Below are 53,682 nucleotides of genomic sequence, written 5' to 3' on the forward strand. Positions count from 1 at the left end.
CGGCCATGGCGATCGCGCCGGTGTGATGCTCGATCATCATGGTCAGCCACTGCCGGTCGAAGTCGGGACCCGACGCGGCATGCAGGGCGTTCATCTGCTCGGGGGTCATGATCCCCGGCATGTTGTGCCCGGTGTGTCCGCCGGTGTCCGGAGCGGGCTTGCCGAAACTCTGCAGCAGCGTCGTAATCTGCCGCATCTCCGGAGCCTGCGCCTGCTCGACGCCGGTGGCGAGAGCCTGCAACTGCGGGTTCTGGCTGCGGCTCGGTACCAGCTTCGCCATCTCCACCGCCTGTGCGTGATGCGGATACATCATCTGCAGGAAGGTGACATCGGCGTCGTTGAAGTCGGTGCGGGCCGCGGGCGCGCCGGCCGACGCGGACGTGCTCGAACTGCCGTGATCCATGCCGGGCATGGTGTTCGAGTCGTTGTCGCCGCAGCCCGCGGCGAACAGCGCGGTGACGGTGGTGACCGCGGCGACAGCGGTCGTGATCCGGGTACGGCTGGTGAACATGGTTGTGCTCCTTGCGTATTGCGAATGACTGGGTTTCGGGCACGACAAAGCGACGACCGTTCGAGCGGTCGCCGAGCGTCTGTCAGATCCGCAGAATCGACAATTCGGCCAGGGAAAGCACGGTCCAGGGCGGTGCGCGTTCGCGCCGGGGCCGCCGGTGGCGTAGCGGCGCGGCGGCGGCGCCCGACCGGTCGACAGCCAGCCGGTAGAGCACGATCAGGGCCAGCAGCAGAGCGACAGCAGCCAGGATGAACACGCAGCCGTGCAGCGCGCCGTGCGTGCCGGAGCAGCCGGCGCCGCCGCAGTTCGGCCCGTTCGAGCCGGGCTCGCTGTCGGCTGCGCGGACCGGCGCTGCCGGTACCGCGTCGCCGTGCTCGGTCGGCAGGAGCACGGCGTGGCCAGAGCCGGCGTGGTCGTTCGACCCGGCCTCGACGGAGCCGACGACCGGGCCGGGAGCGTGCTCGCTACCCAGCATTGCGGCAGCCGGGTCGGCGCGCGCTGTGTGGGCGACAGTCGAAGCATGTCCATGGGCGGGCGTGGAGAAAACCGCCGTGTGCATGGCGACGATTCCGGCCAGAAGCACCAGCGCACTCAGCGCCCGGGCGAGCCCGGGTGCGGGGAGCGGTAGGCGCTGTTCGACCACACGGCCAGTGTAGTGACGGCCGGCCTGCCGCTTCTTGATACCCCCAGGCGGTACCTACTGCTTCGGGGTGGCGATGTCGATGACCAGGCGCGTCGGATTGCTCAGCGTGCTGACGGAGAATCCGGGCCGGTCCGCCTCGACGCCGATGAACGACTGCGTGGTCCCCTCGAACACGAGGGTCCGGTAGACGCCCGCGACGCCGGGAGCGCTCGGGTCGCGCGCCGGATCGGGACCCGTGTACGGCGTGACCGCGCTGTCGAACGGATACGCCGAACCGAGGATCTGCACCTCGAGAATGGAGGCGCCTGCCACGTCGACCGGCTTGCCGCTGCCGTCCTGCACGGCCCGGTCGGTGTACTGCACGATCCAACCCGGCGTGCCCTTGCCGCCGAGGTCGTATACCACCCGGTCGAAGCCGGGCTGGTGCCCGATCCGGATGTTGGTCACCGTGAGGCCCGCATCGCCGGAGGCGGTGCCGCGCTTGGGTAGTGCGTCGCGGGTGACCGGGGGCGCCTCGGCGAGGGTGCCGGTGGTCGAGGAACTCGCGGCAGGGGTGCTCGCGGTGGATCCGTCGTCGCTGCCGCAGCCCGCGAGCAGCCCGGCCATCGCGACGACCGTGCACACCGTCCTGTTACGCATGTGGCTGATGGTAAACGCTGACCGCGGCGATGCGCGGGATTTGCGGGTTTCTCGATGTTTGCCATCGACCGGCCGGGTCGTTGAACCGGTGCCCGGCCTGCCTCGTTGTTGTCGATGACCGGGCGCGTACCGCGCCCCGCCGATCGCTCCGGAGGGTACGAAAAATGTTGTCGATCAAGCGCTTCCAGCCAGTAGCCGGGCCATTCGCCGCTGCCTCGGTGCTTCTCGTCGGTTTGCTGAGTGCATGCGGCAGCCCCGCGCCGGAGCCGCCGGTGGCCGCCGCGGCATCACCCGTGGCGGTGTCGGCCGCCGCGCAAGCGCCCGGCGCGGCGGCGCAGAGCGAGTCGCCTGCCAAGACGCAGGACTGGTTGCAGATCTACCGTGGCGCCGCCCCGACCGGCGCGAATGCCGTACAGCTCGCGGTCGCCGACAATGCTGCTGTCGGACAGCATGTTACGGCTACCGGACGTGCGGTGTACCGATTCGACAAGGACACCGCCCGGCCGTCCGCCTCGAACTGTGCGGGCGACTGCGCCGCGAAATGGCCGCCGGTGCTCGCCCAGCGTGGCCAGGCGATATACGTCACAGGGGTGGACCCGCAACTCATCGGCTTCGTCGAACGTGCCGATGGCGCATGCCAAGTCACGGTCGCGGGCTGGCCGGTCTACTTCTTCGCCGCCGACGCGAAACCCGGCGATCTGCTCGGGCAAGGCGTCGGCGGGGTATGGCACGCGGTGACCCCTACCGGCGGCAAGGTAGGGGGCAACTGAGCTGAATAAGCTGCGCTGCTGGGCTTTTCGCCCGACGCGCAGTACGCCACGCCGTGCGGAATCGGCGAATTGCCGGGGCCGATGTGACGTCAGGGCAACGATCTAGCACACTTGAGGCGTGACAGATGTCGAGGAGGTACTCAGCCGGCTGCGGCGGTATCCGGATGTGGAGGCCCTGAACCTCTACGCCGTGGATGCCGCCGATCGGCTGATCCTCGACGTCGCCGCCGAGGCGCTGACCACCGCCGATAGCGGAAAGATAGCTATACTCGGTGACGCGTACGGCGCGCTGACCATCGGCGCCATCGCGGCGCACGACCTGCGCGACGTCCGGGTGCATCAGGATCTGCTCACCGGCGAACTGGCGCTGGCCAACAACGCCCGCGCCCTGGGATTCGCCGACCGCTACGCCGCACACCCGCTCGGCGCCGGGCTGCTCGACGGTGTGCGCGTGGTCCTGCTGCGACTGCCCCGGGCCCTGGCCGGGCTGACCGAGGTCGCCGACGCCATCGCGCGCTACGCCGACCCGGACGTGGTGGTCTTCGCGGGCGGGCGGGACAAGTACCTGACCAAATCGATGAACGATGTGCTGGCGCAGTCCTTTTCCGAGGTGCGGGCCAGTCGTGGCCGGCAGAAGTCGCGCACGCTGCTGGTAACGGGGCCGAAACCGGTGGGCAGCCCGCCGTTTCCGGTGCGCGACCGGCTCGACGACCTCGACATCGATGTGGTGGCGCACGGTGCGGCCTTCTCCGGTGCGCGGCTGGACATCGGCACGCGATTCCTGCTGCAACACCTGAAATGGATGAAACCCGATGCCCGCGAGGCGATCGACCTCGGCTGCGGCACCGGGATACTGGCCGTCGCGCTGGCGAAGGCGCGTCCCGGCATCAAGGTGGTCGGCACCGATCAATCCGCCGCGGCGGTGGCCTCGGCCCGGGCGACGGTGGCCGTCAACGAGGTCGCCGATCGGGTGACCGTGGTGCGCGACGACGCGATGTCCTCGGCCGCCGCCAACAGCGCGGATCTCGTGCTGTGCAACCCGCCCTTCCACGTCGGCGCCGCCGTGCACACCGGATCGGCGATCAAGATGTTCGCCGAGACCGGCCGCGTGCTGCGGCCCGGCGGCGAGTTGTGGACGGTGTTCAACTCGCATCTGAACTACCGCGGGGTGATCGAGCGGATGGTCGGCCACACCGATGTGGTCGGTCGCAACCGCAAATTCACGGTCACTCGGTCCGTGCGTGGTTTACACGACGCGCAGCAGCGGTAGAGTCCGAATTGTCCGCCTAGGTGCTGTTCCCGGGAAAACGCTTCCGGGGAACTAGAACAGGGCAGTGAACGTTGGACCAAGCAGTTGGATGATCGAGTGAAAGCTCGGCGAACAGCGGCAACGACCAGAAAGGGACGCACGTGCGTACCACGAGCAATCCGGTTTTCAGAAACCTGCCTCGGCAAGAGGGCGGTGGCTACGCCAACTTCGGGTCGGGCGTCGCCGGCGCGGGACAGATGGGTCAGCAGTTCGGTAACCAATACGGACAGCAGTACCAGCAGCCGCAGCCCTATCAGCAGGCGCCCGCGGGCACCCGCGCGATGACCATCGACGACGTGGTCACCAAGACCGCCATCACGCTGGGCGTGCTCGCCCTGTCGGCGATCGTCTCCTACGGCCTCACCAACGCGAACACCTCGCTGGCTCCGCTGTTCGTCATCGGCGGCGGCCTGATCGGCCTGGTGCTGGTGCTGATCGCGTCGTTCGCGAACAAGATGGACAACCCGGTCCTCGTGCTCTCGTACGCGGTGTTCGAGGGTCTGTTCGTCGGTGCGCTGTCGTTCATGTTCACCAACATCGAGTTCGGCGGCGTCGGCGGTAGCGCGCTCATCGCGCAGGCGGTGCTCGGCACCTTCGGCGTATTCGCGGGCATGCTGGTGGTGTACAAGACCGGTGCGATCCGGGTGACTCCGCGCTTCACCAGGATGATCGTCGGCGCGATGATCGGCGTGCTGGTGCTCGCGCTCGGCAACCTGGTCGCCGGTTTCTTCATCTCCGGCGGGCTCGGCCTGCGTGACGGCGGCCCGCTCGCCATCGTCTTCAGCCTGGTCGTCATCGCGATCGCGGCGTTCAGCTTCCTGCTCGACTTCGACGCCGCCGACCAGCTCATCCGCGCCCAGGCGCCGGAGAAGGCCGCCTGGGGCGTCGCCCTCGGCCTGACCGTCACCCTGGTCTGGCTCTACGTCGAGATCCTGCGGCTGCTGAGCTACTTCCAGCGCGACTGATAACCTGACACAGACAAAAGACCCCCGGTCCGTTGGGCCGGGGGTCTTTTCGTAGGACTAGCTCAGGCGCTCGATGACCATCGCCATGCCCTGGCCGCCGCCGACGCACATGGTCTCCAGACCGAACTGCTTGTCGTAGGTCTGCAGGTTGTTGAGCAGCGTGGTGGTGATGCGGGCACCGGTCATGCCGAACGGATGGCCGAGCGCGATCGCGCCGCCGGAGACGTTCATCTTGTCCTCGTCGATCTTCAGCTCGCGGGCCGACCCGAGCACCTGCACCGCGAACGCCTCGTTGATCTCGACCAGGTCGATGTCGTCGATCGACTTGCCCGCCAAGGCGAGTGCGCGCTTGCACGCCTCGATCGGGCCGAGACCCATGATCTCGGGCGAGAGGCCGGAGACACCGGTGGAGACGATGCGGGCCAGCGGGGTCAGGCCCAGCTCCTTGGCCTTGGTGTCACTCATGATGACCAGCGCGGCGGCGCCGTCGTTGAGCGGACAGCAGTTACCGGCGGTGACCGTGCCATCCGGGCGGAAGACCGGCTTCAGCTGGCTGACCGCCTCGTAGGTGACGCCCGCGCGCGGGCCGTCGTCCTTGGACACCACGGTGCCGTCGGGCAGCGTGACCGGGGTGATCTCGCGCTCGAAGAAGCCGTTCTTGATCGCCTCCTCGGCCCGGTTCTGCGACCGCACACCCCAGCGGTCCTGCTCCTCGCGGGTGATACCGGTGAAGCTGGCGACGTTCTCGGCGGTCTGGCCCATCGCGATGTAGGCGTCCGGAATCAGGCCGTCCTGGCGCGGGTCGTGCCACGCGCCCGTGCCGCCCTCTGCGGTCTTCGCGGTGCGCGCCTGCGCCTCGGCGAACAGCTCGTTCTGCGTGTTCGGCCAGCTGTCGGCGGAACCGTTCTTGTACCGGGACACGGTCTCGACGCCCGCGGAAATGAAGACGTCACCCTCGCCCGCCTTGATGGCGTGGAAGGCCATCCGGGTGGACTGCAGCGACGACGCGCAGTAGCGGTGCACCGTGGTGCCCGGTACCAGGTCGTAACCCAGCTGCACGGCGACGATGCGGGCGATGTTGAAACCGGACTCGCCACCCGGCGAACCGCAGCCGAGAATCAGGTCATCGATCTGGTTGGGGTCCAGAGCGGGCACCTTGTCGAGTGCCGCGCGGACGATCTGGGTGGTCAGGTCGTCGGGCCGCATGTCGACCAGCGATCCCTTGGCCGCCCGGCCGATCGGGGAACGGGCAGTCGAGACGATGACAGCCTCAGGCATGAGGACTCCTTTGTCGGAGGGTACGAGCGAGCCCGCTTTGTTACTCGCGGGTTCTTACCGAATCTACGTCGCGCCCCGGGGCACGAGCACCCGGGGTCGGCTCGCCGAGCACCTCGAGCAGGACCGGAAGCAACTGTGCCGCGGCCAGTTCGTAGCCCGCCGCCGACGGATGGAAACCGTCCTCGGCGAACAGCAATTCGGGTTGGGCCCGGAATTCCGGCGCGAGCAGATAGCCCATCGGCACCGGGACACCCCCCGCGACGGTGGTGGCCACGGTCTGCGCCCGGGCCAGGCGCAGACTCCAGTTGTGTACCACCGTGCGCAGCGGCTGCGGAATCGCGGTCACGGTACCGAGATTCGGGCACGTGCCGACCACCACCACGGCATCGGCGCGGCTCAGCCGGGCGACCGCCGCGGCCAGCCGGCGCGCGGAGGCCCGGACCGAGTGCTTCTTGGTGATGTCGTTGGCGCCGATCAGGATGACCGCCGCGTCCGGCGGTGGGCCCGCCACGAACATCGCGTCCACCTGACCGGACAGGCCCTTGGAGGTGGCGCCCGAGATCGCCTTGGTGCTCAATCGGATTCGCTGCTGCGTGGCCTGGGCGAGCCCGCGGGCCAGCCGCACCCCGGGGACCTCGTCGGCGACCCGGCAGCCGACGCCGGCCGCGGTGGAATCGCCGAAGATCATCAGGTGCAGGTCGGCCTTTCTGCCCGCGCGCCAGGGTTCCGGCGCCAGGCAGCCCGCGGTGTAGATGCCGTCCGCCTCAGGCGGTTTCGAGGTGTCGCGCCCGATCACGCCGCGCGCGGTGCCCGCCTGTGCGGTCAGCAGCCGGTAGGCGGCCCACCATGCGGTGCCTGCGCCGGAACCGGCCAGCACGGTCGCGGCACCGGTTACCGCTGCGGTGCGCCAGCCGACCCGTGGTGCGTTCACAGAAGTTAAAGATACCGACTTTACGCAGGCGGGGCAGGGGGAGCGGGGACGTCGAACGAGCCGCGCGCGGGGATGCTCGCGGCGTCGGTGGAGACCGTCACCTCGATGCGTCCGGGCCCGGTGTCCTGGAACAGCGCGTACTGGATGCTGCCGTACATGCTGGTCACCACGGTGTCTTCGTACCGGCCCGCCGCGCCGGTGGTGGTGTTGCGCCAGTCGACCATGGTGCGCACCTCGCAGACCGGGGCGAACGGATAGTCACCGGACCCGACGCCGGCCAGCGGCAGCGCCTGGATGTTCAGGATCGCGCGGCCCGGCCAGGCCGGGTTGACGTCGGCCCAGGTGCGGATGCTGGTCCAGCAGAGACCGCCGTGCGCGAGCGTCGGCACCTGCGGGAACTCGGTGGTCACTGCGTTGGCTGGTGCACCGGGTCCGACCAGCGCGGCGAGTGCCGCTCCGGCCAGCACGACACCGGCACGGGCGATGTTCGGCTGCCTCATGTGGGGGATCCTAAAGGCGGGCGTACCCGTTTCCCGGTTTGTCGCGCGGTAGGGGTTCCGCGTGGCGTGCGCGAACTCACACTCCGGGCATCTGGAACGATGGGGGTCATGCGCATCGCCGACCATGTCGTGGACCTCATCGGCAACACGCCGTTGGTCCGGTTGAACTCTGTCATCGAACCGACTGCGGGATTGCTCGCGGCCAAGATCGAATATCTGAATCCGGGCGGCAGCTCCAAGGACCGGATCGCGGTGAAGATGATCGAGGCCGCCGAGCAGTCCGGACAGCTGCGGCCCGGTGGCACCATCGTCGAACCCACCTCTGGCAACACCGGCGTCGGCCTCGCACTGGTCGCCCAGCAGCGCGGCTACCACTGCGTCTTCGTCTGCCCCGACAAGGTCAGCGAGGACAAGCGCAACGTGCTGCGCGCGTACGGCGCCGAAGTCGTGGTGTGCCCGACCGCGGTGGCGCCGGAAGATCCGGCCAGCTACTACAGCGTCTCGAATCGCCTGGTCCAGGAGATCGACGGGGCGTGGAAGCCGGACCAGTACTCCAACCCGGGCGGCCCGGAAAGCCACTACGAGACCACCGGTCCGGAGATCTGGCGCGACACCGAGGGCAAGATCACCCACTTCGTCGCGGGCGTCGGCACCGGCGGCACGATCAGCGGCACCGGTCGGTACCTCAAGGAGGTGTCGGGCGGCAAGGTGAAGATCATCGGCGCCGATCCCGAGGGCTCGGTCTACTCCGGCGGCACCGGTCGGCCCTACCTGGTCGAGGGCGTCGGCGAGGACTTCTGGCCCTCGGCCTACGATCCGGCCATCCCGGACGAGATCATCGCGGTCTCCGACGCCGACTCGTTCGATATGACCCGCCGCCTGGCCCGCGAGGAAGGGCTGCTGGTCGGCGGCTCGTGCGGGATGGCCGTGGTCGCGGCGATCGAGGTCGCCCGGCGGGATCCGGACGCGGTCGTGGTGGTGCTGCTGCCCGACGGCGGGCGCGGTTACCTGTCGAAGATCTTCAACGACAAGTGGATGGCCTCCTACGGCTTCCTGCGCGAACGGCTCGACGGCAGCACCGCCGAACCGCTGGTCGGTGATGTGCTGCGCGGCAAGTCGGGCGCCCTGCCGGACCTGGTGCACACGCACCCGTCCGAAACCCTGCGCGATGCCATCGAGATCCTGCGCGAGTACGGCGTCTCGCAGATGCCCGTGGTCGGCGCGGAACCGCCGGTGATGGCGGGCGAGGTCGCGGGCAGTGTCTCGGAGCGGGATCTGCTGTCCGCGGTGTTCGAAGGCCGTGCGCACCTGACGGATTCGGTGGCCCAGCACATGAGCGCCTCGTTCCCGCTGATCGGTTCCGGCGAGCCGATCTCGGCCGCGACCAAGGCGCTCTCGGACACCGACGCCCTGATGGTCGTCGAGGAGGGCAAACCGGTCGGCGTCATCACCCGGCACGACCTGCTCGGGTTCCTCAACGCGTAGTCGTGCGCGCACCCCTGCCCGGATGGCGCAGGGGTGCGGTCAGCTCAGCCTGGCCCGCAACGCGATCGCGTCACGCGGTGCCATGACCTTGGCGTCGTTGTCGAAATAGCAGTAGACGTCGTGGTCGGCGGACCAGGTGCGGATCTTCTCCGCCCACATGTCCAGGCCCGCGTCGGTGTAGCCGCTGACGTAGAGCTCGTCGTGGCCGTGCAGGCGGATATAGACGAAATCCGCGGTGACCTCTTCGAGCAAGGGGAACTTGCCCGCGGCATCGGCGACGACCACCGCGATCTCGTGTTCGGCCAGCAGATCGATGAACCGTGGCGTGCAGAAGCTCGGGTGCCGCACTTCGAGCGCGTGCCGGAGCGGGCGATCGGCATCGATGGTCGTATGCGCCGGATCCACCCGGTGGTCGTGCTGTTTCGCGATCGCGGCGGCGTGCGCGGTGGAGCGGGGCAGGTGCGTGCAGAAGGCCGTGAGCACGTCGGGATCGAACTGGAAGTTCGGCGGCAGCTGCCACAGGATCGGTCCCAGCTTCGGGCCGAGGGCCAGCACGCCGGAGGCGAGGAAGTTCGCCAGCAGCTCGTCGCCGTCGCGCAGCCGTTTCATATGGGTGATGAACCGGCTGCCCTTCACCGCGAACACGAAATCGTCCGGCGTCAGGCTCGCCCAGTTCTGATAGCTCGAAGGGCGTTGCAGCGCATAGAAAGAACCGTTGATCTCGACGCTGTTCAGCCGCTCCGACAGATACGCGAGCTCGCGCTTCTGCGGCACGCCTTTGGGATAGAAGACACCACGCCAGGGCGGATACACCCATCCCGACGTGCCGATCCGGATCTGGCCCATGTCTCCATCGTGGCAGCAGTGCCCGGCTAGGCGGCGGATTTGCGCGCGGCCGCGACCCGTCCGAACACCCAGGCGACCAGCACCGCGGCCAGGAACGACAGCAGCGACGCGCTCATCCACGCCTGCTTGCCGAAGTGCAGCAGCTCCTGCACGCGCACCCAGAAATCGGTCCACGCCCCGGCATCGCCCGGGTTGATCAGCTGGTAGACCGTGAGCCCGGCGAGCCAGGCGACGACCATGCCCCAGCGGGGCGGGGCGTCGGCGGCGGTGTTCCATTCACCCCGGGCCCGCAGGAAGAAGTCGGCGACGAGCACGCCGAGCAGCGGCACGAACACCGAGCCGATCAGCCCGAGGAAGCCGAAGTAGTTGGCCATGTCCAGGCGCAGCGCGAGCAGCGTGATCAGCACGCCGAGCCCGATCGAGAGCACCCGCCGGTCGAGGCGCGGCCACAGGTTCTGGATCGACACGGCGGTGGAGTACACGTTGGCGAAGGACTGGTCCGCCTCGCGCAGCACGAAGACGAAGAAGAACAGGCCGCCCAGCGTCACCTGGAGGAACGGCGAGTACTGGCCCGCGCCGGTCGCGCGGGCCAGTGCGAACAGGCCGAGGATGTAGGCGACGATCTGGGTGAGCGCGTACGCGCCGCTCGCCGCGCCGAAAGCGCTGCGGGTACTGCGCGCGTGCCGGGTGTAGTCGGCGGCCACCGGCACCCAGGAGATGGACACCGCCAGCGCCGCGTCGGTGGCGATCCAGAAGAGATTCCAGTCGACGCCGAACGGGCCGCTGCCGTGCGGACCGGGGTTGGCCGTCAGATCGGGCAGGCCGCCGCGGAAGAACTGGATGTAGAACCAGACCAGCGCGATCACGACACCGACCGTGACGAACCGGCGCAGCATCCGGACCGAACCGAGCGGCCAGATGGTCAGCACGGTGGTGAGCACACCGGCCGCCACCACGTACAGCCAGTGCGGTCCGCCGCCGAACAATTCGTCGGCCGCGTCACCGATCACGATCAATTCGAAAGTGCCCCAACCGATCAGCTGGGCGATGTTCAACACGGTCGGCAGGTAACTCAGTTTCGCGCCGAACAGCCCGCGCAGCAGCACCATCGCGGGTTTGCCGGTGCGCGCGCCCGGCACCGCGGCCAGGCCGAGCATGACGCCGCCGACGACCGTGCCGACGATCATCGCGAGGATGCCCGCGGCGATGGAGAGCTGGGCCGCGCCGTCGGTATTCGGCGCGAGCACGGTGTACGCGCCGGAGAAGGCGATGAGGCTGACGCCGAGGTTTGCCCAGAATGCGCTCTGATCCCAGAAGGACAGCACCTTGGGGGCGGGCTCGTCGAGGGTGAACGGTGCTTCGTGCCGTTCGGAGTTGTGCAGGGTCGATGCAGACATGCCCGAAACGCTCTTCCTACGCCGGCATTACCCGGACAGGTTCATGCGGTCGGCGAAGCGCTGGGGTCCGCCCTCTCAGCCCGGCCGTGCCCGAGCTCCCGCGGTGGGGTGATTCCGGCCGAATAGTACACGCGCCCCCTCGCCGAGCCCCGTGCTCCGCGGGTGCGAGGTACTTTGTAGTGGTGAACGATGAGTTCGCCAGCTCGTCGATCTGCACTACCTGATGTTCTTCGAATTGTGCGCGAGACTCCGAAATCCCCGCTCTGACATGGGGAATGGCGCAATTGCGTCGTGAATCACAACTGCCGCCAGCCCCGATAACGGAGCTGTAACGGATTGTTCATTAGCGGCAGCAAGGATTACTAGGTATGACGCGCAGGCAAGTGATCGGATGGGTAGCTCTGCTGGCCTCGGTGCTTGCCGGAGCGCATCTCCTCGATCGTGTGCACTTTCCGGCGCCGCAGATGATCCTGGCGATCGTCGTCGGCGGCGCGCTGGCGTTGACCGGGAATTTGCCGACCCCGCTCCCGCGCCGTCTCACGCTCGGTGTCCAGGGCATGCTAGGCGTGCTGATGGGCAGCTATCTGGAGATTTCGCTGTTGTCCAGCATCGGGTTGGCGCTGATCCCGGTGCTTGCGGTGACGGTCGCGACGCTGGTGATCAGCTTGCTCGTCGCGGTCGTGTTCGCCCGCCTCGCGCACGTGGAGTTGCCGACCGCGACGCTCGGCCTGCTGGCCGGCGGCTCTGCCGCGGTAGTGGCCTGCGCCGACGATATGGACGCCGATCCGCGTCAGGTGGCGTTCATGCAGTACCTGCGGGTCGCGCTGGTCGCGGTGAGCGCGCCCGCGCTCGGCGCGCTGCTGAACAACAACACCAGCGGACTCACGGCCCCGCATGTGACCCTCGGCGGTGCCGTCACCAACCCGGACCTGCCGAGCTGGATGATCGTCGGACGTGGTGACCAGGTGGCCGGGCTCTCGATCGCGATCATGCTCTGCATCATCGGCACCAAGCTGGGCCGGCGACTGCACCTGCCGAGCCCCGCGTTGATCGGGCCGATGATGCTCACGGCGGTACTGACCGGCTTGGGCGTCAGTCACGGGTACGCGCCCACGAACCTGTTCAAAGACCTGCTGTTCGTGCTCATCGGTTTCGAGGTCGGCACCCGCTTCACCAGGGCCGTGGTCACCGAGATGGCACGGATGATCCCCGGTATGACGGTCACCATCGTCGCGCTCTCCGCCATCGTGGCCGGATTGGCTTTCGCGGTGGCCACCTTCGTCGATCTGGAGCTCTCCGACATCTATTTGGCGACCACGCCGGGCGGCATCAACGCGGTGCTGGCCACCGCCGAGTCGATGGACGCGAACCTGCCGCTGATCACCTGCGTGCAGAGTCTGCGGCTGCTGCTGATGGTGCTGATGCTGCCGCTGCTGACCCGCGGGATGCGCTGGGTGTCCCAGCGGCAGTTCGCGCCGCAGCCCGAACTCGTCGCCTAGGCCTTTCGCGTCCGCGCCGGCGCCGCGCCCATGATCAGGTCGGTCCACTCGTCCGCGAGCTGGGCCAGGCGATACCAGGCCGCGTGCACCCGGTCGTCGGACACCTGCTCCGCGGTGTGCAGCAGGTGGCTGGCGTGCACATGGGCGGCGGCCATCCGATCGACGGCGCCGCCGAGCGAACCCGACCGCAGGTGCTCGGTGTAGCGGCGGTGCGGCACCTGGGCGGCTACCCACGCGTCGATCGCCGCGACCAATTCGGCACGGCGGCAATCGATTCCGGCGGCCGCGAGCGGGTTGCCGCGGCGGGCCCGATGGAGCGCGCCCAGTGCGCGGGCCCAGCCGACGAGCGGATGGTCGGTGACCGGATCGCCGGGGCAGTCGCCGAAGGCGGCGACGAGTTCGCGCTGTTCGGGCAGGGGCCGGGCGGTGGCGCCCGTCGCGAGCAGTGCCCGATCACGCACGAACATCGCGGGCTCCCAACGGCTTACGGCTCGGTTCGGGGTAGGGGGCGCTTCGGTCGACGGGTTCGGCTGACAGCGGGTTCATGGTGCACCTCCGGGTGGTGTCGGGCGAGAGGCATTGCCCAATGCCGGATCCGGGTATCAGCGTGAACGGTCAACCTTGGCGTGTCGGTGACAGCGAGATGGCACTCCGATGACAGGTCGTAACAATCTTCTCCACGTACCGCGCGGTCGGTTGTGAACGGAGTCGCCCGACATATCGTTTCGAGTTAGTTGTCGCGCGGAATGCATCAATGTGGCAAATTAGCTGCAAACAGAGGGTTCGAGTGATGTCGCCGGGGTATAACCGGCCTTGAAGCAGCCTCGGCAAACCGCCCCGGCTAATCGGATAGCGAAGGGATGGGCATGTACACCTCCAGTTTGGCTATCGATTTCCAGCAGGGCCTCTCCGACGCATGGAGTTCCGTCGCCACGTTCGTCCCCAAACTGGCCGGATTCCTCGTCATCCTGCTCATCGGCTGGATCGTCGCGAAGATCGTGTCGACCATCGTGGACAAGGTGCTGGACCGGGTCGGCTTCGACCGTCTGGTCGAGCGCGGCGGGCTGCGGCAGATGATGTCGCGGAGTCGCTACGACGCCTCGGATCTGCTCGCGAAGCTGGCCTACTACGCGATCCTGCTGATCGCGTTGCAGCTCGGCTTCGGCGTGTTCGGTCCGAATCCGGTCAGCGATCTGCTCGACGGCATCGTCTCCTGGCTACCCAAGGCCGCGGTCGCGATCATCATCGTGGTCATCGCGGGCGCGATCGCCTCCGCCGTGCGTGACCTGGTCGGCAACATGCTCGGCGGTCTCTCCTACGGCGCGATGATCGGCCGGATCGCGGCCGTGTTCATCTGGGGCGTCGGCATCGTGGCCGCGTTGAACCAGATCGGGGTGGCCATGTCGGTCACCATGCCGATCCTGATCACCGTGCTCGCCACGATCGGCGGCATCCTGGTGGTGGGTGTCGGCGGCGGCATGGTTCGTCCGATGCAGCAGCGCTGGGAGAACTGGCTGAGCGGGCTGGAGGAGGAGATGCCCGCGGTCAAGGGCCATGCGGAGGCGTACTCGCGCGGCCGCGAAGACGCCTCGCGCGAGCAGCTGTGGATGGATCAGCAGGCCGCCCGCGGCCAGCAGGGCCAGCAGTGGGACGAGGGCGCGATGCACGGTGGCGGGTACCAGCAGGGCGGTGGTTCCTACCAGCGTTCCGGTGAATACATGGGCTACCGGGACCCGGGCACCGATCGCTGAATCATCAAGCGAGACAAAGGCGCCCGTCATCAGCCGAGCTGGTGACGGGCGTCTTCGCGGTCAGGCCGGGGTGCGCGACGCGTGCAGGCAGACGCCGGCCAGGCGCAGTTGCAACCAGTCCGCGCCCGCCCAGCCGCCGAGATCGCCGGGCGCGGCGCTGATGAGCGGAGTCCGCTCGGCGCCGACCGCGGCCTCGCGGACCTGATCGAGAAGTCCGCGGGCGTAACCCGCGAGCAGCACGTTCGCGGGTACCCGCGCGGCATCCTCGACACCCCATTCGAGGATGTCGCGCACGGCCGCCGCGTGCTGGTCCAGTGCCGCCGAGAGCGCGGGCAGCTGTGCCGCGGCAGCGAGCGCCGGTACCCCGTGCGTCTTGTGCAGGCGGTTCAATATCTTGCGTGCCGACACTTCGAGCAACGCGGGGCCGAGCAGGAACATGTTGCGATGCTAGCAACCGGCGTGTCTTGATGAAACTGTGACGATTCTCCCGTTCGGCTTGCGCCAATTGGTGAATTTCAGCAAATTACCGGCTTCGTATTCGGTCCGTCAGCGGAAGGCGTTCGCATCGGTGAGTGCGCGGCCGAGCACCAGCTGGTGCACCTCGGCCGTGCCCTCGTAGGTGAGCACCGACTCGAGGTTGTTCGCGTGCCGCAGCACGGGGTAGTCCAGCGTGATGCCGTTGGCGCCGAGGATGGTCCGGCACTCGCGGGCGATCGCGATGGCCTCCCGCGTGCTGTTCAGCTTGCCCGCGCTCACCTGCTCCGGGGTCACCGCGCCGCGGTCCTTCAACCGGCCGAGGTGCAGCGCCAGCAGCTGGCCCTTGCCGAATTCGAGGGCCATGTCCGCGAGTTTCGCCTGGGTCAGCTGGTAGGCCGCCAGGGGCTTGTCGAACACCTCACGGGTCCGGGCGTAATCGATGGTCGCGGCCAGGCAGTCCCGCGCGGCGCCGAGCGCGCCGAAGATGATCCCGAACCGGGCCTCGCTCAGACAGGCCAGCGGCGAGGCCAGCCCGCGCGACTGCGGCAGCACCGCGTCGGCGGGCAGCCGGACGTCGTCGAAATCGAGCTCGGCGGTCACCGAGGCGCGCAGCGACAGCTTGCGGTGCATCTCGCGCGCGGTGAAACCCTTGGTCCCGGCAGGCACCAGGAAACCGCGGATCACCTGCTTGCCCTCGTCCTCGGTCTGCGCCCACACCACCGCGACATCGGACACCGAACCGTTGGTGATCCACATCTTCGAACCGTTCAGTACCCAGTCGGAGCCGTCGCGCTTGGCCCTGGTGCGCATGCCGCCGGGATTGGAGCCGAAATCCGGCTCGGTGAGGCCGAAGCAGCCGATCGCGCGTCCCGCCGCCATCTCGGGCAGCCACTGCTGCTTCTGCTCCTCGGAGCCGTACTTGTGGATCGCGGTCATCGCGAGCGAACCCTGCACCGACACCATGCTGCGCACGCCGGAATCGACCGCCTCCAGCTCCTGGCACGCGAGCCCGTACATGGTGGCCGACATGCCCGCGCAGCCGTAGCCGTCCAGGTGCATGCCGAGCAGGCCCACCTTGCCCAGTTCGGGGGCGATCTCGCGGGCCGGGAAGGTGCCCGCCTCGAACCAGTCCGCGATGTGCGGGCGCAGCCGCTGTGCGGCGAAGGCGGCGACGGTGTCGCGGATCTCGCGCTCGTCGTCGGAGAGGAGGGAATCGATGGCGAACAGTTCTTCCACAGTGACCATGCGCTCAGCCTAATTGGCCGTCGTGCCGGTGAGATCGGGTTCACCACCCCTAGTGGCAGAAAATATTTCTGCCATGATGGCCAAGCTGTGGAATTACAACGGCGACCAGGGGTAAGTGCCTCGATCTGTCCGAGCGGCCTCGGACTCGGTGGCTTGCCGCGCGGAACAACGCGGTGCGAGCGGTGGTTCTACGACCCGGTAGCCCGACCAGGGGGTTGCCCGTCGATGGCCGCCAATTAGGGTGAGGTTCATGAGTGAATTCGGGTTCTCTACGCGCGCGGTGCATGCCGGGTTCGATCCTGATCCGCAGACCGGCGCGGTGAACGTGCCCATCTACGCGAGTTCGACCTTCGCCCAGGACGGGGTGGGCGGTCTGCGCGGTGGTTTCGAATACGCCCGCACCGGCAACCCGACCCGCTCCGCGCTGGAAGCGAACCTCGCCGCGCTCGAATCCGGCCGGTACGGCCGCGCTTTCGCGTCCGGTATGGCCGCCACCGACTGCGCCCTGCGGGCCACCCTGCGCCCCGGCGACCACATCGTCATCCCGGACGACGCCTACGGCGGCACCTTCCGCCTGATCGACAAGGTGTTCAGCCAGTGGGGCATCGAGCATTCGCCCGCGCACGTCTTCGACGTGGACGAGATGCGCGCGGCGATCCGCCCGAACACCAAGCTGGTGTGGGTCGAGACCCCGACCAATCCGCTGCTGAGCATCGGCGACATTCCGGCGCTGGCCGATGTCGCGCACGCCGCTGGCGCGAAGCTGGTGGTGGACAACACCTTCGCCACCCCGTACCTGCAGCAGCCGCTGCAGCTCGGCGCCGATATCGTGACGCACTCGACCACGAAGTACCTGGGCGGTCACTCCGATGTCGTCGGCGGCGCGCTGATCACCAACGATCCCGAACTCGACGCGGCGTTCGCGTTCCTGCAGAACGGCGCGGGTGCGGTGCCCGGTCCGTTCGACGCCTTCCTCACCATGCGCGGCACCAAGACGCTGGCCGTGCGGATGGACCGGCACTGCGACAACGCCGAGACCCTGGTCGAGTTCCTCGCCGGACACCCGGCGATCGCTCAGGTGATCTATCCCGGCCTGCCGGAGCATCCGGGTCACCAGGTGGCGGCCAAGCAGATGCGCCGGTTCGGCGGCATGATCTCGGTGCGGCTGCACGGCGGCGCCGACGCCGCCCGCGAGTTCTGCTCGCGGACCAAGGTTTTCACCCTGGCCGAGTCGCTGGGCGGGGTGGAATCGCTGATCGAGCACCCGGCCGCGATGACGCACGCGTCGACCGAGGGCTCCGTGCTGGAGGTGCCCGCCGACCTGGTCCGCCTGTCGGTCGGCATCGAGGACGCGGCCGATCTGCTCAACGACGTCGAGCAGGCGCTCGCGAGCTGACGGGACTGGCGGAGATGACGAAGCGGCCGCACCTGGCATCCGGGTGCGGCCGCTCGTGTCTCAGGGGGAAGGTACGGCCGGGTCGCGGTGCGGCCCGGCCGCAGGCGTCAGCTGTGGTAGGGCTCCGCGCTGACCAGGGTGACCTTCATGGTGTTGCCGTTGGGCAGCGTGTACTCGCGGGTCTCGCCGACCTTGGCGTCGATGAGCGCGCCGCCCAGCGGGGACGCCGGCGAGTAGGTCTCCAGCTTGGAGTCGTTCAGGCCCTCTTCGCGGGTCGCGATGAGGAAGGTCTCGGTGTCCGACTCGTCGCCGTCGTAGTAGACCTTGACGACCGAGCCGGGGAGCGCGACGCCGGACTTGGTCGGCGCGACGCCGACCTTGGCGTTGTTCAGCAGTTCCTGCAGCTGGCGAATGCGCGCCTCCTGCTGGCCCTGCTCCTCGCGCGCGGCGTGGTATCCGCCGTTCTCCTTGAGGTCGCCCTCTTCACGGCGTTCGTTGATCTCGGCAGCGATAACGGGACGATTGGCGATGAGCGCATCGAGTTCGCCCTTGAGCCTGTCGTGCGACTCCGGGGTCAGCCAAGTCACTTGCGTCTCAGTCATCTCGATCACTCCCTAGTAGTTGTTCCCGGCAGGCCGGGATTCCCTGATAACTGCCGCAGTACCCACCCGTGGGGCGGGCACGCACCAGTCGACGGCTAGAGCGATCCTGGGAAGTTCATCGAACCCCGACAGACCCTGGTTCCGGGCAAAGCTCATGATCCGGAACAGATAGCGCTGGCCGCCAATGCAGCAAACACGGCTCCGAACCCCGGAACCGTGTGTCAGGCCATTTTAGCATGAATCACAAACATGCAGGTCGGAGTTAATTTCGAGGATATCTGCTGCGGCAAATGCCGCAAATCGTCCAGGGTGGCGGTGCCCGTCGTTAGCTGGTCACTCCGCTCGCAGGTATTCGGGCACGTCCGCGCTGCACGCGTAGATGCTGCTCGAGGCCGGGCGCTCGGAGGCCTTGACCGTGGTGGTCAGCTGGATGGTGCCGCTGTCGGACGGCGGGATGAGCACCTCGCGGCGGCCGACCTCGACGCTGTCGCGGGCCATCGCGCGCACGAAGCAGACCACGGGTTGCTGCGGGTCCTTCCTGGTGACCTTGATCCGGATCGACATCGTGGCGTCGTCGACGACGACGTAGCCGAGTTGCTCGGACTCGATGTCCTTGGGGCCGTACTTCTGCCAGCCGAGGAAGGCGACGCCGCAGCCGAGTACCGCGACGGCCGCGATGAGCGCGGGGGCCAACCAGCGTGGACGCGCGGACGGCTGCTTTCCGTACCGATCGGTCGGTCTCTGGATCGCTGCCGGAGCCGTGGCGTCGTCGCGGTCGCCCATGTGATCGCTCCCGGGGGGTAAGTCGGAACAAATGTCGGTCGAATGGAACTATAGGGAACGAAGACCAGACACCCGCGAGCGAGAGCGATGGTGAACGAGACGTGAGTGGCCTTCGCCTCATGGCGGTGCATGCCCACCCCGACGACGAATCCAGCAAGGGTGCCGCGACGACCGCGCGGTACGCCGACGAGGGACACGACGTCCTCATCGTCACGCTGACCGGTGGGGAGCGCGGCAGCATCCTGAATCCCGCGATGGACACCCCGGGCGTCCTGGACCGGATCGACGAGATCCGCCGCGAGGAGATGGCCGCTGCGGCCCGCGCGCTCGGCGTGCGGCAGCACTGGCTCGGTTTCGTCGATTCCGGCCTGCCCGAAGGCGATCCGCTGCCGCCGCTGCCCGAGGGCAGCTTCGCGCTGGTGCCGCTGGAGGAGGCCACCGAGGCGCTGGTCCGGGTGGTGCGCGAGTTCCGGCCGCACGTGATGACCACCTATGACGAGCTCGGCGGTTACCCGCACCCCGACCACATCCGCTGCCACGAGGTGTCGATGGCCGCGTTCGAGGCGGCGGGCGACCCGGAGCGCTTCCCCGACGCGGGCGAGCCGTGGACGCCGCTGAAGCTGTACTACGACCACGGCTTCACCGCCCGGCGGATGGAAGTCTTCGCCGAGGAGTACGAGCGGATGGGCGAGCCGTTCCCGCTGCAGGAGTGGCTGGACCGGATGCGCAAGTACGTGCCCGAGCGCGGCGACGTGTTCTCCCGGGTCACCACGCAGATCGAATGCGCCAAGTACTTCCCGCAGCGCGACGACGCCCTGCGGGCGCACGCCACGCAGATCGACCCGAACGGCGCGTTCTTCGCCATCCCGCTGGAGCTACAGCAGCGGCTCTGGCCGACCGAGGAGTTCGAGCTGGCCAAGACCCGGGTGCGCACCGCGCTGCCGGAGACCGACCTGTTCGCCGGCATCGAAGACGAGCAGCGGTGATGCTGGTTCTGCTCGCCCAGACGAGCCCCGGCACGCCCACCGGACCCGAGTTCGGCAAGGCGTCGCCGCTGGGCTTCCTGATCATCCTGATCCTGCTGGCCGGCACGGTGCTGCTGGTGCGCTCGATGAACAAGCACATCAAGCGACTGCCCGCGACCTTCGAGCCGGATCATCCAGAACCGGATCAGGAAGCCGACGAGGGCACCGAGCACGGCATCACCAAGCGCACCGACGAGGCAGGCCCGGACGGGCCGCCGATCCGCACCTGAGGGCCGGTCAGCTCGGCTTCTGGGTGAGCGCGGTGTAGGCGGCGGCGGCCGCGTTCTGCTCGGCTTCCTTCTTCGAGCGTCCGACGCCCTTACCGTAGGCGAGGCCGCCGACCACCGCGGTGGCGGTGAATTCCTTGTCGTGGTCGGGTCCGGTCGAGGTGATCTCGTAGCTGGGCACGCCGAGACCGTGTTCGGCGGTGTGCTCCTGCAGGCTGGTCTTCCAGTCCAGTCCCGCCCCCATCTTGGCGGCCCGTTCGAGCAGATCGTCGAACAGCCGCAGCACCACCGTGCGCGCGACGTCGATCCCGTGCTGCAGGTGTACCGCGCCGAGCAGCGATTCCATGCCGTCGGCCAGGATGCTGGTCTTGTCGCGGCCGCCGGTCAGTTCCTCGCCCTTGCCGAGCAGCAGGTGCGGTCCGAGACCGGCCGGGCCCAGGCTGCGCGCGACCTCGGCGCAGGCGTGCATGTTGACGACCCGGGACCGGATCTTTGCCAGATCGCCCTCCGACCGCTGCGGATGCCGCAGGTACAGGCTCTCGGTGACGCTGAGCCCGAGGACCGAGTCGCCGAGGAACTCCAGTCGCTCGTTGGTCGGCATCCCGCCGTTCTCGTAGGCGTAGGAGCGGTGGGTCAGGGCCAGGGTGAGCAGGTCGTCGTCGATCGGAACGCCGAGGGCCGCAAGCAGATCCGCGTGTAAGTCGGGGTCCGGGCCGGGCTGCTCGGTGGCGCGGTGGTCGGTCATGCGGCCCACCCCGGTCCGGTCTGCCGCAGCGCCTGGCACGGCGGCAGGCCGAGCCGGCGCGAGCCCGCGAAGCGGGGTATCGCGACGGCACCTGCGCCGGTTCGGGTTCTAGACGATCGCACGGCCGACCTTCCTGATAGCACACCGGTACTGCGCTGCACCGACGTGAGTTTACCCACCGGTGCGGATCGCGAATACGCTGTGGAAATCCGGGTCATCGCAGGCCGCGCTGGTTATGTGAGCTGGCTCACAATACCGTGGACATCCCGGCTGGGTATCCACCGCCGTCGTCGTGATCGAAAGGGTAAGTGGGGGAAGGTAAATGACCGATACACTGGCTCGGCGTGCGATCCGCGCCGCGTCCGTTCGAGGTCATGGGGGTGGCGACTATGAGTACCGCAGTGGCGCCGATCTGCTTGTGCGTGGTCGGCGGTGCCGACGGGTATCAGGCCTCGGCCGTGGGTCGGGGGTTCGTCGGATTCCTCAGCTTCACCGGTCCGGGTATCGACCGCGACCTCTCCTCGTCGGCGACCGAGGCGGATCCGAGTTGGATCGTGCACGGGATCGGGCGGGGCCGGGTGTGTGTCGTGGCTTATCAAAAGGACGGCCGCGGCTTCAATCACATTGCCGTGGAGTGCTGGAACGTCGATTGACCGGGCGGTCGAATCCTTCCCGCGCCGAAATCTTTTACTAATCCTTGACTTTGCGGACCGGTACTGGCGGAAATCGGCTGTCCAGTCGAAGAACCGGCAATGTGCGGTGTGTGACATCGACATGAATTGAATCGCCGTAGCAGGTTTCGATAACCGCGTGCCGGGGTATGAAATCTCGTCGGCCCCAGTGGGAGCGATTGTCGCCTCCGCTCGGGTGCGTAGCGCACTCTACGGTGGTAACAGTAGTGGCTCAACAGTTTTCAGATATGGCAAAGCACGTTGCGTGTGCACCTGAGGCATTGCACACTGTAGCGAGTTGTATTCGGCGCGCACATCCGCTTTTCCCGTCGGCCATCGAGAAGCACACTGCTGGCAACCTATTCAGGCGAGAGCAGCTTTCGCAACGGCCTCCGCATTTTGCCCGCCTGTGTTACCAATTCAGCCAGACCGCTCGACCGAAGGAAGCTCATGGACAACGTGATCGGACAGATCGACCGTGCACTCGAGGCGACGAGCGTCGTCGTCGCCGTCTTGGACGACAGCGCTCTGGCCGCGCCGACACCTTGTCGGGAATGGGACGTGCGCACCGTGTTGAACCACATAGTGGGCGGTATGCACGTCTACGCGGCGGCGTTGAGCGGCACGGATTCGGGCGCCGATCATGAATCCGATTGGCTCGGCGGGGATCCGCAGGGCGCCTACGCCGCAGCGGCGGAGGTGGACCGCGCGGCCTGGCACCGGCCCGACGCGCTCGATTACAAGGTGCGCACGCCGTTGGGGACGGTGCCGGGGTCTACGGCGGCGCTGGTGCATCTCACCGAACTCGTGGTGCACGGGGTGGATATCGCGGTCGCCATCGATCGGTCCGATCTCGCCGATGACGAGCTCTGCGGCGAACTCCTCGCCATCATGCAGAGCCGGGGCGGCATCGACACGTTCCGGGTGCCCGGGGTCTTCGGCGCCGAGGTCGCGGTCGAGGACGGGGCGTCCGCGCATCGCAGGCTGCTCGGCTACGTCGGCCGAGAGGTGCTGGCGCGGACGCCCTAGACCGGGGCGCGGCTACCGCATCCGCACCACGGTCGACGCGGCGAGCAGCAACAGTTCGCGGGAAGCCTCGCGCTGGTAGGTGAGGCGGCCGCCGTGGTTGCGGTGCAGTGCGTGATGTTCGGCGTGGGTGTCCGAGGTCACGGCGCCGATATTTCGGACTGCGTCGTCGTTCGGACGTGTGCTGCTGAATATGCGCATGGCAATTCTGCCCTTTCCGGCGGAGAAGCAGGGTCGACTGATTTCACTCGCGCCCAAGGTATTTCGGGCACGCAAAAGGCGAACGTCGATCAATCGTCGCCCGCGCGCTGAGCGCTCTGCGCACTGTATCCGGCCGAATTCGACCGGCGCATCTTATTTTTCGGCGTGCGCGTCCCGTGAGATCGGCCGAACCGGGTGGCGCAGGATGGTCCTGGTCTTCGCGCCGGTCGAGCGGCGCGGATCGGTGAGATAGATCTCATGGTGGCGGCCGTTCATCGTGAGTCCTTCGTGCTGCATGAACGCTGCCATGCGCGCCAAGGTCTCCGGTTCGGTCGCGTACGGACCGATGTGCAATGCCTGAATGGCGTCGCCTTCACTGAATTGTTCGAACGTCGCACCGGTCACCAGCTCTGGGGTGACGAACTCCGGCAGCCGAATCATCAACTTCCAATGCCATTGTTCGCGGGGGACCGTCAAGGGGGGTTCATCGGATTCGACCCACCAGAGTCCTTCCAGTTTCGACACCACGAAGTCCTGGTCGGCGGACTTGGCGGCCTTCTTGGCGCCGTACGCGGCGCGGTAGAGCGTTTCGAGCGCGGCGGTGTACTCCGGGCCTTCCGGAGCACCCGAACCGGTGACGGTGACATACCCGTAGCTGCCGAAAGTGCGCCGGACCGGGTCGATCGGGGCACCGTAGTAGTGCTTGTCGGTCTTGGCCAGGTCGATCTTCATCGGGTCCTCCTGTCGGGTACGTGGACGAAAGGCCAGCCTCGATGCTCCAGTGACTGGAGAGTCAAGCACGGCGGGGACGACGCCGTATGGCAGCTTGGCAGGCGTGCGGGAGATCTTTCGGAAGGCCGGCGTGCGGGGATGGGTACACGCCCGGTGTTTCGGGTGTGCGGGCGAGCACGGGCTCGAAGCCGACGAGCCGGTGGTGCTCGCCTCGGTGGTGAAGGTGCCACTGGTGCTGGAGTTCGCCCGGCAGGTCGCGGCGGGTCAGCTCGACCCGGCCGATCGCGTGCGGGTGCGGGCGGCGGATCGGCTCGGTGGGGTGGGAACGGCGGGCTGTTTCGACGATGTCGAGTTGAGCCTGCGCGATGCCGCATTCTTCGCCCTGACGCTCAGCGACAACACCGCCGCCGATCTGCTCTTCGATCGGGTCGGACTGGACAATGTCCGTTCGCTGGTCCGGGAGCTCGGGCTGACCGGGACCCGAATCGTGGGCGCGCCAAGGGATATCGTGCAGAGCATGGCCGACGATCTCGGCGCGCGTGACCCGGCCGAATTCGCCGCGCGCTTTTCCACCCTCGGCGCCGCGGCGGTGCTGCACAGCCGGGCACTCGATCCCCGGCGCACCACGGCGAGCACGCCGCGGGAGATGACCCGCCTGCTCACCCTCATCGGTCAGGATCTCGCAGGACCGGCGCAGGCCTGCGGGTGGGTGCGAGATGTCATGCGCGAACAGGTGAATTGGTATCGGCTCGCCGCGGCGTTCCCGCCCGAGGCGCAGATCTGGGCCAAGACCGGCACGTTGCCCGGGGTGCGCAACGAGATCGGCGTGATCGAGTACCCCGACGGAAGCCGTTATGCCGTAGCGGTATTCACCAGAACCGAATCCCTGGCCCAGCGGCTGCCCGAGGTGGATCGCGCGATCGGCGCCGCGGCGGTGGCGGCGATCGACGGCATCGTTCACGGCTTGCCGTACACCACATCCCACGGACGTTGCGGCGGATCCTGAGCGCCCGCGGGCCGGGAAGCGCCGTCGCCCTGCACCACTCGCACCACCAGTTCGGCGAGCTCGGGCACCAGCGGATGCGGCGCGGCGGCCGGCCAAGCCAGCGACAGTCGCCAGCTCAGCGTGCCGGGCGAAAGCGGCCGCCACACCACCCGCGGTTCCTTCTGCGCGATCATGCCCTGGTCGAACGCCACGCCACGGCCGGAAAGCACCATACCGAGCACGAATTCGGGATTGCGGGCGTGCTGCACCCCGGCCGGTCGGAAGCCGTGCTCCCAGCAGGTTCGTAACGTCGTGTCGTAGAGTCCGGGCGCGGCCGCCCTGGGAAAGATCACCAGGCCGAGGCCCGCGAGATCGGCCAGGGTCAGTGAAGTGCGCACGGCCAGCGGCGAATCCCGGGGGAGCACCACGCCGAGCGGGGTGTCCACGGCGGGTCCGAGTTCGAGTCCGATCGCGTCCACCGGATGTTGCAGCAGCCCCGCGTCGAGTTGCCGGTCACCGAGCAGACGGACCTGTTCCGCGGTGGTGTGTTCTTGCAGATCGACTCGTACATCGTGGTTTTCGAACGCGGTGAGCAGCGCGGCGAGCACGCGCCCGGCCAGTTCGGGTGGCACGCCGACGCGGATCGCGTCCATCTCGCCGCGATGCGCCTTGCCGACCAGCGCGGTGGTCCGCTCCCAGCGCGCCAGCAGGTCCCGCGATTCCGCGAGCAGGATCTGACCGGCCTCGGTGAGTTCGACGCGGCGACTGTCCCGGTCGAACAGGCGTGCGCCGAGGTCGCTTTCGAGCTTGCGGATGCGCTGGCTCAGCGGCGGCTGGGCGATGCCGAGGCGCTCGGCGGCCCGGCCGAAATGTAATTCTTCGGCCACGGCGATGAAATAGCGTAGCTGGCGCAGTGGGTCCACGCTGCGACGATATCGCTTTCGATATCGCCGGGCCGCGCGCGCGGTCTTGGACAGCGGGATCGGGCATGTGCTGTGGTACCGGCATGACAGGTTTCGGACGGCGAGAATTCTTCGGTGTGACGGCGGGCGCGGCGGTGCTTGCGGGCGTAGTGGCATGTGGCGGAACGGAATCCGGGCAACCGGCGGTGGCATCCGGTGCGCCGGCTCCCGGCGCGGTGACGCTGCGGTGGTGGGGCAACAACGGATGGGAGATCCGGCTGCCCGGCGGCAAGACGGTGCTGATCGATCCCTGGCTGACCAGGTTCCATACCGGAACCTATACCGAAGCGGGTGCCGACCCGGAGACTCCGATCACCGTCGACACCGCGCTGATCGACCGCTACGTGGACAGCGGTGAGCTGCGCGCCGACCACATCCTGGTCACCCACGGGCACTACGACCACCTCACCGACGTGCCCTATCTGGCCAGAAAGACCGGCGCGACGGTGCTCGGCACCGAGACCCATCTCAATTTGATGGCCGCGCTCGGCGCGCCGGAAGACCAGCTCGCCATTGCCACCGGTGGCGAGTACCTGCGCTTCGACGGCTACACCATCCGGGTGCTGCGGTCGCTGCATTCCGCGTCCGGGGCCAGGGCCGAGGTCGCGTTCGCGGGCACCCGACCGGGCCTCGGCGCAGGAAAGCTGCCGGAGCCCAAGGTGATTCGCGATCTGGTCGAAGGCGGCACGCTCGCCTACGAGGTGGCCGGCGGCGGCGTGCGCGTCCTGAACTTCGGCGGCTCCAACTACATCGAATCCGAACTCTCGGGGCTGCGCCCCGACGTCCTGCTGCTCCCCGCGGGCGGCGGCAAGATCGCCGACTACGTCGCCCGCCTCCTCCAGGTCACCGGCAACCCCCGCTACGTCCTGCCCACGCACTGGGACGATTTCGACCATCCGCTCACCGCGCCGGCCCGCGACTGGGGCGGCCTCGACGCCCTTCGCAAAGCGGTCACCCAGGCCAGTCCCGCCAGCAAGTTCGTCCAGCTCGACCACCTCCAGACCTTCAGCGTGCCGCAGGTGTGACGCGGCCCCGATCACTCGGTGCTGCGCCGTAGATCGCGAACGCTCACCGCGATCACCGCTCGGGCCAGCGCGCGTAGATCGTCGGCGATGGAATCCGGTTCGACGGCGCCTTCGAATCCTTCCAGGATCGCGCCGTCCGGCCAGCGCACTTCGTATCGGTACCAGCACCACCGCTCACTGGGGTGGTAGGGCAGGTCGAGTTCCAGTCGCACGGCCATTTCCTTCAGCGCCGCCGACACTTCCGCGGCCCACCCCGCGTTCGCCACCTGCCACCACACCGGACTGTGTCGATCGCCCTCGAAGATCTCGACCCGATACGTAAACAGACTGCCCCCTCACCGAACGCGGTCAACTGAAACACCCTGCCAGACCGCATCCCCGAGCTACCGCGAAACCGGCATCGAGCACAGCAAATTCGTTCGTACGCACTACTGTCCTGCCCCTGCGTCGACCGGATGGTGGCCTGACTATGTGCTGACGGTAGCGAAGGTTTCGAGGTCGTAGTTCTCGGCGTAGCCGTTCTCGACGCCTACCAGGAGGTCGACGATCTCGAAATAGCGGTCCCAGAAGGGGGTTTCGCGAAGGGCCTCGATCAGGAGTTGGTAGCACTCGTGGCTGTCGGCCTCCCACATCCAGACGTCGGTGACGCGGGTGGAGTAGAACTCGGTGTCGAAGAAGCGGGAGCGGACGCCCTTCGTCCTTTCGTTGATGGCGGGCAGGATTTCGGTTTCGAAGGCGGCGACACGCTGCGCAACGGTCAGCGCCAGCCATTCCGGGGTGGTCTTCACCAGCATGAACGCGGTGACGGAGGTGGTCGTACTCATGGGAATTCCCTTCTGTTGCCGCCCGATCGATGGTCGTCGGGCGGTCGGACAGTGACATGACCATGAGGTTAGGAATCCGGCACTACTGCGTGCCACGCAAGTTTTGCAAGTCCGTTTTGCGCTCTGTGCAAGTCGCTTCAGTGGCGGAAAGCGGCGGCATGATCGGCGGCCCAGGTCGAAAAGTCGAGGGCCGGGCGGCCCAGTAGTTCTTCGACGGTGTCGGTGGTGGGGCCGGGGACGCGGGCGTAGTCCGCGAGCGAACCGAGCAACCGGGCGGGGATCTCCTCGGGTAGGCCCTGTGCCCTCATCGCGGCACGCACCTGTTCAGGCGTCAGTTCGAGGAACGACAGGTCGCGCCCGATGGCGTCGCCGAGCAGGCGGGCCTTGTCGTACTGGGTCAGCGACTGTGGACCGGTCAGCACATAGTGGCGGCCGGCATGTTCCCCGCTCGTCAGCGCGCGGACGGCGACGGCGGCGATATCGCGTTCGTGGATCGGCGAAGTGGCGGCTATGCCGTAGGCGCCGCGCACCACGTCCCCGCCGCGCAGTTGCGGTATCCAGGCGAGAGCGTTGGCGTCGAAGTCGGCGCAGCGCAGAGAAGTCCACGCCAGACCCGAGGCTTCGGCGGCGGCCTCCAGTGCGCGGAACCCCGCGATGAATCGGGGTTCGCCGGCGGGGTACTCGACGGTGGCCGCCGAGACGACCACTACCCGGCGGGCGCCGTACTCGGCTGCGGTGGAAAGGATTTCAGGCGCGGTGGCGACGGCCGCGCGCGAGCTGAGCAGCACCGCCTCGACGCCGCTCCACGCATCGCGGGGTATGGCGGGCACCGACGGATCGCCCTGCACCACGGTGGTTCCCGGTGGTAGCGGTGCGGCGGCGTCGCGGGTGACGGCGGTGACTTTCGCGCCGGACTCGTGCAATTGGGTGACTACTTCCCGGCCCACCGTTCCGGTGGCGCCGATGACGACGATCATGATCGACCTTCTTCGTTCCTGGTCGGCCGCTACCACGGCCTCCAACGGGTGTCGTAAAATATGAAAGTCATATTATTTGATATGAGCTGGAGATGATATGAGTTCCGTAGTAAATGGCGGTGATCCTCGTCACCGTCGACGGGTGACGGCCCGGATCAAGGGCTCGTTGCGTGCGGTGCGCAGCCAGTTGGCCCTGCTCAACCGGCAGATCGGGGCCCGTCTGGAACTCAAGGAGGTCGACTTCGACTGCCTGGACCTGATCAACGGTCACGGCCCGCTGAGCCCCAGCGCGCTCGCGAAACACGCCGGCGTGCACCCCGCCACGCTCACCGGTGTCCTCGACCGCCTGGAGCGGGCGGGCTGGATCGTGCGCGAACGCGCCAGTGACGACCGCCGCGCGGTCGTCGTCCGCTCCCTCCCCGACCGGCTCGGCGAGATGTACGACCTGCTGTCCGGAATGAACACCGCCGTCGACGAACTCTGCGCCGACTACACCCCGGAACAGCTCGACCTACTAGCCGAATTCCTCGACCGTGTCACCGCCGCCGGGCGCACCGCCACCGACGAGCTCGCCAAGGATTGACGCGGTCGACCCGCGACGGCTTTCGATCGATGGGGTCTGAACTCCCGTCAGTCATCGGGATATCTGGTCTCGCCCGAACCTGCACGCCAAGCGGGTTCTCGATGTCAGCCCGCAAGGGGCTGTGCTCGCGGGCTGCTTCCTCCGTGTTCACCATCTCGTTCTGCTGCGAAGCGGGTCGGCCAAGTATCGCGACGACTACTTTTTTGTATTCAAGATGGGTGACTACAAAAAGGTAGTCGGGTAGTCTGACTACTAAATCGTAGTCGAGGAGGGCTTGTGGGGTACGCGGGCAAGGTGACGAGTGCGGAATCGCTAGGCCGAATTCTCCAGCAGGCGCGTTTGCTCAGCGGGTTGAGTCAGCGCGAGCTTGCTGAGCGTCTCGGCACAACCCAGCGTTACATCTGGGAGATCGAGGCGGGCAAGCCATCGATCTACACCGAACGGTTGTTCGCGATGATGCGGGAGACGGGGATGGAACTCACCGCCACCATCGAGCCTGAGAAGCGCCATGGGTGATCTCGTAGTCGAGTTGTATGGCACTCGTGTCGGAAGGGCTACCGGTACGTGGCGCAACTTTGATTTCCTTGCCGAACCGGAGGCGATCGCCAGGTTCGGGCTCGACAGTTCGATCTTGTCCATATCCATTCCCTTGGCAGCAGTCGCAACTCGCGCCGGCAAGGCCCGTCGCCAGAACTATTTTCGGGAGCTTCTTCCTGAGGGACGTATGCGGACTCGGATGGCGAGGGAGGCCGACCTGGCCGAGCAGGATGTCATCGGATTGCTACGGCGCTACGGACGTGATGTTGCTGGTGCCCTGCAGATATGGGATCCAGAAGTTCCCGGTGAGCCGAAGGATCCGGGGCTGGAGCCACTCACGGCGGCGGGGGTCGCGCACATGCTCACCAACGTGCAGGACAACCCTCTGGGCAATAAACCGATCGGTGGCAAGACATCTCTGGCGGGCGTCCAGGACAAGATCGTGCTCGCTCATACCGCCGACGGCTGGAACCGAGTGATCGACGGCTATCCGTCGACGCACATCCTCAAGCCGGAATCGCGAGATCATCCGACCGTCATCTATGACGAGGAGTACGGTTCACGGTTTGCTCGCGCGGCGGGTTTGGCGGAGTTCGATACTTGGATCGAGGAATTCGACGGCACGCCTGCCGTCGTGATCGAGCGGTACGACCGGTCGACTGATTCGGAGATCGTACGGATTCACCAGGAAGACTTCAATCAGGTGCTGGGTGCCAGCGGGGATCAGAAGTATCAGAAGTTCGGTGGGCGCGTTGATTTGGCGCGCATCGCTGGCGTCTTGCGGGATATCGCCGATCGTTCCTCCCTGGAACGGTTGCTGCGAATGGTGACGTTAGCGGTTGCCGTTGGCAACCTGGATATGCACGCAAAGAACATCTCCCTGCTGCATCGCCCTGACGGGTCGGCGACACTGGCCCCGGCCTACGACATCGTCCCGCAGGTGCATCAGTCCAATGACGGAGAAATGGCCCTCGCGGTCGATCGTGAGTACCGTCATCGGGCGATTACTCGCGCACATCTCGTTGCGGAGGGGCTCTCTTGGCGGTTGCCCGACGCCGAACGGATCGTCGATGACATGCTCGCCACGGTGACCGAGGTCGCGTCAACTGAATCACCGCACCCGGCGGCACACCCGAACCTGGCAGCCGACATCGCTCGGTTCACTGCCAATCTGGCAGCTGGGCGCGCGGCGGGCGACTGATCACGCCCGGCGGATTGTGGCACGGTGGAGGGATGAATCGGCTCGGGAACGCGACCTCTCCGTACCTGCGACAGCATGCCGGGAATCCGGTGCATTGGCGGGAGTGGGATGCCGCTGCCTTGGCGGAGGCGGCGGAACGGGACGTGCCGATTCTGTTGTCGGTGGGGTACGCGAGCTGTCACTGGTGTCATGTGATGGCGCACGAGTCGTTCGAGGATGCGGCGACGGCGGAGTTGATGAACGCCAACTTCGTGTGCGTGAAGGTGGATCGGGAGGAGCGGCCCGATCTGGACGCGGTGTACATGAATGCGACGGTCGCGATGACCGGGCAGGGTGGGTGGCCGATGACGTGCTTCCTGACCCCGGCGGGGGAGCCGTTCTACTGCGGGACGTACTACCCGAAGGTGCCGCGCGGTGGGATGCCGTCGTTCACGCAGCTGCTCACGGCGATCACGGATACCTGGCAGCATCGGCGTGACGAGGTGGATCAGGCTTCGGCGCAGGTGACCGAGGCCCTGCAGGCGCAGGCCGCGGGACTGCCGGACTCCGAGTTCACGATCGCGCCGGAACTGCTCGACCACGCGGTGGCGGCGGTGCTGCGGGACGAGGACCCGAAACACGGCGGATTCGGTGGGGCGCCGAAGTTTCCGCCGTCGGCACTGTTGGAAGGCCTGCTGCGCAGCTGGGAGCGATCAGGCGACCCGGCGGTGCACGCGGTGGTCGTTCGCACCGCCGACGCGATGGCGCGGGGCGGCATCTACGACCAGCTGCGTGGTGGTTTCGCTCGGTATTCCGTCGACGCCGCCTGGGTGATCCCGCATTTCGAGAAGATGCTGTACGACAACGCGCAATTGCTGCGCGCCTACGCGCATTTGGCGCGCCGGGAGCAGCCGGCATCGTTGGCGCATCGGGTCACGCGGGAGACGGTGCAGTTCCTGCTCGACGATCTCGGCACCGAGCACGGTGGTTTCGCCTCCGCACTGGACGCGGACACGCATGTGGAACCTGGTAAGCCAGGTGTCGAGGGCGCCACCTATGTCTGGACGCCCGCCGAATTGATGGGCGAACTCGGTCCCGACGACGGTGCTTGGGCCGCAGCCTTTTTCGGAGTGTCCACGGCCGGGAACTTCGAGCAGGGCACCTCGGTGCTCACTCGGTACACCGAACCCGAAGCGGCGGAACATGATCGGCTCGAACGGGTCCGGGCGACCCTGCGCAAGGTCCGCGACGGACGACCCCAGCCGGACCGCGACGACAAGGTGGTCACCGCCTGGAACGGCATGGCGATCACCGCGCTGGCCGAAGCGGGCGCCGCGTTCGGCGCGGGCGAATGGGTGGCGGCCGCTGCCCGCTGTGCTCGATTCCTGTTGTCCGAGCACGTGCTAGACGGACGGGTGCGCCGAGCGTCGTTGCACGGTGTGGCGGGTGCGTCGCCCGGCGTGCTCGAGGATTACGCGTGGCTCGTGACCGGGCTGCTCGCACTGCATCAGGCCACCGGCGAGCTGGATTGGCTCCAGCACGCGCAACGTCTGCTGGACACCGCGATTCAGCATTTCGCCGACCCCGCGACCCCCGGCAGCTGGTTCGATACCGCCGACGATGCGGAAACCTTGGTCACCCGCCCGCGCGATCCGATCGACGGTGCGACCCCGGCCGGCGCCTCGTCCCTCGCCGAAGCCCTGCTCACAGCCGCCGCCACCAGCGAACCCGACCTGGCCATCCCGTACCGCGAACTGGCCGAGCAGACCTTGCAGCGCGGCGCGGTCGTACTGGCGCGCGCCCCTCGCTCGGCGGGGCAGTGGCTCACGGTCGCCGAGGCCGCGCTACAGGGCCCGCTGCAAGTCGCCATCGCCGCCGAGTCGCCCAGCGCCCCAGCCGAACTGCTCGCCGCGGCCCGCGCCGCGGCACCGGGCGGGGCGATCATCCTCGCCGCCGCCCCGGACGCCGTCCCGCTCCTCGCCGACCGCCCCCTGCTCGACGGCGCACCCGCCGCCTACGTATGCCGCGGCTCGGTGTGCGACCTCCCGGTGGGCACCGCCGACGAACTGCGCGCCGCTCTTCACCTTAAGTAGCGGCCGGGAAGCGCGGGCCGTGGTCCGCGCAGCGGCCACACCCGCCAGGGCATTTCGGTGTCCGGTTCGAACCCACCGGGTCACTCGGGTTCCGCTGTGGCGCTGCGGGCTTCGACTACTGGGCTGCGTTTGATGAGGGGGTCGGCGATGGTGCTGCCGTCGATCACGGATTCGGCGGCGGGGGCGAGCGGGCTCGGGCGGGCGCCGGTGCGCCGGTCGTTGTCGGTCCAGCAGGCGGTCGGGGTGTGCATGCCGCGGAGCAGGATGGTTTCGTAGTGCACCCATTTGGTGCGTTCGTGCGAGGCCGCGGCGGCGATGACCGCACCGCTCACCAGGATTCGGCGCGGCACCTCTTTGGCCTCGGTGGTGAGGCGTGCGGCCTCGTTCACGGCATCGCCGATGACGGTGTATTCCAGGCGGGTGTCGGAGCCGACGTTGCCCGCGAAGACCGGTCCGCGCGCCACGCCGATGCCGATATCGAGTTCCCCCGCGGCGAGCACCTCGTCCCGGATCCGGCGGGCGGCACGCAGCGCGGGAGTCGCGTTGTCACGCAGCTCGATCGGGGCGCCGAAGATGCACAGCGCCGCGTCGCCTTCGAACTTGTTGACCAGCCCGTTGTTCTCCTCGGTGGCCGCGACCACGGTGGCGAGCAGCCGGTTCAGCTTGGCCACGAACTCCTCCGGGGGCAGTCCGGTGGACAGCTCGACCGAGCCGGTCACGTCGACGAACAGCGCGGTCACCTGCCGCACGTCACCGGTCAGGTCGACACCGCCGGCCAGTGCCCGTTCGGCCACTTCGTTGCCGACGTGCCTGCCGAACAGGTCGCGCATCCGCTGCCGCTCGGACAGATTCGCGGCGAGTTCGTTGACCGAGTTCTCCAGCCGCCCGATCTCGCTGGTGCTGCCGACCGGAACCCGCACGCCGAGATCGCCTTTGGTGATCCGATCCAGCGCCCGGCGCAGCGTGCGCATCGGCGAGGCGACGGCGCGGGCCAGGAAGGCGGTGGCGATCGCGCCGACGGTCAGGCCGACGATGGAGAGGTAGATGGCGGTGCGGATGCGGTCGGTCGGGGCGGCCGCCGGGTTGGCCAGGACCACGATCAGCATCAGCAGCGGCAGCGCGCCGGCCACCGCCCAGCTCACCACCACCCGGACCAGCACGCTCGAACTCCAGTGCATGGTCGGCCCGAGCACCGCGGCGACCACCGGAATGGTGGGCCGGATCAACCGGTCCACGATGAGGAAGGTGAGCCCGACCGATTCGGCCCCACCGAGGGTGAACAGCGCGGCCATCACGGCGGGGTCGTTGTCGGGTGCGAGGTTCATCAGCGTGATCGTGGCGACGATCACGCCGGTGATCCACACCGCGAAGGCCCGGGTGGTGATGATGAGCGGCAGCCGAAGCACCTGTCGCGCCTCGTCCTCGGTCGGCTTGCGCCCCTGGTCGAGCCAGCCGAAATGGGACGAGCGGTCGCGCACCGCGAGCGCGACGCCGGCCACGAATCCGACGGTCGGGTAGATGCCCGCCAGGATGACCGATCGGAGCCAGTTGTCGCCGAGCATGCTGAGCGACCCGCTGAGCCACAGCTCGGTGACGATCACCCCGAGACCGCTGAGGTTGGCGGCGATCACCACCGCAGCCAGCCCGGCGCGTGCCTTCAGCGCCCAGATGACCAGCCGCGCGATCATGCCGTGCACCTCGTTTCCGCTCCGCTGTGCCATCGCTGCGCCGCCATTGTCGTTCCGATGTCGCTGCCGACTTTATTGCCGAATCGGTGAAAACCAGGCATTCTGCCGGTGTGCCCGGCCGATTGTGCAGGTCAGCGCAGTACGACCAGCCAGACCGCGATGTAGTGCGTCAGCGCGGCGAGCACCGTCGCGGCGTGGAAGAACTCGTGGTGGCCGAAAACGGTCGGCCACGGGTTGGGCCATTTGGTGGCGTAGAGGATCGCGCCGCCGCTGTAGAGCAGGCCGCCGATGAGCAGCAGGATCAGGGGTGCGATACCGATATTGGTGTTCAGTTGACTCGCGACCGGCACGATCGCCCAGCCGAGCAGCAGGTAGAGCGGCACGCCCACCCAGCGGGGCGCGGTGGGCCACAACAGTTTCAGCGCGACGCCGGCCAGGGCGCCCGCCCACACCACGGTCAGCAGCGTCTGTCCCGTGCGGCCGGGCAGGCCGAGCAGCGCGAACGGCGTGTAGCTGCCCGCGATGAAGAGGAAGATCATCGAGTGGTCCGCGCGCTTCATCCGGATCCGGGCCTGTGTGGTCGGCCAGGTGATCCGGTGATAGATCGCGCTGATGCCGAACAGGCCGCAGACGGTCAGCCCGTAGACCAGGGTGGACCAGCCCGCGGTCGCCGAGAGGGTCGCCGCCTTCGCGATCAGCACGATGGCCGCGATGGCCGCGATGCCGACCGCCCAGGTGTGGATCCAGCCGCGCATCCGGGGTTTGATCAGCGCCTCGGCGAGCGCCTCGGGCGCCGATCCCGCGACCACGCCGGAGTCGGTGGCACCGACGGATTCGGACACGAGCTACCTCCTGGTTGAACTCACCGGTAACCTACGGAACCGTAGGTTACCGCCCCTTCGTCACTGTACCGGGATGTGCGGTGGCTGACAGGATCCTGCCCGTGGGGCGTAGGGTGGCCCGCGTGGAGCTTCCGGTTCAGGTGCGGGGTTTGCCGTATCGCATCTACGAGGCCCGGCTGACCAAGCAGCTGGCCGGCAAACAACATCCCCGTCACGTCGCGGTGATGTGCGATGGTAATCGGCGCTGGGCCCGGGAGAACGGTTTCGCTGATGTGAGCCACGGCCACCGCGTCGGCGCGGTGAAGATCGCCGAGCTCGTCGGCTGGTGTCAGGCCGAGGGCATCGAGATGGTCACCGTCTACCTGCTCTCCACCGAGAACCTGCAGCGCGATCCCGACGAACTGGAGACGCTGTTCGAGGTGATCACCGATGTCGTCGAGGAACTGTCGGCGCCGGAACAGAATTGGAGCGTGCGCGTCGTCGGCTCGCTCGACGGCTTCCCCGAGCTGATCGCCAAGCGCATCCGCACCGCCGCCGAGCGCACCGAGGATCGCAACGGGGTGCACGTCAACGTGGCCATCGGCTACGGCGGCAGGCAGGAGATCACCGACGCGGTGCGCTCGCTGGTGCGCCAGGAGATCGCGGCGGGGGAGACCGGCGAGGATCTGGTGCAGTCGATCACGGTGAACGCGATCGGCCAGCACCTCTACACCTCGGGCCAGCCCGATCCGGATCTGGTCATTCGCACCTCCGGTGAGCAGCGTCTGTCCGGTTTCCTGCTGTGGCAGAGCGCATACTCGGAGATATGGTTCACCGAGGCGTACTGGCCGGAGTTCCGGCGTGTGGACTTCCTGCGGGCGCTGCGCGACTACGCGGCCAGGCACCGCAGGTTCGGCATCTAGCCCGGCGCGCACGTGCGCTCGCGCCGGTGGGGAGGGCGTAGTGCGCGAGGTGGACAGCCGCAACGGTGAGCAGGTCGCGGCCGCCGGGCCGTACATCGGTTACGAGGAGTTCGGCAGGCGTTTCTTCGAATACGCCGCCTCCGAGCAGCGCATTCTCGGTGCTTTCGACCAATTGACCGGTGCGGCATTCGATTTCGGCCCGATCGGGGTCGGTCCGGCGAAGCTGGCCAAGGCGAGCGCGCAGGTGCAGCTCGGGCAGGCGCAGGTGCGCCGCGCGGTCGAGGACGTGATCTCGTTCCAGCTGAAGATCCCGCTCAGCGTGGACATGCTCATCGATCTGGCCTTGGATCGGCATCGGTTCGAGGTGGACGGCAACATCCATCTGCACCTGACCGTGCGCGCGGCCGAGCCGCTGCGGGTGATCATCGACATCGCGACGCCGCGTTCCAGTGATGTCCGGATCAACGTCGCCACCGACACCATGCGCGGGCAGCTGCTGCGCATCCTCGCCAGCGTCGATCAAGAGATCCGGCGTTTCATCGCGCGCTATATCGCCAAAGAGATCGACAAACCGCACATTGCCGCGGCCCGCGATATCAATGTGGCCAAACGCCTCGACGAGGCGTGGAAATTGTAAGCGGGATCACAATTTACGCAGCCGCAGCCGATTGATGGCGTGGTCGGCGTCCTTACGCAACACGAGTGTCGCGCGCGGCCGGGTGGGCAGAATGTTCTCCACCAGATTCGGCCGGTTGGTGTTGTTCCAGATCTCCTCCGCGGCGTGCGTCGCCTGGTCGTCGGTGAATCCGGCGTAGTGGTGGAAATGCGCGTTCGGGTTCGCGAACGCGGTTTCGCGCAGGGTGAGAAACCTTTGTACGTACCACTTCTCGATGTCTTCGATGCGGGCATCGACGTAGATCGAGAAGTCGAACAGGTCCGAGACCATCAGCCGCGGACCGGTCTGCAGCACGTTCAGGCCCTCCACGATCAGGATGTCGGGCTGGCGCACACAGTGGAACTTGTCCGGCACGATGTCGTAGGAGATGTGCGAGTACACCGGCGCGCACACCTCGGCCGCGCCGGATTTCACCTCGGTGACGAATCGCAGCAGCTTACGGCGGTCGTAGCTTTCCGGAAAGCCCTTGCGGTGCATGATGCCGCGCCGGGTGAGTTCCGCGGTGGGATAGAGGAATCCGTCGGTGGTGACCAGATCCACCCGGGGATGGTGATCCCAGCGGGCCAGCAGCGCCTGCAGCACGCGGGCAGTGGTCGATTTGCCGACCGCGACGCTGCCCGCGACGCCGATCACGAACGGGACCTGCCGATCGGGATGGGTCTCGCCGAGGAAGGTGGCGGTGGCGGCGAACAATCGCTGCCGCGCGGCCACCTGAAGGTGGATGAGTCGAGCGAGCGGCAGGTAAACCTCGGCCACTTCTTCGAGGTCGATCTGTTCGCCGAGACCGCGCAGGCCCCTCAGTTCTTCCTCGGTGAGCACCAGGGGAGTCGACTTACGCAGAGTTCGCCACTGTTTCCGGTCGAATTCCACATACGGACTCGGCTCGCTCATTCGTGCCACTTACCCGACGCTCCACTTCGGCAAACACGCACACATACCGTGCCGGCTCAGTGAGATTCGGTCTAGCTTTCGCCGCATAGCCGAATTCTGCTCTGCGCCGGTGGCGCGGGAAAAGCGGGGTACCGGTACCTGTTGGTAACCGGGGTGTCATTGTGTCGCGCGCCGCACCTGGCGGAGGGCTAATGTCGGTCGGATGGAAGCGCATCCACTCGTGACCGAGTACCTGCGGCTCGGCTTGGCATTCGACCGTTTGGAAGAGGGGTTCGTCGACGCGTACACCGGTGACCCGGCATTGCGCCGCGACGTGGCGAACGGTCCCGCACCGGAGCCGCGACAGCTGGCGCAGCGGGCGGCGGCCCTGCGCGCCGAGTTGCCCGACGCCGGGCTGACGGCCGAGCGCACCGAGTTCCTGGATGTGCACCTGCGCGCGCTGGAATGCTCCGGGCGCAAGTTCGCCGGCGACGACATCGGTTTCGTCGACGAGGTGCGCGCCTACTTCGACGTCGAAATCGCGCCGGCCGACGTCGAGGACTACCGGGACGCGCACCGGCAGATGGACGAGGTCCTGATGGGCGACGGACCGCTGGCCGAACGGGTGGCCGCGCACCGCAAAGCCGACGAGATCCCGCCGGAGCGGCTGCCGGCCTGCGTCGAGGCGTTCTCCAGCGCGCTGCGCGAGCTGGTCCGTGCCCGCTATCCGCTGCCCGACTACGAGCACGTCACCTACGAGGTGGTGGGCGACAAGCCGTGGTCCGGATTCAACTACTACCTCGGTAATTTCCACTCGCGCGTGGCGATCAACTCCGATCTCAAACAGCACATGACGCACCTGCCGCTATTGATCGCGCACGAGTCCTACCCCGGTCACCACACCGAGCACTGCCGCAAGGAGGCCGGACTGGTCGCCGCGGGTCAGGCCGAGCAGACGCTGTTCCTGGTGAACACGCCGCAGTGCCTGATGGCCGAGGGGCTGGCCGATCTGGCGCTGCGCTCCCTGGTCGGGCCGGGCTGGGGTAAGTGGGCGCAGGAGATCTACGCCGATCTCGGCCTGCGCTTCGACGGTGAACGGGCGGAACGACTTTCCGACGCCTCCGCGAAACTCGTCAGCGTCCGCCAGGACGCGGCGCTGCTGCTGCACGACCGGCATCGCACCCAGGACGAGGTGGCCGAGTTCCTGCAGACCTGGAGTCTGGTCACCCCCGAGCGCGCCCGGCAATCGCTGCGCTTCCTCTCGTCCCCGCTCTGGCGTGCTTACATCTCCACCTACGTCGAGGGGTATCGCCTGCTCGGCGGCTGGCTGGATCGAGCGGCCGATGCCGAGGAACGCTCGGATCGTTTCCGTCGTCTGCTCGACGAGCCGCTCACGCCGGGCGCGATCCGCCGCGGCTGAGGCCGGCCCGCGCACCGGGGCCGAACGCGAATTCGCACCCGCCGCCGGGCAGTGGCAGCGGGTGCGAATCGCGGCAGCGCCGACTATGCGGCGGCCGTGTGCGTCCTACTGGATGACTCCGCAGTTCACCCCGGCGGAGAGGGTGCACATCATGAAGGCGAGCTGGCGGAGCAGCCCTTCGAGGGGGTTGGACGGAACTGCGACGAAGGCGAGCATGCTGACTCCTCGACGGGTGGACTGTGCACCCGGTTAACCGATCGAAAATGGTTGTTTCGTTACATTCCGAGTGACCCGAAATGTTGCGCCCCAAGGGATTGGGGCTGCGGCGAGAATACCGGGTGCGTCGATCGGCGCTACGTCGCGTGGGGGTGCGGTGCCGGGATCGCGCGTCGAGGGGTTCAGGCGGGCGTAAAGGTGATACGTACCGAGATCGGGTCGCTTTCCAGCGCTTTCATCGTCCACTCCGCGGCGGATTCGGGAATGCGGCCGGTCGCGAAACTGCGCGCGCGGGCGACCACGTCGTCGTCGGGGACGAACGCGGCGGTGCCGGTGTACCAGCGTTTGCCTTGGCGCAGGCGGACTTTGGGGTCGGCGACGATATTGCGGGCCCAGCCCGAGCGACGGCCGTGCTGGGAGATGAGCCAGGCGCCGTCCTGATCGATCGAGACGGTCACCGGGACCCGGCGCGGCTGACCGGTTTTCGCGCCGGTGGTCTCCAGCTCGGCGAGCAGTGCGGACCGGATGCCGACGCGGTCGAGCAAGCCGACAGCGGGATTGGCGAAGTAGCGGCCGAAAAACCGTTCGCGGCGGAATTTGCGGACAGCTGCGCTGGGGCTGCGTTCACGCATAGCGTTTCTCCTTGTTTTTCGTTGGGCTTCAGCGGTTTCCGCGGAAGATGGCGCAGGTGGTGGTGGCGTGCGCGACCAGGCGGCCCTGCTCGTCGACGACGCGGCCCTCGGCGGTCGCGGTGCTGCGGCCGACGTGAATGGTGGTGCCGGTGGCGGTGATGCGCTGGCCGTCGGTCGGCACCGCGCGGATGTAGTTCACCTTCAGCTCCAGCGTCGTGTATCCGACGCCCGCCTCCAGCGTGGTGTGCACCGCACAGCCCATCACCGAGTCCAGCAGGGTCGCGCAGATGCCGCCGTGCGTGGTGCCGAGCGGGTTGGCGAAATCGGGTCTGGTTCGCACCGCGAAGACCACCTTGCCCTGTTCGATCAGGTCCACCTCCATGCCCAGCAGATCGCCGATGAACGGCGGGCGATCCGGCGTCGTCATCGCGGTCCGGAGCAGCTCCAGACCGGACAGCTGTGCGAGGTCGAGGGTGGTTTCCGACATGGATCCGCTCCTTTCGGTGAACCGATCGGTCCACATCTGTCATGATTGGAGCATGGACCGATCGGTTCACGCAACTGTGTCCCGGAAGGAGCCCGGATGGCCGGCCCCCGCGCTCGCCTGATCGAGAGCGCGATCCAACTGGTCCGCGAGCAAGGTGTGCACGCGGCCGGACTCGCCGCGCTGCTCGATCGCGGCAAGGCCTCGCGCAACTCGCTCTACCAGCACTTTCCCGAAGGCAAGAGCGAGCTGGTGGCCACGGCGACCATGGTCGCGGGCGAGCGCCTCGGTGCGGTGATCGAAAAGATCACCGCGTCCCGTCCCACGCAGCAGTGGCTGGACGCCTTGATCGGCTGGTGGGTCAACGCCCTGGAAACGAGTTCGTTCCGCACCGGGTGCCCGATCGTCGGCGCCGCGCTCGCCGAATCCGAACCCGGGGTGCAGGCCGCGGCCGGTGCGGTCTTCGCCGACTGGCATGAAAAGCTCGGTAGCGCAATGGAAACCGCAGGGCTACCGGCCGAAGAGAGTGCGTCCCTGGCCAGCTTCGTGTTCAGCGCGATGGAGGGCGCCATCGTGCAGGCACGCGCGATGAAGTCCACGCAGCCGCTGGTCGATGCGCAGCAGCAGCTCAGCGTCCTGTTCGACCACTATCTCGGCACGGCGAAGTAGCGGGCTCACGATGGCTGAGCGCACCGCCACAGTGCTGGGTATCCGGGGCGCAGAGGCGACACGGCGGGGCGGTGGCCCGTTGGTGACGTGCGGCGAACCCCCTGCTGATGGGCGCAAAGGCGGCCCATAGACTGAGGCGGTGACGCAGACGACGGCCTCGGTCAATACTCAATCTCTCGGTGAGCTCGACCCGGAGCTCGCCGCCGCGATGGCGGGGGAACTCGCCCGCGAGCGCGACACGCTCGAGATGATCGCCTCGGAGAATTTCGTGCCGCGCGCGGTGCTGCAGGCGCAGGGCAGTGTACTGACGAACAAGTACGCCGAGGGCTACCCGGGCCGTCGCTACTACGGTGGCTGCGAGCACGTCGACGTCGTCGAGACCCTCGCCCGCGACCGCGCCAAAGTGCTGTTCGGCGCCGAATTCGCCAATGTGCAGCCGCATTCCGGCGCGCAGGCGAACGCCGCGGTGCTGATGGCGCTGATGGATCCGGGCGACAAGCTGCTCGGCCTCGACCTCGCGCACGGCGGTCATCTGACCCACGGCATGCGGCTCAACTTCTCCGGCAAGCTCTACGAGACGCACTTCTACGGGGTCAGCAAAGAAGACCACCGCATCGACATGGACGAGGTGCGCAAGATCGCGCTCGAGGCTCGTCCGAAGGTGATCGTCGCGGGCTGGTCGGCCTACCCGCGCCAGCAGGACTTCGCCGCGTTCCGCGCGATCGCCGACGAGGTCGGCGCCTACCTGTGGGTGGACATGGCGCACTTCGCCGGCCTGGTCGCCGCTGGTCTGCACCCCTCGCCGGTGCCGCACGCGCACGTCGTGTCGTCCACCGTGCACAAGACCCTCGGCGGCCCGCGTTCCGGCCTCATCCTGGCCAAGCAGGACTTCGCCAAGAAGCTCAACAGCGCGGTGTTCCCCGGCCAGCAGGGTGGCCCGCTCATGCACGCCATCGCCGCGAAGGCCGTCGCCTTCAAGATCGCGGCCGGCGGCGAGTTCAAGGAGCGCCAGGAGCGCACCCTGTCCGGCGCGAAGATCCTCGCCGACCGCCTGACCGCGGCCGACGTCCAGGGCAAGGGCGTCAGCGTGCTCACCGGCGGCACCGACGTGCACCTGGTGCTCGTCGACCTGCGCAACTCCGAGCTCGACGGTCAGCAGGGCGAGGATCTGCTGCACGAAATCGGAATCACGGTGAACCGCAACGCCGTTCCGTTCGATCCGCGCCCGCCGATGGTCACCTCCGGCCTGCGCATCGGCACCGCGGCGCTGGCCACCCGAGGCTTCGGCGACACCGAGTTCACCGAGGTCGCCGACATCATCGCCAGCGCCCTCGCCGGCACCTCGGACGTGGACACCCTGCGCGGCCGCGTCACCAAGCTCGCCCAGAGCGTCCCGCTGTACGACGGCCTGGAGGACTGGCGCCTACTCGGCTGAGTCCCACCGGTTCGGTAGACGGGCTCGCACCTTCGGTAATCGGAGGTGCGAGCCCGTTTTCGTGGAATGGGAGTGCACCTCAGGCGCCCGGCATCTCGATTCCCTTGGCGGCCGCGAGGGCGGCGAGCTTCTCCATTTCATCGATGGCGACGGCCAGATGGACGTGCAATCGCCCGTCGTCGTCGCGGCGCAGCAGGTATTCGTAGTCGCTGTCGGTCATTTCCGTGCCGTCGCCGTCATAGAAATGCCAGCGGACGCGGATTCGGGTGACGCGGGCGGTGAGGTCGGCCTGTTCGAGCAATGTGTGGCCGACCGAGGCGAGACCGAGCGCCTGATAGAACGGGTAGGACTGCTTCAGTCCCTCGGCCATATCGGCAGTGCTGGACAGTGCGCCCACGAACGCGTCACTGACGATCATGCCCGGCTCGCCCCACAGTGCCACCGAACGCTCGGCGTCGAAGGTGCTCAATCCCGTTCGATATTCGACCAGAAACGACTCGATCTCATCCCGGGTGGTAGTCATATCGGCGAGTTACCCACGCGCGGTGCTGCCAACACCGCTCACCCCGATTCCATGCGCGCCCTGGCCCGGGCGATCGCATCGTCGAGGTAGCGCCGGATATCGGCGCTGGTGCCCGGCCGGATCATCAGTGCGCGATTGGCCGGAACCTCGTAGTAGCGGCCGTCGGTCGTGTCGATCCAGCGCAGGCGGCCGGTGCGCAGGGGTTCGGCGTTGCGCGGGCCGAGCAGCACCGAGGCCATTCCCCGGGTGGTGCAGGTCTGCCGCCAGAATCGCCGATACTTCTCTTTCACTTCGCTGGCGGGCGCGCTGCCGAACAGGTCGGGCCGATCGTCGTTGAGATCGTCCAGCAGAAAGCTCTTCTCACCCGTAGTGCCCGCGCCCGCGTCCGGGAGCATGCGCACCAGCTCGCTCGCGAGCTGATCGGCACGACACCGCCGCAACTGCACCCGGCCGCCGTCGGGGGCCTGCTCTTGCTGCGCGATCACGCCGACACCGCTGCGGGTGGCGCAACCGATGGCACGCAGCTCGATACCGTCGCGAGTGTTGTCGCAACCGAGCAGCTCTATCCGCCAATCGGGTCGGGCCAGCGCGGTGATGGTGCGCGACAGCGGGATTCGCTCGTCCTTGGCCAGTTCGTCCCGAAATCGTTGCTGGTAGAGCTGGTATTCGTGCAAGCCGGGGAACCGGCTGGTGAAACGGAACGGAAAAGGCAGGCGGTCGAGGCCTGTACCGAACCAGGCCGCCGCGAACTGCTCGGCCGACAGCGACCACTGCGACGTCATTCGACCCCGATCACCGGCGGCACCGTGGGTTTCACCTCGCCGAGCAGTTCCTTCGCATGCTCCTCGGTCCGCAGATAACCGGGTGCCTTGTGCTCGTCGTCGTCCTCGCCGCGGGCGCGGACGCCCGGCGGGACCATGCCGGAATAGCCTGCGACACCCGCAGTTCCGGCACGCACCGGGGCGGGGGCCGGCTGCGTGCCGGTGGCGCCAGGCGTCGTCGCGGGCGAGGCTGGACGTGATGTGCCCGGTTCGTTGACCGGACTGGCTACACCGCTCGGACGATCGAACGTCGGCGTGCTCGGCCGGTTCGGCGTCCCGTTGCCCGCGGCAGAGGCGACCGTCGACGGATTCGACGGGGTGCTCGGCAGCGTCGAAGCCGGCCCGACCGTCGGGATGGCGCTGAACGGGTTGGCCGTGGTCGTGGTCGGTTTCGCGGTAGTGGTGGCCGCCGGTGTCGTCGCGGTGTCGGTGGGCTGAGCGCTCGAAGCCGCCTGTGTGGCAGCGGGTTCCGTACTCGGCTGTGCATCGCCGGATCCGGGCTCGGTCGGCTGCTCGGCTCGGCCGGATTCGGCATCCCCGCTGTTCTCCGGCGACGTCCCGGAACCAGAAGTGCTGGAGCCGGTACTGCCGTCGGAGGTCTTGGCCGGGCCGGTACCCGTGTCGCTGCCCGTACCGGTGCCGGTACTCGGCAGTGGTGCGGAAACCGGGTTGATCGGTGGTGGCAACGTCGGAATGGCCGGGGCGGTCGTGCCGTACGGCTGGATGTAGTGGGTGGTCATGTCGTCGCGGGCCTGCTCCTCGCCCGCGTTGCGCAGTTCCGGTCCGCGCGGATTCGTCGACGTGTCCACCACCGGGGGCACCGATGCCTTGAATTTCGCCGCCGCACCGGAGGCCTGCGACAGCGGCGTGCTCTGCGCGTGCAACGATTCCCCGAATTCGCCGACCCGCGTCGCGTAGTCGCGGATACCGCGTACCGCCTGCTCGGCCGCCGCGCCCTCCCAGTGCTGTTCGACCGCCTTCTTGATCGCGCTCTCGAATTGGTGACCGGCGTTCGTCACCGCGGTAGCCATCTTCGACCAGGCGTCGACCGCGCTGCTCACCCCGTCCGGGTTCATCTCGTCGGCCGCCTGCTTGATCTCGGCGTGGGTAAAGCTTTGCGCGTTCTCGGGATTGGTGATCGCGCGGCCGTCGGTCTGTTTCATGATCGCTCCCCCGCAGGGTTGTTCAGCTGCCCGCCGGCAGCAATGGTGCGACTGATTGGGCGATTTCGGTGGTGATATCGCAAGCGCCGAGGTGTTTGTTCGCCGGTGTCTGCGGCACGTTCGTGAGGATGTACAACGACCCGGATTGCATCTCGACATTGATGGTGCATCCGCCCGGCACATCCGGTCGTGCTTCGTAGCGCAGGGCTTTGCGTGCACCCGCCGCGACCTCGGTGGCGGCCGGGAACTTCTCCCGTACCTGGGCGAGTGTGCCGGTGGTGGTCTCCACGACGAACCCGTAACCTGCCTTGGCGACGTAGCGGCAGCCTTTCCACGTGACTCCGGCGGCGCTGTCCTGCTTGGGTTCCGGTGGTTTGGCATCCCATTGATGAGCAGCCAGGAACTGAGGCGTCAGGGCCGAGCATGGATCGAAAGCGGTGTGCGGGTTCGACGCGACCTGTGTGGTCGCGGCAGCAGACCGATTCGCCGGGGTGGTCGTTGTCGGTGTGCCGCCTGCCTTTTCGCCGACGCAACCGGTCAGGAGCAGTAACCCCGCGGCTATCGCCGCGAAAACTGTTCGCGGAGCGGCCTTTGTGCCATAGCCGAGGCTCATACGCTGAGCTCCCGCAGCTTGGCGGCGAATCCGGCGTCGGTGCGCGCGTAGGTGTCGCGCATCGCGGTGAACATGGCTTGGACCTCTTGGGCCACCGTGATGTAGTCGGCGAGGGTGTCGAAAGCGTTGTTCGGTCCGCCGAGGGCCTTTTCGCGGAACAAGCCGACCAGTTCGACTGCGGACGTCAACCGCGAATTACTTTCGCCCAGGCCCCAATACTGCCGCTCACCGAGTTCGCGCGCATCGGTCTGCACCGCGACGAGTGCATCGATCAGCTCCTGACACGCCTTGTCCATATCGATGAACCCCTGCGGATCCATCCGCACCTGCAACGCCCCGGACTTCGCATCCTCGATGTACCCCGGAAACGGGCTGTCCACCATCACCGTCCCCTTTCGTCAGTGCCTCTGACCCTATAGACGCGCCTCGCCCCGCATCGGTTCCATCGAAACACAGCCGATTCACCGCTGTCTGCGGATCGGGAATGGACCGGCACGTACCGGTCGGCCTGGAACCGTCGGTGTGGGCCGATCCGATGCGCGCCAACTGGTTTCAGTTGATCTCTGCGGCGGCGAGGAGGCTGGGGTAGTCCCGCAGGTCGATGTCGTTGGCGACCTTGTCGGTGTACTTCAGCATCAGGGTGAACAGGCGTGAGTTGAAGAACCAGTTGCGCAAGCGGATGCCTGGTGCGGTCTTCGGCGCGAGGAATCGGCCCGCGTTGCTGTTGCCCGCGATCTTGGCGTAGCCCCGCATGATCTCGTCGTAGCGGGCGAAGGCCACTTCGTAATCCCCACCGGCGACGGCGAGTTCGCCCGCGAGCACGTACGCGCCGACCACGGCGAGCCCGGTTCCGAAGCCGCCCAAGGTGTTTCCGTAAGCCGCGTCGCCGATCAACGCGACCCGCCCCTTGGTGTAGTGGCCTTTCAGTCGTACCAGGCTGAGCGTGTCGAGGTAGAAGTCGTCGAAGTCCCGCATTTCGCCGAGCATCCGCGGCACTTCCCAGCCGACGTCCGCGAACGCCTGCTCGACGATGCGGCGCTGGGCCGCGGTGTCGTCACGCGCGTAGTCGAGTTCGGGGGAGGCGAACACGTACATCTGCTGCGCTTTCGTGCCGCCGCTGATCGCGAGCTTGCCGGGGACGTTGTGTCCGTAACCGATCGCGCGTTCGCGCGACCCCCTGAGGTCGCCGCTCCACGGGCTCGCGCCCGCGATGCAGTAGTAGTAGCCGAGGTACTCGACGAGATCGCGCTCGGGCCCGAACGCGAGTCGGCGTACCCGGGAGTGGATGCCGTCGGCGCCGAAGACCAGGTCGAAGGTGCGGGCGGGCCCGTGCTCGAATTCGACGTGCACGCCGTCGGCCTGCTGGGTGAGCGCGCTGATCGAGTCGCCGAACAGGTATGCGCAGCGGTCGGCGGTGCGCTGGTACATGACCTCGGCCAGGTCGCCGCGCAGAATCTCCAGTTCGCCGCCGGTGAAGTCGCCGGACATCACGGAGAGCCGTTTGCCGTTGTCGTCGACGAATACGGTGTCGCTGGTCCCGGTCCGGCGTTTGCGGATGTCGTCGAGGATGCCCATCCGCTCCAGCACGGTGAAGTGGGTGTGGCCTTTGAAGTCGATGGCCTGGCCGCCCGGTCGCAGCGCCGGGGCGCGTTCGACCACGGTGACGTCGAAACCGTAGCGATGCAGCCAGTAGGCGAGGGCGGGCCCGGCGATGCTCGCGCCGGAAATGAGAACGGTCTTGTCAAGCACGTGGGCTCCTGAGGTCTAGATCTGTGTCCAATGGATTCTGTTTCCGTAGGACACAGATCAGCGTATGGTAGACACAGTTTTGAAGTCAAGACGTCCTCCGGAAGGAACTGGCCATGCCGACCCCGACCACCGTCGAACTGCTCTGGGGTATCCAGCAGCGGCCCAAGCGCGGGCCGAAACCCGCCCTCACGCTGGCGGGGATCGTGGCCGAGGCGATCGCGCTCGCCGACGCCGAAGGGTTGGCGAACCTGTCCATGCAACGGCTCGCGGAGCGGCTCGGGTTCACGAAGATGTCGCTGTACCGCTATGTGCCGGGCAAGGAGCAGCTGACCGCGCTGATGCTGGAGGAAGCCATCGGTGCACCACCGGAAATCGCTGCGGCGCGGCGTGCTTCGAGCGAGGAGCCGTGGCGCGCCGCGCTGTGTGTGTGGGCCGAGACGTTGTTCGAGCGCTACCGCGCCCATCCGTGGGGGATCGAGCTCACCGTGGGGGTGCGGCCGATGGGGCCCAACGAGATGGGGTGGATGGAGGCCGCGCTGGGCGCGCTGGCCGAGACCCGGCTGACGGCACCGGAGCGCCTGGACTCCATCGTGCTGCTGTCGGGACATGTGCGCAGCCTCGTGCAACAGGGGCCGGCCGTGGCGGACGCGTTCCAGGCGCAGGTCGCGGGGCAACTCGAGGCCATGGTGTCGGTGGCCGCGGACCGGTATCCGCTGGCGGTGGCCGCCTTCGCCGAAGAGGGCGCGGTCGCGGGCGGGGTCGGCGCGCTGCGCTTCGGCATCGATCGCATCCTCGACGGTCTCGGCGTGCTGAACGCGGCCCGCGCGCGGGCGTAGCTGTTTCGGATCGGGTCTGTCGAACGACGGGCCGGCGGCCTATGGTCGGACCATGACCCAGGACCTCGACCTCGAGCAGGACGCGATCACCACGGTGCGGGAGTTCTTCTCCGCGCTCGAGCTAGGCGCCGTCGCCGACGCGCTGGAACTGCTGCACCCCGAGGTGGTCTGGAAGAACTCCACGCTGCCCGCTGTCGGCGGCGGGCTGACGCGCAAGATCCTGCGCGGACTGGAGCGCGACGCGTTCGGTTTCGAGGTGCAGATGCATCACATCGCGGCCGACGGCGATTTCGTGCTCACCGATCGCACCGACGTGCTGCGGGTCGGTCCGGTGCGGGTGGCGTTCTGGGTGATGGGCACCCTCGAGGTGCGTGACGGCCGAATCATCCTGTGGGACGACCACTTCAGCTGGGAGAACCTGCTGCGCGGCGCGGTCACGGGCGTTGCGCGGGCCGCGCTGTCGCGGTGAGTCGGTCTCGTATTCGCTCCTGATCCAGCGCCTTTCGCCACCGCTCGGCGGATTCGATCATGTCGCGGCCGACGAACTCGAAGAAGCGGCTGGTCTCGTGCGCGCGGGCGCCGGCGGGGGTATCGACGCCGAGCACCTCGACGCCGCGCCGGGAGATCTCGGCGAGATCGTAGATCTGCTGCGCGCTGGTCAAAGTCGCACGGACCCAAGCGTGTTCGTCGACGGCATAGCGCTCGCGCCGACTGCCGGCATCGCGTTCGCGCCGGATCAGCCCCTGGGCTTCGAGTGCCTTGACCGCGGCCGAGACGGTCGCCGGGCTGACGTGCAACTGCCCGACGAGCTCGGCGGCCGTGCGGCTGCCGGAATCGGTGAGATAGAGCGAGGTGAGCACGGCCGCCGCGGTGCGGGGCAGTCCGGACTTGGCCATCAACACGGTGAGTTGCTCGGCGAATTCGCGTAGCGCGCCCGCTCCCGGAGTGGGAGTCGTTGCGCCGGTACGTGATCCACCGCGCCGCGCGCGCCGCTCGGTGGCCCGGTGTGCCCGGCCCGGGTGATAGCGGCTCGGCCCGCCGTTGCGGGTGACCTCCCGGCTCACGGTCGAGGTCGGCCGCGCCAACTGCCGGGCGATCTCGGCGTAGCCGATCCCTTCGGACAGGCCTTCGGCGATGAGCTCGCGCTCCTGCTCGGTCAATCTGCCGCCCGGCATGTGCGCCTCCCGTCCGTTCCGTGTGGTCAAGTATTGCGCTCAGTCGCATCTCATTGCAACGACGGATGGTCGGCGGTGCATTCACCTGCATCCTCATTGCAATTCAAATCTGGCTTGTACCAGTAAGTTCCGCAAAATCGCGACTTCTCTCATTGACCTGATCTGAACGCAACGTAGCGTTCAGATCAAGCCAAAAACCACCGATTGAGGGGAATCGCCATGAACGAGTCCTTGTCCGAGATCGTCGAGCTGCCGACCGTCCGACCGCCGGGGTGCCCGTTCGATCCGCCCGCGGAACTGGCCGCACTGCGTCCGTTGGTGCCGTTCACCTTTCCGGACGACCACCGCGGCTGGCTCGCCACGAGCTACGCGACGGTGCGGGCGATCCTGGCCGACCCGCGTTTCAGCGTCCGCTACGAGCTGATCCACTACCCGTTCGCCCCGATGGGCGAGATGCCGCCCGCCCTGCCCGGCGACATGCTCGGCGTCGACGCTCCGGCGCATACGCGATACCGAAAGTTGCTGGCGGGCAAGTTCACTGTCCGGCGCATGGGACAGCTCACCGAACGGGTCGAGCAGATCACCGCCGACCATCTGGACGTCATGGCGCGCACCGGCGGTCCGGTGGATCTGGTCGAGGCGTTCGCCTTCCCGGTGCCGGCGCTGACCGTCTGCGAACTGCTCGGTGTGCCCCCGGTCGACCGGGATGCCTTCCATCGCTTCCTGGTCGCCGCGAACAGCGTGAACTCTGCGGTCGTGGATCGCAACAACGCGTTCATCGAGGTGCAGAACTACATCCGCGAGCTGGTCGTGGCCAAGCGGGCCGCACCCACCGACGACCTGCTCAGCGATCTCACCGGCACCGAACTCGCCGAGGACGAGCTGTCCGGCGTCGGCGCGCTGCTGCTGGGGGCGGGCCTGGACACCACGGCGAACATGATCGCGCTGGGCACCTTCGCGTTGCTCAGCCACCCCGATCAACTGGCCGAACTGCGGGCGCGACCCGAACTCGCGGATCAGACGATCGAGGAGCTGATGCGCTACCTCACCATCACGCACACCTCGACCCGGGTCGCGCTCGAGGACGTCGAGATCGACGGGCAGCTGATCACGGCGGGCCAGACGGTCGCGCTGTCGTTCCAGGCGGCCGATCGCGACCCCGCCAAGTACGACGACCCGGACAGCTTCGATATCCGCCGCAACGCCGTCGGGCATCTCGGCTTCGGGCACGGTCCGCACCAGTGTCTCGGTCAGCAGCTGGCGCGCGTCGAGATGCGAGTCGCGTTGCCCGCCTTGCTGACTCGGTTCCCGACTCTGCGGCTCGCGGTGCCGCCGGAGGAGGTGCCGCTACGGCACGACATGGACATCTACGGCGTGCACCGGCTTCCGGTCACCTGGTAGGGAGGAGTACTCGATGAAGATCACCGTCGATCGGGACCGCTGCGTCGGCGCGGGGATGTGTGCGCTGCTCGCCCCTGCCGTGTTCGACCAGGACGCCGCCGACGGCCGGGTGTGGCTGCTCGATGCCGCGCCGCCGCCCGGGCAGCACACCGCGGCGCTGGAAGCCGAGCAGACCTGTCCGTCCGCGGCGATCTCGGTGACCGCCGCAGCGGACTCCTAGGCCAGGATCGCCGGGGTCAGCTGTGCTCGTTCAGGTATTCCAGATAGAACGGCCGCAACACCTCGGCGACCTCGCCGTCACCGGCGTGGATGTAGTCGTCGATCATCGGCAGCACGTACTTGATATCGGCCTCGCTCTCGCCGAGGTTGCCCGCGGCAGCCTCGGCGGCCGGGATCGAGGTGAGCAGCCGCCACAGGAACTTCACGTCCCCGTGTCGGACGGCAAGCTTCACCGCTCGGTCGTGCAGTTCCTTCGACGACAGCGTGTCCAGGTCCTCGTTACCGGCCATACCAGCGACTGTAGCGGGCCGCGCCGGATGCGGGCCGGGGACCGCACCGGCGCATCGGCAGCGCGCGCCGACCGGCAGCGCCGACCCGGCGATCGCGGCCGGGGCGTGCGGTTAACGACAAATTCACGGACACGCCTACCTGTGCGGAAGCGGGGAAGCGTGGTTCGGCGGTAGCGTCGGTGGTGCGGGCCGCGGCGGTGTGGCTCGTACGGGAGGTCCTGACCGTGACTGAGCTATTCAGTACGAGGGGGCCGGCACCCGGCCCTCGTGGCATCTGACGGCAACGTCGGGTCCATCAGGACGGACCGGTCCAGCGAGATCGTTCGTGCGGGTGCCGCGCGGACAAAGAGGAGCCCACCGTGACTGCTTCACGCTCCGTTCCCGCTCCCTCGGCGCAATCCCGTTCCGCGAAAGGCGGAACCGCCGCGAAGGGGGCACACCCCTCGCATTCCCCGGCCGATACCTTCGTCATCGACACCTCGGTCCTGTTGTCCGATCCCTGGGCTTTCACCCGTTTCGGCGAACACGACGTCGTGCTTCCGCTGGTGGTCATCAGCGAACTCGAAGGCAAGCGGCATCACCACGAACTGGGCTGGTTCGCGCGGGAAGCCCTGCGCAACCTGGATGATCTGCGCCTGCAGCACGGCAGGCTGGATCAGCAGGTGCCGATCGGCACCGAGGGTGGAACGCTGCAGGTGGAACTGAACCACACCGATCCCGCGGTCCTTCCGGTCGGCTTCCGCACCGACACCAATGATTCCCGAATCCTGGCGTGCGCACTCAATCTCGCGGCCGAAGGCCGCCAGGTGGTGCTCGTGTCGAAGGACATTCCGCTGCGGGTCAAAGCGAGTGCGGTGGGCTTACAGGCCGACGAGTATCACGCGCAGGACGTCGTCACCTCCGGCTGGTCCGGCATGGTGGAGCTCGACGTCAGCTCGGCTCAGATCGACCAGCTCTACGCGGAGTCCGTGCTGGATCTCGACGGCGCGCGGGAACTGCCGTGCCACACCGGAATCCGGCTCCTCGGCAGCAGTTCCAGCGCGCTCGGCCGGGTCACCCCGGACAAGCGGGTCCAGCTGGTGCGCGAGCGCGAGGCGTTCGGCCTGCACGGCCGTTCCGCCGAGCAGCGCATCGCCCTGGATCTGCTGCTGGACGAGAGCGTCGGCATCGTCTCGCTCGGCGGCCGGGCGGGCACCGGCAAATCCGCGCTCGCGCTGACCGCGGGCCTGGAGGCGGTGCTGGAGCGGCGCACCCAGCGCAAAGTGGTGGTGTTCCGGCCGCTCTACGCCGTCGGCGGCCAGGAACTCGGCTATCTGCCGGGTAGTGAGAGCGAGAAGATGGGCCCCTGGGCGCAGGCGGTCTTCGACACGCTCGACGGACTGGCCAGCCGCGAGGTGATGGAGGAGGTGCTCAGTCGCGACATGCTGGAGGTGTTGCCGCTCACCCACATTCGTGGTCGATCGCTGCACGACTCGTTCGTGATCGTCGATGAGGCGCAGTCGCTGGAACGCAATGTGCTGCTCACCGTGCTCAGCCGGCTCGGCACCGGTTCGCGGGTGGTGCTCACCCACGACGTGGCTCAGCGGGACAATCTGCGGGTCGGCAGGCACGACGGTGTGGCCGCGGTGATCGAGAAGCTGAAGGGTCACCCGTTGTTTGCTCACATCACGCTGACCCGCAGCGAGCGCTCGCCGATTGCGGCGCTCGTCACAGAGATGCTGGAGGAGTATGGGCCCAACGCCTGATCTGGGCGGTGTGTTTCGCCGAATAGCCGACGGGTAATATCCCGGCCATAGCTGTTCCGCATGACCCGGCGTGTCACTTGATGATTCGCCGGGTCATTGCTGAACATCGGCCTAGGCTGCCAGCGGCGTCACCGTGCCGGGGACGTCCGCGGTAGCCACTTTCGAGAGGATGGAAATGCACCACTTCGCTCGACGAACGGCTGGATACACTGCCCTGCTCGCGGCCGCTGGCCTGATCGTCGCGGGTTGCAGCAAGGACGACGACGACAAGAACGACAACAACGCCGCGGCGTCGGTCACGGCCACCTCGGCCGCGATGCACAGCGGTGAAGAGCACGCCTCGGGTGCCGCGGAGGAGACCAAGATCGCCACGCAGCGTGGCGAACTCACCGTTTCCGGCGACATCTTCGACAAGTACATGCAGAGCGGCGGCCCGACCGGCGCCCTCGGCGCTCCGCTGGAGGCGCAGGAGTCCGGTCCCGAAGAGGGCAAG

At 67.6% G+C, this 53,682-nt stretch carries 61 protein-coding genes (1 of these 61 only partly in view); 28 read left to right on the forward strand and 33 right to left on the reverse strand.

What is annotated here, in order from left to right; translation table 11 throughout:
* The 3 genes from NBRGI_RS44110 to NBRGI_RS22805 all read right to left on the reverse strand — a co-directional run.
* Window positions 1-511, reverse strand: a 511-nt coding sequence (locus NBRGI_RS44110; RefSeq protein WP_036560433.1) for a DUF305 domain-containing protein, incomplete at its 3' end; no start/stop codon positions are given.
* 82 nt (window positions 512-593) lie between these two features.
* Window positions 594-1,154 carry a DUF6153 family protein gene (locus NBRGI_RS22800; protein WP_029899283.1) on the reverse strand — a complete coding sequence of 187 codons (561 nt, stop codon included), beginning with the start codon at window positions 1,152-1,154 and terminating at the stop codon, window positions 594-596.
* A 54-nt stretch (window positions 1,155-1,208) separates the two neighbouring features.
* Window positions 1,209-1,793, reverse strand: a complete 585-nt coding sequence (locus tag NBRGI_RS22805) for an AMIN-like domain-containing (lipo)protein (protein ID WP_051727963.1) — start codon at window positions 1,791-1,793, stop codon at window positions 1,209-1,211.
* Between the two features lie 164 nt (window positions 1,794-1,957).
* Here NBRGI_RS22805 and NBRGI_RS22810 point away from each other — a divergent pair, with 164 nt between their 5' ends.
* The 3 genes from NBRGI_RS22810 to NBRGI_RS22820 all read left to right on the forward strand — a co-directional run bounded on the left by NBRGI_RS22810 (window position 1,958) and on the right by NBRGI_RS22820 (window position 4,837).
* Entirely contained in the window at window positions 1,958-2,563 is a 606-nt protein-coding gene (locus tag NBRGI_RS22810; RefSeq protein ID WP_029899285.1) for a hypothetical protein, read from the forward strand.
* A 118-nt stretch (window positions 2,564-2,681) separates the two neighbouring features.
* Window positions 2,682-3,833: a class I SAM-dependent methyltransferase gene (locus NBRGI_RS22815; protein ID WP_029899286.1), complete on the forward strand. Its 1,152-nt coding sequence runs from the start codon at window positions 2,682-2,684 to the stop codon at window positions 3,831-3,833.
* A gap of 140 nt (window positions 3,834-3,973) precedes the next feature.
* Window positions 3,974-4,837 (forward strand): Bax inhibitor-1/YccA family protein, encoded by an 864-nt coding sequence (locus tag NBRGI_RS22820; RefSeq protein WP_029899287.1) that lies wholly within the window; start codon window positions 3,974-3,976, stop codon window positions 4,835-4,837.
* A 57-nt stretch (window positions 4,838-4,894) separates the two neighbouring features.
* Here the strand turns inward: NBRGI_RS22820 and NBRGI_RS22825 are convergent, their stop codons facing one another.
* Genes NBRGI_RS22825 through NBRGI_RS22835 form a run of 3 tightly spaced genes read right to left on the reverse strand, consistent with a single transcriptional unit; the run spans window position 4,895 to window position 7,546 of the window.
* Window positions 4,895-6,115, reverse strand: coding sequence for an acetyl-CoA C-acetyltransferase (locus tag NBRGI_RS22825; protein WP_029899288.1), 1,221 nt, complete (start codon window positions 6,113-6,115; stop codon window positions 4,895-4,897).
* Window positions 6,116-6,155: 40 nt separating this feature from the next.
* Entirely contained in the window at window positions 6,156-7,046 is an 891-nt protein-coding gene (locus NBRGI_RS22830) for an SGNH/GDSL hydrolase family protein (protein WP_029899289.1), read from the reverse strand.
* A gap of 20 nt (window positions 7,047-7,066) precedes the next feature.
* On the reverse strand, window positions 7,067-7,546 hold the full coding sequence (locus tag NBRGI_RS22835) for a hypothetical protein (protein WP_029899290.1): 480 nt from the start codon (window positions 7,544-7,546) through the stop codon (window positions 7,067-7,069).
* Window positions 7,547-7,654: 108 nt separating this feature from the next.
* Between NBRGI_RS22835 and NBRGI_RS22840 the strand changes: the two genes are divergently transcribed.
* Entirely contained in the window at window positions 7,655-9,031 is a 1,377-nt protein-coding gene (locus NBRGI_RS22840; protein ID WP_029899291.1) for a cystathionine beta-synthase, read from the forward strand.
* Window positions 9,032-9,070: 39 nt separating this feature from the next.
* Here NBRGI_RS22840 and NBRGI_RS22845 read toward each other — a convergent pair whose 3' ends face one another.
* Together NBRGI_RS22845 and NBRGI_RS22850 are read right to left on the reverse strand one after the other, a co-directional pair.
* Window positions 9,071-9,877, reverse strand: a complete 807-nt coding sequence (locus tag NBRGI_RS22845; protein ID WP_029899292.1) for a DUF72 domain-containing protein — start codon at window positions 9,875-9,877, stop codon at window positions 9,071-9,073.
* Between the two features lie 26 nt (window positions 9,878-9,903).
* The gene (locus NBRGI_RS22850) at window positions 9,904-11,274 is read right to left on the reverse strand and encodes a purine-cytosine permease family protein (RefSeq protein ID WP_029899293.1); all 1,371 of its coding nucleotides are present in this window, start codon (window positions 11,272-11,274) and stop codon (window positions 9,904-9,906) included.
* A gap of 368 nt (window positions 11,275-11,642) precedes the next feature.
* Between NBRGI_RS22850 and NBRGI_RS22855 the strand changes: the two genes are divergently transcribed.
* Window positions 11,643-12,773: an AbrB family transcriptional regulator gene (locus NBRGI_RS22855; protein ID WP_051727964.1), complete on the forward strand. Its 1,131-nt coding sequence runs from the start codon at window positions 11,643-11,645 to the stop codon at window positions 12,771-12,773.
* Here the strand turns inward: NBRGI_RS22855 and NBRGI_RS22860 are convergent.
* Entirely contained in the window at window positions 12,770-13,240 is a 471-nt protein-coding gene (locus NBRGI_RS22860) for a DUF4254 domain-containing protein (protein ID WP_029899295.1), read from the reverse strand. The genes NBRGI_RS22855 and NBRGI_RS22860 overlap by 4 nt on opposite strands.
* 399 nt (window positions 13,241-13,639) lie before the next feature.
* Here NBRGI_RS22860 and NBRGI_RS44115 point away from each other — a divergent pair, with 399 nt between their 5' ends.
* Window positions 13,640-14,524 carry a mechanosensitive ion channel family protein gene (locus NBRGI_RS44115; protein WP_370627816.1) on the forward strand — a complete coding sequence of 295 codons (885 nt, stop codon included), beginning with the start codon at window positions 13,640-13,642 and terminating at the stop codon, window positions 14,522-14,524.
* 60 nt (window positions 14,525-14,584) lie between these two features.
* Here NBRGI_RS44115 and NBRGI_RS22870 read toward each other — a convergent pair whose 3' ends face one another.
* The gene (locus NBRGI_RS22870) at window positions 14,585-14,962 is read right to left on the reverse strand and encodes a DUF6401 family natural product biosynthesis protein (RefSeq protein WP_029899297.1); all 378 of its coding nucleotides are present in this window, start codon (window positions 14,960-14,962) and stop codon (window positions 14,585-14,587) included.
* A gap of 108 nt (window positions 14,963-15,070) precedes the next feature.
* Window positions 15,071-16,246, reverse strand: a complete 1,176-nt coding sequence (locus NBRGI_RS22875; RefSeq protein WP_014988089.1) for an acyl-CoA dehydrogenase family protein — start codon at window positions 16,244-16,246, stop codon at window positions 15,071-15,073.
* 250 nt (window positions 16,247-16,496) lie between these two features.
* On the opposite strand from NBRGI_RS22875, the gene NBRGI_RS22880 reads away from it, so the two are divergent.
* Window positions 16,497-17,642 carry a cystathionine gamma-synthase gene (locus NBRGI_RS22880; protein ID WP_029899298.1) on the forward strand — a complete coding sequence of 382 codons (1,146 nt, stop codon included), beginning with the start codon at window positions 16,497-16,499 and terminating at the stop codon, window positions 17,640-17,642.
* A 107-nt stretch (window positions 17,643-17,749) separates the two neighbouring features.
* Here the strand turns inward: NBRGI_RS22880 and greA are convergent, their stop codons facing one another.
* Together greA and NBRGI_RS22890 are read right to left on the reverse strand one after the other, a co-directional pair.
* Window positions 17,750-18,244 carry a transcription elongation factor GreA gene (gene greA / locus NBRGI_RS22885; RefSeq protein ID WP_014988087.1) on the reverse strand — a complete coding sequence of 165 codons (495 nt, stop codon included), beginning with the start codon at window positions 18,242-18,244 and terminating at the stop codon, window positions 17,750-17,752.
* A 333-nt stretch (window positions 18,245-18,577) separates the two neighbouring features.
* Complete coding sequence (locus NBRGI_RS22890; RefSeq protein ID WP_014988086.1) at window positions 18,578-19,027, reverse strand: DUF4307 domain-containing protein; 450 nt, start codon at window positions 19,025-19,027, stop codon at window positions 18,578-18,580.
* 119 nt (window positions 19,028-19,146) lie between these two features.
* Between NBRGI_RS22890 and mca the strand changes: the two genes are divergently transcribed.
* Complete coding sequence (mca, locus tag NBRGI_RS22895) at window positions 19,147-20,013, forward strand: mycothiol conjugate amidase Mca (RefSeq protein WP_029899299.1); 867 nt, start codon at window positions 19,147-19,149, stop codon at window positions 20,011-20,013.
* Window positions 20,013-20,282 carry a hypothetical protein gene (locus NBRGI_RS44120; protein ID WP_014988084.1) on the forward strand — a complete coding sequence of 90 codons (270 nt, stop codon included), beginning with the start codon at window positions 20,013-20,015 and terminating at the stop codon, window positions 20,280-20,282. The genes mca and NBRGI_RS44120 overlap by 1 nt, the downstream gene beginning before the upstream one ends.
* Window positions 20,283-20,289: 7 nt before the next feature.
* On the opposite strand, the gene rnc is transcribed toward NBRGI_RS44120, so the two are convergent.
* Entirely contained in the window at window positions 20,290-21,024 is a 735-nt protein-coding gene (gene rnc / locus NBRGI_RS22905; protein ID WP_029899301.1) for a ribonuclease III, read from the reverse strand.
* Window positions 21,025-21,413: 389 nt separating this feature from the next.
* Between rnc and NBRGI_RS22910 the strand changes: the two genes are divergently transcribed.
* Window positions 21,414-21,677, forward strand: a complete 264-nt coding sequence (locus NBRGI_RS22910) for a hypothetical protein (protein ID WP_148310912.1) — start codon at window positions 21,414-21,416, stop codon at window positions 21,675-21,677.
* Window positions 21,678-22,145: 468 nt separating this feature from the next.
* Window positions 22,146-22,724, forward strand: a complete 579-nt coding sequence (locus tag NBRGI_RS22915) for a TIGR03086 family metal-binding protein (protein WP_029899303.1) — start codon at window positions 22,146-22,148, stop codon at window positions 22,722-22,724.
* Between the two features lie 12 nt (window positions 22,725-22,736).
* Here the strand turns inward: NBRGI_RS22915 and NBRGI_RS49670 are convergent, their stop codons facing one another.
* Entirely contained in the window at window positions 22,737-22,865 is a 129-nt protein-coding gene (locus NBRGI_RS49670; protein ID WP_267466991.1) for a hypothetical protein, read from the reverse strand.
* Between the two features lie 210 nt (window positions 22,866-23,075).
* Window positions 23,076-23,654: a GyrI-like domain-containing protein gene (locus NBRGI_RS22925; protein ID WP_029899305.1), complete on the reverse strand. Its 579-nt coding sequence runs from the start codon at window positions 23,652-23,654 to the stop codon at window positions 23,076-23,078.
* Between the two features lie 103 nt (window positions 23,655-23,757).
* Here NBRGI_RS22925 and NBRGI_RS22930 point away from each other — a divergent pair, with 103 nt between their 5' ends.
* A complete protein-coding gene (locus NBRGI_RS22930) occupies window positions 23,758-24,660 on the forward strand; it encodes a serine hydrolase (protein ID WP_029899306.1) in 903 nt (300 codons plus the stop codon).
* Here the strand turns inward: NBRGI_RS22930 and NBRGI_RS22935 are convergent.
* Window positions 24,612-25,562, reverse strand: a complete 951-nt coding sequence (locus tag NBRGI_RS22935; protein ID WP_029899307.1) for a LysR substrate-binding domain-containing protein — start codon at window positions 25,560-25,562, stop codon at window positions 24,612-24,614. The genes NBRGI_RS22930 and NBRGI_RS22935 overlap by 49 nt on opposite strands.
* An 83-nt stretch (window positions 25,563-25,645) precedes the next feature.
* On the opposite strand from NBRGI_RS22935, the gene NBRGI_RS22940 reads away from it, so the two are divergent.
* Window positions 25,646-26,626 carry an MBL fold metallo-hydrolase gene (locus NBRGI_RS22940; RefSeq protein ID WP_029899308.1) on the forward strand — a complete coding sequence of 327 codons (981 nt, stop codon included), beginning with the start codon at window positions 25,646-25,648 and terminating at the stop codon, window positions 26,624-26,626.
* A gap of 11 nt (window positions 26,627-26,637) precedes the next feature.
* Here the strand turns inward: NBRGI_RS22940 and NBRGI_RS22945 are convergent, their stop codons facing one another.
* The 3 genes from NBRGI_RS22945 to NBRGI_RS22955 all read right to left on the reverse strand — a co-directional run bounded on the left by NBRGI_RS22945 (window position 26,638) and on the right by NBRGI_RS22955 (window position 28,427).
* Window positions 26,638-26,892 carry a hypothetical protein gene (locus NBRGI_RS22945; protein WP_148310913.1) on the reverse strand — a complete coding sequence of 85 codons (255 nt, stop codon included), beginning with the start codon at window positions 26,890-26,892 and terminating at the stop codon, window positions 26,638-26,640.
* Window positions 26,893-27,093: 201 nt separating this feature from the next.
* Window positions 27,094-27,450 carry a darcynin family protein gene (locus NBRGI_RS22950; protein WP_029899310.1) on the reverse strand — a complete coding sequence of 119 codons (357 nt, stop codon included), beginning with the start codon at window positions 27,448-27,450 and terminating at the stop codon, window positions 27,094-27,096.
* A gap of 137 nt (window positions 27,451-27,587) precedes the next feature.
* Window positions 27,588-28,427, reverse strand: coding sequence for an NAD(P)H-binding protein (locus NBRGI_RS22955; RefSeq protein WP_029899311.1), 840 nt, complete (start codon window positions 28,425-28,427; stop codon window positions 27,588-27,590).
* 142 nt (window positions 28,428-28,569) lie between these two features.
* Between NBRGI_RS22955 and NBRGI_RS22960 the strand changes: the two genes are divergently transcribed.
* From NBRGI_RS22960 to NBRGI_RS22980, 4 genes are all read left to right on the forward strand, one after another.
* Entirely contained in the window at window positions 28,570-29,010 is a 441-nt protein-coding gene (locus NBRGI_RS22960; RefSeq protein WP_235211076.1) for a MarR family winged helix-turn-helix transcriptional regulator, read from the forward strand.
* A 276-nt stretch (window positions 29,011-29,286) separates the two neighbouring features.
* The gene (locus NBRGI_RS22970; protein WP_029899313.1) at window positions 29,287-29,526 is read left to right on the forward strand and encodes a helix-turn-helix domain-containing protein; all 240 of its coding nucleotides are present in this window, start codon (window positions 29,287-29,289) and stop codon (window positions 29,524-29,526) included.
* Window positions 29,519-30,748, forward strand: a complete 1,230-nt coding sequence (locus tag NBRGI_RS22975; protein ID WP_029899314.1) for a type II toxin-antitoxin system HipA family toxin — start codon at window positions 29,519-29,521, stop codon at window positions 30,746-30,748. The genes NBRGI_RS22970 and NBRGI_RS22975 overlap by 8 nt, the downstream gene beginning before the upstream one ends.
* A 32-nt stretch (window positions 30,749-30,780) precedes the next feature.
* Window positions 30,781-32,820: a thioredoxin domain-containing protein gene (locus NBRGI_RS22980; protein ID WP_029899315.1), complete on the forward strand. Its 2,040-nt coding sequence runs from the start codon at window positions 30,781-30,783 to the stop codon at window positions 32,818-32,820.
* An 80-nt stretch (window positions 32,821-32,900) separates the two neighbouring features.
* Here the strand turns inward: NBRGI_RS22980 and NBRGI_RS22985 are convergent, their stop codons facing one another.
* Together NBRGI_RS22985 and trhA are read right to left on the reverse strand one after the other, a co-directional pair.
* Window positions 32,901-34,541, reverse strand: a complete 1,641-nt coding sequence (locus NBRGI_RS22985) for an adenylate/guanylate cyclase domain-containing protein (protein ID WP_029899316.1) — start codon at window positions 34,539-34,541, stop codon at window positions 32,901-32,903.
* Window positions 34,542-34,639: 98 nt separating this feature from the next.
* A complete protein-coding gene (trhA, locus tag NBRGI_RS22990) occupies window positions 34,640-35,263 on the reverse strand; it encodes a PAQR family membrane homeostasis protein TrhA (RefSeq protein WP_051727971.1) in 624 nt (207 codons plus the stop codon).
* A 200-nt stretch (window positions 35,264-35,463) separates the two neighbouring features.
* Here trhA and NBRGI_RS22995 point away from each other — a divergent pair, with 200 nt between their 5' ends.
* Window positions 35,464-36,252: an isoprenyl transferase gene (locus NBRGI_RS22995; RefSeq protein WP_014988067.1), complete on the forward strand. Its 789-nt coding sequence runs from the start codon at window positions 35,464-35,466 to the stop codon at window positions 36,250-36,252.
* Between the two features lie 40 nt (window positions 36,253-36,292).
* The gene (locus NBRGI_RS23000) at window positions 36,293-36,889 is read left to right on the forward strand and encodes a hypothetical protein (protein WP_081878200.1); all 597 of its coding nucleotides are present in this window, start codon (window positions 36,293-36,295) and stop codon (window positions 36,887-36,889) included.
* 6 nt (window positions 36,890-36,895) lie between these two features.
* Here the strand turns inward: NBRGI_RS23000 and coaA are convergent, their stop codons facing one another.
* On the reverse strand, window positions 36,896-37,828 hold the full coding sequence (coaA, locus tag NBRGI_RS23005; RefSeq protein ID WP_029899319.1) for a type I pantothenate kinase: 933 nt from the start codon (window positions 37,826-37,828) through the stop codon (window positions 36,896-36,898).
* Window positions 37,829-38,021: 193 nt separating this feature from the next.
* On the opposite strand from coaA, the gene NBRGI_RS23010 reads away from it, so the two are divergent.
* Window positions 38,022-39,218, forward strand: coding sequence for a hypothetical protein (locus tag NBRGI_RS23010; protein ID WP_029899320.1), 1,197 nt, complete (start codon window positions 38,022-38,024; stop codon window positions 39,216-39,218).
* 398 nt (window positions 39,219-39,616) lie between these two features.
* On the opposite strand, the gene NBRGI_RS23020 is transcribed toward NBRGI_RS23010, so the two are convergent.
* Together NBRGI_RS23020 and NBRGI_RS23025 are read right to left on the reverse strand one after the other, a co-directional pair.
* Entirely contained in the window at window positions 39,617-40,066 is a 450-nt protein-coding gene (locus NBRGI_RS23020; RefSeq protein ID WP_029899321.1) for a nitroreductase family deazaflavin-dependent oxidoreductase, read from the reverse strand.
* Between the two features lie 28 nt (window positions 40,067-40,094).
* Complete coding sequence (locus tag NBRGI_RS23025; RefSeq protein ID WP_029899322.1) at window positions 40,095-40,553, reverse strand: PaaI family thioesterase; 459 nt, start codon at window positions 40,551-40,553, stop codon at window positions 40,095-40,097.
* Window positions 40,554-40,649: 96 nt separating this feature from the next.
* Between NBRGI_RS23025 and NBRGI_RS23030 the strand changes: the two genes are divergently transcribed.
* Complete coding sequence (locus NBRGI_RS23030; RefSeq protein WP_051727965.1) at window positions 40,650-41,219, forward strand: TetR/AcrR family transcriptional regulator; 570 nt, start codon at window positions 40,650-40,652, stop codon at window positions 41,217-41,219.
* Window positions 41,220-41,358: 139 nt separating this feature from the next.
* Window positions 41,359-42,654 carry a serine hydroxymethyltransferase gene (glyA, locus tag NBRGI_RS23035; protein WP_029899324.1) on the forward strand — a complete coding sequence of 432 codons (1,296 nt, stop codon included), beginning with the start codon at window positions 41,359-41,361 and terminating at the stop codon, window positions 42,652-42,654.
* A gap of 79 nt (window positions 42,655-42,733) precedes the next feature.
* On the opposite strand, the gene NBRGI_RS23040 is transcribed toward glyA, so the two are convergent.
* The 6 genes from NBRGI_RS23040 to NBRGI_RS23065 form a co-directional block, all read right to left on the reverse strand.
* Window positions 42,734-43,177: a hypothetical protein gene (locus NBRGI_RS23040; RefSeq protein WP_029899325.1), complete on the reverse strand. Its 444-nt coding sequence runs from the start codon at window positions 43,175-43,177 to the stop codon at window positions 42,734-42,736.
* A 38-nt stretch (window positions 43,178-43,215) separates the two neighbouring features.
* Window positions 43,216-43,959: an ESX secretion-associated protein EspG gene (locus NBRGI_RS23045; protein WP_029899326.1), complete on the reverse strand. Its 744-nt coding sequence runs from the start codon at window positions 43,957-43,959 to the stop codon at window positions 43,216-43,218.
* The gene (locus NBRGI_RS23050; RefSeq protein WP_029899327.1) at window positions 43,956-45,161 is read right to left on the reverse strand and encodes a WXG100 family type VII secretion target; all 1,206 of its coding nucleotides are present in this window, start codon (window positions 45,159-45,161) and stop codon (window positions 43,956-43,958) included. The genes NBRGI_RS23045 and NBRGI_RS23050 overlap by 4 nt, the downstream gene beginning before the upstream one ends.
* A gap of 22 nt (window positions 45,162-45,183) precedes the next feature.
* Entirely contained in the window at window positions 45,184-45,774 is a 591-nt protein-coding gene (locus tag NBRGI_RS23055) for a DUF3558 domain-containing protein (protein WP_029899328.1), read from the reverse strand.
* The gene (locus tag NBRGI_RS23060; RefSeq protein WP_029899329.1) at window positions 45,771-46,157 is read right to left on the reverse strand and encodes a hypothetical protein; all 387 of its coding nucleotides are present in this window, start codon (window positions 46,155-46,157) and stop codon (window positions 45,771-45,773) included. The genes NBRGI_RS23055 and NBRGI_RS23060 overlap by 4 nt, the downstream gene beginning before the upstream one ends.
* 169 nt (window positions 46,158-46,326) lie before the next feature.
* Complete coding sequence (locus NBRGI_RS23065; RefSeq protein WP_029899330.1) at window positions 46,327-47,523, reverse strand: FAD-dependent monooxygenase; 1,197 nt, start codon at window positions 47,521-47,523, stop codon at window positions 46,327-46,329.
* Between the two features lie 113 nt (window positions 47,524-47,636).
* Here NBRGI_RS23065 and NBRGI_RS23070 point away from each other — a divergent pair, with 113 nt between their 5' ends.
* Together NBRGI_RS23070 and NBRGI_RS23075 are read left to right on the forward strand one after the other, a co-directional pair.
* On the forward strand, window positions 47,637-48,359 hold the full coding sequence (locus NBRGI_RS23070; RefSeq protein WP_029899331.1) for a TetR/AcrR family transcriptional regulator: 723 nt from the start codon (window positions 47,637-47,639) through the stop codon (window positions 48,357-48,359).
* Window positions 48,360-48,411: 52 nt separating this feature from the next.
* Window positions 48,412-48,828, forward strand: coding sequence for a limonene-1,2-epoxide hydrolase family protein (locus NBRGI_RS23075; protein WP_029899332.1), 417 nt, complete (start codon window positions 48,412-48,414; stop codon window positions 48,826-48,828).
* On the opposite strand, the gene NBRGI_RS23080 is transcribed toward NBRGI_RS23075, so the two are convergent.
* A complete protein-coding gene (locus tag NBRGI_RS23080) occupies window positions 48,794-49,534 on the reverse strand; it encodes a GbsR/MarR family transcriptional regulator (RefSeq protein WP_051727966.1) in 741 nt (246 codons plus the stop codon). The genes NBRGI_RS23075 and NBRGI_RS23080 overlap by 35 nt on opposite strands.
* Before the next feature lie 219 nt (window positions 49,535-49,753).
* On the opposite strand from NBRGI_RS23080, the gene NBRGI_RS23085 reads away from it, so the two are divergent.
* Both NBRGI_RS23085 and NBRGI_RS23090 read left to right on the forward strand, forming a co-directional pair.
* Window positions 49,754-50,935, forward strand: a complete 1,182-nt coding sequence (locus NBRGI_RS23085) for a cytochrome P450 (protein ID WP_029899334.1) — start codon at window positions 49,754-49,756, stop codon at window positions 50,933-50,935.
* A gap of 13 nt (window positions 50,936-50,948) precedes the next feature.
* Window positions 50,949-51,155 (forward strand): ferredoxin, encoded by a 207-nt coding sequence (locus NBRGI_RS23090; protein WP_029899335.1) that lies wholly within the window; start codon window positions 50,949-50,951, stop codon window positions 51,153-51,155.
* A gap of 16 nt (window positions 51,156-51,171) precedes the next feature.
* Here NBRGI_RS23090 and NBRGI_RS23095 read toward each other — a convergent pair whose 3' ends face one another.
* Window positions 51,172-51,444 (reverse strand): hypothetical protein, encoded by a 273-nt coding sequence (locus tag NBRGI_RS23095; protein WP_014988048.1) that lies wholly within the window; start codon window positions 51,442-51,444, stop codon window positions 51,172-51,174.
* A gap of 359 nt (window positions 51,445-51,803) precedes the next feature.
* On the opposite strand from NBRGI_RS23095, the gene NBRGI_RS23100 reads away from it, so the two are divergent.
* Together NBRGI_RS23100 and NBRGI_RS23105 are read left to right on the forward strand one after the other, a co-directional pair.
* Window positions 51,804-53,189, forward strand: coding sequence for a PhoH family protein (locus tag NBRGI_RS23100; protein WP_014988047.1), 1,386 nt, complete (start codon window positions 51,804-51,806; stop codon window positions 53,187-53,189).
* Window positions 53,190-53,364: 175 nt separating this feature from the next.
* Window positions 53,365-53,682: the 5' portion of an LGFP repeat-containing protein gene (locus tag NBRGI_RS23105; protein WP_029899336.1), read on the forward strand. The gene runs 222 nt beyond the window's last position; the window shows 318 of its 540 coding nt (coding positions 1-318); its start codon is at window positions 53,365-53,367; the stop codon falls past the right edge of the window.

It is taken from the genome of Nocardia brasiliensis IFM 10847 (assembly GCF_000710915.1).
Classification (GTDB): Bacteria; Actinomycetota; Actinomycetes; order Mycobacteriales; family Mycobacteriaceae; genus Nocardia; species Nocardia brasiliensis_A.

Bases quoted from the DNA above. Each gene is read 5' to 3' on its own strand.
- NBRGI_RS22805 (WP_051727963.1), bottom strand. From the start codon at position 1,793: ATGCGTAACAGGACGGTGTGCACGGTCGTCGCGATGGCCGGGCTGCTC.
- NBRGI_RS22810 (WP_029899285.1), top strand. From the start codon at position 1,958: ATGTTGTCGATCAAGCGCTTCCAGCCAGTAGCCGGGCCATTCGCCGCT.
- NBRGI_RS22825 (WP_029899288.1), bottom strand. From the start codon at position 6,115: ATGCCTGAGGCTGTCATCGTCTCGACTGCCCGTTCCCCGATCGGCCGG.
- NBRGI_RS22835 (WP_029899290.1), bottom strand. From the start codon at position 7,546: ATGAGGCAGCCGAACATCGCCCGTGCCGGTGTCGTGCTGGCCGGAGCG.
- NBRGI_RS22840 (WP_029899291.1), top strand. From the start codon at position 7,655: ATGCGCATCGCCGACCATGTCGTGGACCTCATCGGCAACACGCCGTTG.
- NBRGI_RS22845 (WP_029899292.1), bottom strand. From the start codon at position 9,877: ATGGGCCAGATCCGGATCGGCACGTCGGGATGGGTGTATCCGCCCTGG.
- NBRGI_RS22850 (WP_029899293.1), bottom strand. From the start codon at position 11,274: ATGTCTGCATCGACCCTGCACAACTCCGAACGGCACGAAGCACCGTTC.
- NBRGI_RS22855 (WP_051727964.1), top strand. From the start codon at position 11,643: ATGACGCGCAGGCAAGTGATCGGATGGGTAGCTCTGCTGGCCTCGGTG.
- NBRGI_RS22860 (WP_029899295.1), bottom strand. From the start codon at position 13,240: ATGTTCGTGCGTGATCGGGCACTGCTCGCGACGGGCGCCACCGCCCGG.
- NBRGI_RS44115 (WP_370627816.1), top strand. From the start codon at position 13,640: ATGTACACCTCCAGTTTGGCTATCGATTTCCAGCAGGGCCTCTCCGAC.
- NBRGI_RS22870 (WP_029899297.1), bottom strand. From the start codon at position 14,962: ATGTTCCTGCTCGGCCCCGCGTTGCTCGAAGTGTCGGCACGCAAGATA.
- NBRGI_RS22875 (WP_014988089.1), bottom strand. From the start codon at position 16,246: ATGGTCACTGTGGAAGAACTGTTCGCCATCGATTCCCTCCTCTCCGAC.
- NBRGI_RS22880 (WP_029899298.1), top strand. From the start codon at position 16,497: ATGAGTGAATTCGGGTTCTCTACGCGCGCGGTGCATGCCGGGTTCGAT.
- greA (WP_014988087.1), bottom strand. From the start codon at position 18,244: ATGACTGAGACGCAAGTGACTTGGCTGACCCCGGAGTCGCACGACAGG.
- NBRGI_RS22890 (WP_014988086.1), bottom strand. From the start codon at position 19,027: ATGGGCGACCGCGACGACGCCACGGCTCCGGCAGCGATCCAGAGACCG.
- mca (WP_029899299.1), top strand. From the start codon at position 19,147: ATGGCGGTGCATGCCCACCCCGACGACGAATCCAGCAAGGGTGCCGCG.
- NBRGI_RS44120 (WP_014988084.1), top strand. From the start codon at position 20,013: ATGCTGGTTCTGCTCGCCCAGACGAGCCCCGGCACGCCCACCGGACCC.
- rnc (WP_029899301.1), bottom strand. From the start codon at position 21,024: ATGACCGACCACCGCGCCACCGAGCAGCCCGGCCCGGACCCCGACTTA.
- NBRGI_RS22910 (WP_148310912.1), top strand. From the start codon at position 21,414: ATGAGTACCGCAGTGGCGCCGATCTGCTTGTGCGTGGTCGGCGGTGCC.
- NBRGI_RS22915 (WP_029899303.1), top strand. From the start codon at position 22,146: ATGGACAACGTGATCGGACAGATCGACCGTGCACTCGAGGCGACGAGC.
- NBRGI_RS22925 (WP_029899305.1), bottom strand. From the start codon at position 23,654: ATGAAGATCGACCTGGCCAAGACCGACAAGCACTACTACGGTGCCCCG.
- NBRGI_RS22940 (WP_029899308.1), top strand. From the start codon at position 25,646: ATGACAGGTTTCGGACGGCGAGAATTCTTCGGTGTGACGGCGGGCGCG.
- NBRGI_RS22950 (WP_029899310.1), bottom strand. From the start codon at position 27,450: ATGAGTACGACCACCTCCGTCACCGCGTTCATGCTGGTGAAGACCACC.
- NBRGI_RS22955 (WP_029899311.1), bottom strand. From the start codon at position 28,427: ATGATCGTCGTCATCGGCGCCACCGGAACGGTGGGCCGGGAAGTAGTC.
- NBRGI_RS22975 (WP_029899314.1), top strand. From the start codon at position 29,519: ATGGGTGATCTCGTAGTCGAGTTGTATGGCACTCGTGTCGGAAGGGCT.
- NBRGI_RS22980 (WP_029899315.1), top strand. From the start codon at position 30,781: ATGAATCGGCTCGGGAACGCGACCTCTCCGTACCTGCGACAGCATGCC.
- NBRGI_RS22985 (WP_029899316.1), bottom strand. From the start codon at position 34,541: ATGGCACAGCGGAGCGGAAACGAGGTGCACGGCATGATCGCGCGGCTG.
- trhA (WP_051727971.1), bottom strand. From the start codon at position 35,263: ATGCGCGGCTGGATCCACACCTGGGCGGTCGGCATCGCGGCCATCGCG.
- NBRGI_RS23010 (WP_029899320.1), top strand. From the start codon at position 38,022: ATGGAAGCGCATCCACTCGTGACCGAGTACCTGCGGCTCGGCTTGGCA.
- NBRGI_RS23020 (WP_029899321.1), bottom strand. From the start codon at position 40,066: ATGCGTGAACGCAGCCCCAGCGCAGCTGTCCGCAAATTCCGCCGCGAA.
- NBRGI_RS23025 (WP_029899322.1), bottom strand. From the start codon at position 40,553: ATGTCGGAAACCACCCTCGACCTCGCACAGCTGTCCGGTCTGGAGCTG.
- NBRGI_RS23030 (WP_051727965.1), top strand. From the start codon at position 40,650: ATGGCCGGCCCCCGCGCTCGCCTGATCGAGAGCGCGATCCAACTGGTC.
- NBRGI_RS23040 (WP_029899325.1), bottom strand. From the start codon at position 43,177: ATGACTACCACCCGGGATGAGATCGAGTCGTTTCTGGTCGAATATCGA.
- NBRGI_RS23045 (WP_029899326.1), bottom strand. From the start codon at position 43,959: ATGACGTCGCAGTGGTCGCTGTCGGCCGAGCAGTTCGCGGCGGCCTGG.
- NBRGI_RS23050 (WP_029899327.1), bottom strand. From the start codon at position 45,161: ATGAAACAGACCGACGGCCGCGCGATCACCAATCCCGAGAACGCGCAA.
- NBRGI_RS23055 (WP_029899328.1), bottom strand. From the start codon at position 45,774: ATGAGCCTCGGCTATGGCACAAAGGCCGCTCCGCGAACAGTTTTCGCG.
- NBRGI_RS23060 (WP_029899329.1), bottom strand. From the start codon at position 46,157: ATGGTGGACAGCCCGTTTCCGGGGTACATCGAGGATGCGAAGTCCGGG.
- NBRGI_RS23070 (WP_029899331.1), top strand. From the start codon at position 47,637: ATGCCGACCCCGACCACCGTCGAACTGCTCTGGGGTATCCAGCAGCGG.
- NBRGI_RS23075 (WP_029899332.1), top strand. From the start codon at position 48,412: ATGACCCAGGACCTCGACCTCGAGCAGGACGCGATCACCACGGTGCGG.
- NBRGI_RS23080 (WP_051727966.1), bottom strand. From the start codon at position 49,534: ATGCCGGGCGGCAGATTGACCGAGCAGGAGCGCGAGCTCATCGCCGAA.
- NBRGI_RS23085 (WP_029899334.1), top strand. From the start codon at position 49,754: ATGAACGAGTCCTTGTCCGAGATCGTCGAGCTGCCGACCGTCCGACCG.
- NBRGI_RS23090 (WP_029899335.1), top strand. From the start codon at position 50,949: ATGAAGATCACCGTCGATCGGGACCGCTGCGTCGGCGCGGGGATGTGT.
- NBRGI_RS23095 (WP_014988048.1), bottom strand. From the start codon at position 51,444: ATGGCCGGTAACGAGGACCTGGACACGCTGTCGTCGAAGGAACTGCAC.